47 protein-coding genes and 5 pseudogenes (2 of these 52 only partly in view) are annotated in these 56,427 nt (G+C 68.4%); 28 read left to right on the top strand and 24 right to left on the bottom strand.

Annotated elements, in window-relative coordinates; translation table 11 throughout:
• Window positions 1–2,078: the 3' portion of an ATP-binding protein gene (locus ACFJI0_RS06020; RefSeq protein WP_382323781.1), read on the top strand. 415 nt of this gene lie to the left of the window's left edge; the window shows 2,078 of its 2,493 coding nt (coding positions 416–2,493); the start codon falls outside the window, past its left edge; the stop codon is at window positions 2,076–2,078.
• On the opposite strand, the gene ACFJI0_RS06015 is transcribed toward ACFJI0_RS06020, so the two are convergent.
• The gene (locus tag ACFJI0_RS06015; protein WP_382323780.1) at window positions 2,056–2,985 is read right to left on the bottom strand and encodes a LysR substrate-binding domain-containing protein; all 930 of its coding nucleotides are present in this window, start codon (window positions 2,983–2,985) and stop codon (window positions 2,056–2,058) included. The genes ACFJI0_RS06020 and ACFJI0_RS06015 overlap by 23 nt on opposite strands.
• Window positions 2,986–3,082: 97 nt before the next feature.
• Here ACFJI0_RS06015 and ACFJI0_RS06010 point away from each other — a divergent pair, with 97 nt between their 5' ends.
• Window positions 3,083–3,907: a nitrilase-related carbon-nitrogen hydrolase gene (locus tag ACFJI0_RS06010; protein ID WP_382323779.1), complete on the top strand. Its 825-nt coding sequence runs from the start codon at window positions 3,083–3,085 to the stop codon at window positions 3,905–3,907.
• Window positions 3,904–5,178 carry an MFS transporter gene (locus ACFJI0_RS06005; protein WP_382323778.1) on the top strand — a complete coding sequence of 425 codons (1,275 nt, stop codon included), beginning with the start codon at window positions 3,904–3,906 and terminating at the stop codon, window positions 5,176–5,178. The genes ACFJI0_RS06010 and ACFJI0_RS06005 overlap by 4 nt, the downstream gene beginning before the upstream one ends.
• On the opposite strand, the gene ACFJI0_RS06000 is transcribed toward ACFJI0_RS06005, so the two are convergent.
• A complete protein-coding gene (locus ACFJI0_RS06000) occupies window positions 5,140–5,862 on the bottom strand; it encodes a TetR family transcriptional regulator (protein ID WP_382159473.1) in 723 nt (240 codons plus the stop codon). The two genes, ACFJI0_RS06005 and ACFJI0_RS06000, sit on opposite strands and share 39 nt — an antisense overlap.
• Before the next feature lie 204 nt (window positions 5,863–6,066).
• Between ACFJI0_RS06000 and ACFJI0_RS05995 the strand changes: the two genes are divergently transcribed.
• From ACFJI0_RS05995 to ACFJI0_RS05980, 4 genes and pseudogenes are all read left to right on the top strand, one after another.
• Complete coding sequence (locus ACFJI0_RS05995) at window positions 6,067–6,378, top strand: recombinase-like helix-turn-helix domain-containing protein (protein WP_382323777.1); 312 nt, start codon at window positions 6,067–6,069, stop codon at window positions 6,376–6,378.
• A gap of 26 nt (window positions 6,379–6,404) precedes the next feature.
• Window positions 6,405–7,388, top strand: coding sequence for a Bug family tripartite tricarboxylate transporter substrate binding protein (locus ACFJI0_RS05990; RefSeq protein ID WP_382323776.1), 984 nt, complete (start codon window positions 6,405–6,407; stop codon window positions 7,386–7,388).
• Window positions 7,389–7,404: 16 nt separating this feature from the next.
• Window positions 7,405–8,437, top strand: a pseudogene (locus ACFJI0_RS05985) (Rieske 2Fe-2S domain-containing protein).
• 84 nt (window positions 8,438–8,521) lie between these two features.
• Window positions 8,522–9,632, top strand: a pseudogene (locus ACFJI0_RS05980) (porin).
• 33 nt (window positions 9,633–9,665) lie between these two features.
• Here the strand turns inward: ACFJI0_RS05980 and ACFJI0_RS05975 are convergent.
• Both ACFJI0_RS05975 and ACFJI0_RS05970 read right to left on the bottom strand, forming a co-directional pair.
• The gene (locus ACFJI0_RS05975; protein ID WP_382323775.1) at window positions 9,666–10,499 is read right to left on the bottom strand and encodes a hypothetical protein; all 834 of its coding nucleotides are present in this window, start codon (window positions 10,497–10,499) and stop codon (window positions 9,666–9,668) included.
• A gap of 180 nt (window positions 10,500–10,679) precedes the next feature.
• The gene (locus tag ACFJI0_RS05970) at window positions 10,680–11,636 is read right to left on the bottom strand and encodes a DMT family transporter (protein WP_382323774.1); all 957 of its coding nucleotides are present in this window, start codon (window positions 11,634–11,636) and stop codon (window positions 10,680–10,682) included.
• A gap of 67 nt (window positions 11,637–11,703) precedes the next feature.
• Between ACFJI0_RS05970 and ACFJI0_RS05965 the strand changes: the two genes are divergently transcribed.
• Entirely contained in the window at window positions 11,704–12,582 is an 879-nt protein-coding gene (locus ACFJI0_RS05965; RefSeq protein WP_382323773.1) for a LysR family transcriptional regulator, read from the top strand.
• Here the strand turns inward: ACFJI0_RS05965 and ACFJI0_RS05960 are convergent.
• Window positions 12,551–13,510: an alpha-E domain-containing protein gene (locus tag ACFJI0_RS05960; RefSeq protein ID WP_382323772.1), complete on the bottom strand. Its 960-nt coding sequence runs from the start codon at window positions 13,508–13,510 to the stop codon at window positions 12,551–12,553. The genes ACFJI0_RS05965 and ACFJI0_RS05960 overlap by 32 nt on opposite strands.
• Before the next feature lie 10 nt (window positions 13,511–13,520).
• Window positions 13,521–14,960, bottom strand: coding sequence for a circularly permuted type 2 ATP-grasp protein (locus tag ACFJI0_RS05955; protein ID WP_382323771.1), 1,440 nt, complete (start codon window positions 14,958–14,960; stop codon window positions 13,521–13,523).
• Between the two features lie 240 nt (window positions 14,961–15,200).
• On the opposite strand from ACFJI0_RS05955, the gene ACFJI0_RS05950 reads away from it, so the two are divergent.
• From ACFJI0_RS05950 to ACFJI0_RS05905, 10 genes are all read left to right on the top strand, one after another.
• Window positions 15,201–16,364 carry an ABC transporter substrate-binding protein gene (locus ACFJI0_RS05950; RefSeq protein ID WP_382323770.1) on the top strand — a complete coding sequence of 388 codons (1,164 nt, stop codon included), beginning with the start codon at window positions 15,201–15,203 and terminating at the stop codon, window positions 16,362–16,364.
• Window positions 16,365–16,486: 122 nt separating this feature from the next.
• A complete protein-coding gene (locus ACFJI0_RS05945; protein WP_382323769.1) occupies window positions 16,487–17,344 on the top strand; it encodes a branched-chain amino acid ABC transporter permease in 858 nt (285 codons plus the stop codon).
• Complete coding sequence (locus ACFJI0_RS05940; RefSeq protein WP_382323768.1) at window positions 17,341–18,318, top strand: branched-chain amino acid ABC transporter permease; 978 nt, start codon at window positions 17,341–17,343, stop codon at window positions 18,316–18,318. Before ACFJI0_RS05945 ends, ACFJI0_RS05940 begins: the two co-directional genes overlap by 4 nt.
• Window positions 18,315–19,088 carry an ABC transporter ATP-binding protein gene (locus tag ACFJI0_RS05935; protein WP_382323767.1) on the top strand — a complete coding sequence of 258 codons (774 nt, stop codon included), beginning with the start codon at window positions 18,315–18,317 and terminating at the stop codon, window positions 19,086–19,088. Before ACFJI0_RS05940 ends, ACFJI0_RS05935 begins: the two co-directional genes overlap by 4 nt.
• Window positions 19,081–19,926: an ABC transporter ATP-binding protein gene (locus tag ACFJI0_RS05930; protein ID WP_382323766.1), complete on the top strand. Its 846-nt coding sequence runs from the start codon at window positions 19,081–19,083 to the stop codon at window positions 19,924–19,926. Before ACFJI0_RS05935 ends, ACFJI0_RS05930 begins: the two co-directional genes overlap by 8 nt.
• Window positions 19,830–21,329 (top strand): class I adenylate-forming enzyme family protein, encoded by a 1,500-nt coding sequence (locus ACFJI0_RS05925; protein ID WP_382325537.1) that lies wholly within the window; start codon window positions 19,830–19,832, stop codon window positions 21,327–21,329. The genes ACFJI0_RS05930 and ACFJI0_RS05925 overlap by 97 nt, the downstream gene beginning before the upstream one ends.
• On the top strand, window positions 21,326–21,697 hold the full coding sequence (locus ACFJI0_RS05920; protein WP_382323765.1) for a hypothetical protein: 372 nt from the start codon (window positions 21,326–21,328) through the stop codon (window positions 21,695–21,697). Before ACFJI0_RS05925 ends, ACFJI0_RS05920 begins: the two co-directional genes overlap by 4 nt.
• 1 nt (window position 21,698) lies before the next feature.
• On the top strand, window positions 21,699–22,511 hold the full coding sequence (locus ACFJI0_RS05915) for an alpha/beta fold hydrolase (RefSeq protein WP_382323764.1): 813 nt from the start codon (window positions 21,699–21,701) through the stop codon (window positions 22,509–22,511).
• Window positions 22,483–23,274: a GntR family transcriptional regulator gene (locus tag ACFJI0_RS05910; RefSeq protein WP_382323763.1), complete on the top strand. Its 792-nt coding sequence runs from the start codon at window positions 22,483–22,485 to the stop codon at window positions 23,272–23,274. Before ACFJI0_RS05915 ends, ACFJI0_RS05910 begins: the two co-directional genes overlap by 29 nt.
• Window positions 23,275–23,291: 17 nt before the next feature.
• A complete protein-coding gene (locus tag ACFJI0_RS05905; protein WP_382323762.1) occupies window positions 23,292–24,074 on the top strand; it encodes an enoyl-CoA hydratase/isomerase family protein in 783 nt (260 codons plus the stop codon).
• Between the two features lie 6 nt (window positions 24,075–24,080).
• Here the strand turns inward: ACFJI0_RS05905 and ACFJI0_RS05900 are convergent, their stop codons facing one another.
• The 4 genes and pseudogenes from ACFJI0_RS05900 to ACFJI0_RS05885 all read right to left on the bottom strand — a co-directional run.
• Complete coding sequence (locus tag ACFJI0_RS05900) at window positions 24,081–25,379, bottom strand: type II toxin-antitoxin system HipA family toxin (protein WP_382323761.1); 1,299 nt, start codon at window positions 25,377–25,379, stop codon at window positions 24,081–24,083.
• Window positions 25,380–25,391: 12 nt separating this feature from the next.
• A complete protein-coding gene (locus ACFJI0_RS05895; RefSeq protein WP_382159533.1) occupies window positions 25,392–25,694 on the bottom strand; it encodes a helix-turn-helix transcriptional regulator in 303 nt (100 codons plus the stop codon).
• An 85-nt stretch (window positions 25,695–25,779) separates the two neighbouring features.
• Complete coding sequence (locus ACFJI0_RS05890; protein ID WP_382323760.1) at window positions 25,780–27,369, bottom strand: DNA internalization-related competence protein ComEC/Rec2; 1,590 nt, start codon at window positions 27,367–27,369, stop codon at window positions 25,780–25,782.
• A 79-nt stretch (window positions 27,370–27,448) separates the two neighbouring features.
• A pseudogene (locus ACFJI0_RS05885) lies at window positions 27,449–28,093 on the bottom strand (ComEC/Rec2 family competence protein); the annotation flags it as partial.
• A 251-nt stretch (window positions 28,094–28,344) separates the two neighbouring features.
• Here ACFJI0_RS05885 and ACFJI0_RS05880 point away from each other — a divergent pair.
• The 4 genes from ACFJI0_RS05880 (at window position 28,345) to ACFJI0_RS05865 (ending at window position 36,031) form a co-directional block, all read left to right on the top strand.
• Complete coding sequence (locus ACFJI0_RS05880; RefSeq protein WP_382323759.1) at window positions 28,345–31,851, top strand: DUF2126 domain-containing protein; 3,507 nt, start codon at window positions 28,345–28,347, stop codon at window positions 31,849–31,851.
• Window positions 31,852–31,950: 99 nt separating this feature from the next.
• Entirely contained in the window at window positions 31,951–34,551 is a 2,601-nt protein-coding gene (locus tag ACFJI0_RS05875) for a circularly permuted type 2 ATP-grasp protein (protein ID WP_382323758.1), read from the top strand.
• Window position 34,552: 1 nt separating this feature from the next.
• Window positions 34,553–35,518 (top strand): transglutaminase N-terminal domain-containing protein, encoded by a 966-nt coding sequence (locus ACFJI0_RS05870; RefSeq protein WP_382323757.1) that lies wholly within the window; start codon window positions 34,553–34,555, stop codon window positions 35,516–35,518.
• A gap of 42 nt (window positions 35,519–35,560) precedes the next feature.
• Complete coding sequence (locus ACFJI0_RS05865) at window positions 35,561–36,031, top strand: RidA family protein (RefSeq protein ID WP_382323756.1); 471 nt, start codon at window positions 35,561–35,563, stop codon at window positions 36,029–36,031.
• A gap of 105 nt (window positions 36,032–36,136) precedes the next feature.
• Here the strand turns inward: ACFJI0_RS05865 and ACFJI0_RS05860 are convergent, their stop codons facing one another.
• From ACFJI0_RS05860 to ACFJI0_RS05845, 4 genes are all read right to left on the bottom strand, one after another.
• On the bottom strand, window positions 36,137–36,316 hold the full coding sequence (locus tag ACFJI0_RS05860) for a hypothetical protein (protein ID WP_382323755.1): 180 nt from the start codon (window positions 36,314–36,316) through the stop codon (window positions 36,137–36,139).
• Between the two features lie 21 nt (window positions 36,317–36,337).
• Entirely contained in the window at window positions 36,338–37,444 is a 1,107-nt protein-coding gene (locus ACFJI0_RS05855) for a DNA glycosylase AlkZ-like family protein (protein ID WP_382323754.1), read from the bottom strand.
• A 7-nt stretch (window positions 37,445–37,451) separates the two neighbouring features.
• Window positions 37,452–39,800 (bottom strand): DNA topoisomerase IV subunit A, encoded by a 2,349-nt coding sequence (gene parC, locus ACFJI0_RS05850; RefSeq protein WP_382323753.1) that lies wholly within the window; start codon window positions 39,798–39,800, stop codon window positions 37,452–37,454.
• 118 nt (window positions 39,801–39,918) lie between these two features.
• A complete protein-coding gene (locus ACFJI0_RS05845) occupies window positions 39,919–41,889 on the bottom strand; it encodes a DNA topoisomerase IV subunit B (RefSeq protein ID WP_382323752.1) in 1,971 nt (656 codons plus the stop codon).
• Window positions 41,890–42,049: 160 nt separating this feature from the next.
• Here ACFJI0_RS05845 and ACFJI0_RS05840 point away from each other — a divergent pair, with 160 nt between their 5' ends.
• The 5 genes from ACFJI0_RS05840 to bamC all read left to right on the top strand — a co-directional run bounded on the left by ACFJI0_RS05840 (window position 42,050) and on the right by bamC (window position 46,089).
• On the top strand, window positions 42,050–43,291 hold the full coding sequence (locus ACFJI0_RS05840; RefSeq protein ID WP_382159561.1) for an MFS transporter: 1,242 nt from the start codon (window positions 42,050–42,052) through the stop codon (window positions 43,289–43,291).
• Window positions 43,288–43,416, top strand: coding sequence for a hypothetical protein (locus ACFJI0_RS05835; RefSeq protein ID WP_382159564.1), 129 nt, complete (start codon window positions 43,288–43,290; stop codon window positions 43,414–43,416). The genes ACFJI0_RS05840 and ACFJI0_RS05835 overlap by 4 nt, the downstream gene beginning before the upstream one ends.
• Window positions 43,416–43,970, top strand: coding sequence for a class I SAM-dependent methyltransferase (locus ACFJI0_RS05830; protein ID WP_382323751.1), 555 nt, complete (start codon window positions 43,416–43,418; stop codon window positions 43,968–43,970). The genes ACFJI0_RS05835 and ACFJI0_RS05830 overlap by 1 nt, the downstream gene beginning before the upstream one ends.
• Before the next feature lie 75 nt (window positions 43,971–44,045).
• Window positions 44,046–44,945 (top strand): 4-hydroxy-tetrahydrodipicolinate synthase, encoded by a 900-nt coding sequence (dapA, locus tag ACFJI0_RS05825; RefSeq protein WP_382159570.1) that lies wholly within the window; start codon window positions 44,046–44,048, stop codon window positions 44,943–44,945.
• Between the two features lie 28 nt (window positions 44,946–44,973).
• On the top strand, window positions 44,974–46,089 hold the full coding sequence (gene bamC, locus ACFJI0_RS05820) for an outer membrane protein assembly factor BamC (RefSeq protein WP_382323750.1): 1,116 nt from the start codon (window positions 44,974–44,976) through the stop codon (window positions 46,087–46,089).
• Between the two features lie 86 nt (window positions 46,090–46,175).
• Here the strand turns inward: bamC and ACFJI0_RS05815 are convergent, their stop codons facing one another.
• From ACFJI0_RS05815 to ACFJI0_RS05805, 3 genes are all read right to left on the bottom strand, one after another.
• Window positions 46,176–46,523, bottom strand: coding sequence for a hypothetical protein (locus ACFJI0_RS05815; protein ID WP_382159573.1), 348 nt, complete (start codon window positions 46,521–46,523; stop codon window positions 46,176–46,178).
• Window positions 46,524–46,713: 190 nt separating this feature from the next.
• A complete protein-coding gene (locus tag ACFJI0_RS05810) occupies window positions 46,714–47,223 on the bottom strand; it encodes a hypothetical protein (RefSeq protein ID WP_382159576.1) in 510 nt (169 codons plus the stop codon).
• 31 nt (window positions 47,224–47,254) lie between these two features.
• Window positions 47,255–48,418, bottom strand: a complete 1,164-nt coding sequence (locus tag ACFJI0_RS05805; RefSeq protein WP_382323749.1) for a JmjC domain-containing protein — start codon at window positions 48,416–48,418, stop codon at window positions 47,255–47,257.
• Window positions 48,419–48,432: 14 nt separating this feature from the next.
• Between ACFJI0_RS05805 and ACFJI0_RS05800 the strand changes: the two genes are divergently transcribed.
• Window positions 48,433–48,984 carry a peptidylprolyl isomerase gene (locus ACFJI0_RS05800; protein WP_382323748.1) on the top strand — a complete coding sequence of 184 codons (552 nt, stop codon included), beginning with the start codon at window positions 48,433–48,435 and terminating at the stop codon, window positions 48,982–48,984.
• Between the two features lie 117 nt (window positions 48,985–49,101).
• On the opposite strand, the gene dut is transcribed toward ACFJI0_RS05800, so the two are convergent.
• The 7 genes and pseudogenes from dut to xseB form a co-directional block, all read right to left on the bottom strand.
• On the bottom strand, window positions 49,102–49,551 hold the full coding sequence (dut, locus tag ACFJI0_RS05795) for a dUTP diphosphatase (protein WP_382323747.1): 450 nt from the start codon (window positions 49,549–49,551) through the stop codon (window positions 49,102–49,104).
• A 111-nt stretch (window positions 49,552–49,662) separates the two neighbouring features.
• Complete coding sequence (locus tag ACFJI0_RS05790) at window positions 49,663–50,745, bottom strand: TRAP transporter substrate-binding protein DctP (RefSeq protein ID WP_291111820.1); 1,083 nt, start codon at window positions 50,743–50,745, stop codon at window positions 49,663–49,665.
• A gap of 188 nt (window positions 50,746–50,933) precedes the next feature.
• Entirely contained in the window at window positions 50,934–52,751 is a 1,818-nt protein-coding gene (locus ACFJI0_RS05785) for a TRAP transporter large permease subunit (RefSeq protein ID WP_382323746.1), read from the bottom strand.
• Between the two features lie 18 nt (window positions 52,752–52,769).
• Entirely contained in the window at window positions 52,770–53,375 is a 606-nt protein-coding gene (locus tag ACFJI0_RS05780) for a TRAP transporter small permease subunit (protein ID WP_382325535.1), read from the bottom strand.
• Between the two features lie 188 nt (window positions 53,376–53,563).
• A pseudogene (dxs, locus tag ACFJI0_RS05775) lies at window positions 53,564–55,454 on the bottom strand (1-deoxy-D-xylulose-5-phosphate synthase).
• Window positions 55,455–55,499: 45 nt separating this feature from the next.
• Window positions 55,500–56,397 (bottom strand): annotated as a pseudogene (locus tag ACFJI0_RS05770) (polyprenyl synthetase family protein).
• 5 nt (window positions 56,398–56,402) lie between these two features.
• On the bottom strand, window positions 56,403–56,427 hold the 3' end of the coding sequence (xseB, locus tag ACFJI0_RS05765; RefSeq protein WP_382323745.1) for an exodeoxyribonuclease VII small subunit. The gene runs 233 nt beyond the window's last position; 25 of the gene's 258 nt are visible here — the last part of the coding sequence; its start codon lies beyond the right edge, outside the window; the stop codon is at window positions 56,403–56,405.

Here is a 56,427-nt window from a genome sequence, read left to right as displayed (position 1 = left end):
CCCCGTCGTTCATGACCATGCTGCGGGGAAGCTCGCATGTCATCGAATTGGTCAACCCCAACTACCTCAAGCTGGTGGGCCACCGCGACGTGATCGGCAAGACGGTGGCACAGGCGCTGCCCGACGCGGTGGAACAGGGGTACCTCCAGCTGCTCGACGAGGTGTATGCCAGCGGGCAGGCGCATTCGGCGCGGGGCGCCCGGTACGCGGCGCAGGCCGAACCCGGCGGCCCGGTCAACACACGCTATCTCGACTTCGTGTTCCAGCCCCTGAGGAACGAGGCCGGCGAGGTCGACGGGATCTTCGTGGAAGGGATCGATGTCACGGACCGGGTGCAGGCCGAAATGAAGCGGGACTGCCTGACGGTGCTGGGGGATCGTTTGGCGGCCCTGTCAACGCCGGTGGAGCTCGCGCACGCGGCCTCCGAAATCCTTGGCGATGCGCTCAAGGCCAGCCGCGTGGGATACGGCAGCATCGACAACGCCACGGAGACACTGACGGTCGATCGCGACTGGGCCGCGCCCGGCGTGGACAGCCTGGCCGGCACGACGCGGCTGCGCGACTACGGCGCCTTCATCGACAGCCTCAAGCTGGGCGAGTTCATCGCCATCGCCGACGTGCGCCTCGATGCGCGCACCGCCTTCGCGGCCGAGGCCCTCGAATCCAAATCCGCGCGCTCGTTCGTCAACGTGCCCATCATGGAAAACGGTCGGCTGGCCGCCGTGTTCTTCGTGAACTGCGACCAGGTCCGGGAATGGGAGGCGGAGGAACTCTCCCTGATCCGCGAAGTGGGCCAGCGCACCCGCGTGTCGGTGGAGCGCGCCCGAGGGCACATCGCCTTGCAGGAAAGTGAAGCCCGCCTCAGGGAGGTGAACGAGACACTGGAGCAGAAGGTCGAGCAACGCACCGCCGAATTGATGGAGATCGAGTCCCACTTCCGCCAGGCGCAGAAGATGGAGGCCATCGGCCAGCTCACGGGCGGCCTGGCGCACGACTTCAACAACCTGCTCGGCACCATCAGCAACAGCCTGCAGATCCTGAAGATGCGGCTGACCCAGGGCACGACGGACGGGCTGGAGCGCTACATCGGCATGAGCGAGGATTCCATCCGCCGCGCCGCCGCGCTCACCCACCGGCTGCTGGCGTTCTCGCGCCGCCAGACGCTCGATCCCAAACCCATCGACGCCAACCGACTGGTGCAGGGCATGGAGGACATGATCCGCCGCACCATGGGGCCCTTGATCGACATCGAGGTGGTCGGCGCCGGCGGCCTGTGGTTCACCAAGGCCGATGCGTCCCAGCTCGAGAACTCGCTGCTGAACCTCTGCATCAATGCGCGCGATGCCATGCCCGAGGGAGGCCGTCTGACCATCGAGACGGCGAACAAGTGGCTGGACGAGCGCGCCGCCGGCGAGCGCAGCCTGCCGCGCGGGCAATACGTGTCGCTGTGCGTGACGGACACGGGCACGGGCATGTCCGCCGACGTCATCGAGCGCATCTTCGACCCTTTCTACACCACCAAGCCCCTGGGCATGGGCACCGGCATGGGCTTGTCCATGGTCTACGGTTTCGTGCGCCAGTCCGGCGGGCAGGTGCGGGTGTACTCCGAAGTGGGCATGGGCACGACGATGTGCCTCTACCTGCCCCGCTACCTCGGCCCCGGTGTTGACGAGGAGGAAGCACCACGGCCCGCGCCCATGCAGGCGGGCGATGGCGAAACCATTTTGGTGGTCGAGGACGAATGGGGCATCCGCGTCACGATCGAGGAGGTGCTGACCGACTCGGGTTACCACGTGCTCACGGCCGATACGGGCCCCGCGGCCATGAAGATTCTGGACAGCGAGGCGCGCATCGACCTGCTCATCACCGACGTCGGCCTGCCCGGGGGCATGAACGGCCGTCAGGTGGCCGACGCGGCCCGCATCCAGCGAACGGGCCTGAAGGTGCTGTTCATCACCGGCTATGCCGACAACGCCGCGGTCGGCAATGGGCACCTCGACCCGGGCATGGCCGTGTTGACCAAGCCCTTCGAGATCTCGGTGCTGTCCAGCCGGGTCAAGGCCCTGCTGAGCCCGTGACGCGGGCGGGGAGGCCGGCGCGCACGAAGTCCACCAGCTCGGCCAGTGCGCCCTCCGTCGGCGTTCGCCACAGCAGGTGGGTCTGCAGGCAGGCGTCGTCGTGCGCCAGCGGAATCGCCACGATGCTGGCCGGCAGCTTGCCCACGATGCCGCCACCGTAGAGCGCCACGTGGGTGCTGCGCGCCACCGACTCCAGCAGGATCGGTGTGTCGTCGGGCTCGTACACCACCCGGGGCTTGAAGGCGTGGCGCTCGAACAGCGCAAACAGCAGTTCGCGGAAGGTGCCCCAGCGGCCCGGCGATCCGATGATCAGGCCCTCGTCCCGCAGGTCCTGCAAGTGCAGCTTGCGCTTGCGCGCCAGCGGATGACCCACGCGGCACAAGGCCACGATGGGCTGCGAGTCCACCAGCACCCGGTCCAGTGAAGGCGACGGCGCCAGCGATGCCGGCAGCAGCAGGAAGGCCGCGTCCAGATCACCCGCGACGATCTCGGCGAACAGGCGCTCGGACGGTGCCTGCAACAGGTTGAGCTCCACATCGGGGAAGCCCACGCCAAAGCTGAACAGCAGTTCCGGCATGGCGCTGTTGGCGGCCTGGGCCGAGTAGCCGATCAGCAGCTTGCGCTTGCTCGAACTGCCGGCCAGGCGGCGCGATTCGCGCACGGCCTGGTGCAGGCCGTCGAACACCGCATCGAGCTGTCCGAGCAGATGGGCGGCGGCCGGGGTCAGCTCCATCGACCGCGTCGTGCGCACGAAGAGCGGGAAGCCCAGCTCCTCCTCCAGCAACTTGATGGAACGGCTGAGCGCGGGCTGCGCGATGCGCAGCGCTTCGGCCGACTTGCGGAAGTTCAGCGTGGCGCTGAGGTGGCGGAACTGCTGAAGCCGCCGCAGGCTGGGGTAGGTCTTCATTGATGCCGGAATTCTATCAATGAGGGATCAAATGGTATTGGACTGGGCCGGGGGCCAAAACTAGCATTCACGCCCACCAGATCCACCACAAGAATTCATGAAAGCCTCCGTTTCCCAGTTCAAGAGCGTGCGCGACATTGAGAGCAACTTGCGCACAATACGCAGCCACATCGCGACCGCCGCCGCCAGCGGCGCCCAGCTGATCTGCTTTCCCGAAGCCAGCATGGTCGCCTACGAGTCCTCGCGCGAAGAGCTGGTCGCTTTCGCCGGGCAGCAGGCGGCCCGCTTCATCGACGAGGTAGGCGCCAGCGCCAAGGCGCACGCGATCGACGTGTTCGTCGGCCTGTACGAGCCGCTCGATCGCCACCGCACGCGCAACACCTTCGTGCACCTGGGTGCCGATGGGCAACTCAAGGGCCGCTACGAAAAGCTGCACCTCTACGATGCGTTCAGCTTCAAGGAGTCCGACAAGAACCGGCACGGCCAGCTGCTGCCTGCGCACGACGAGGTGTATGTGGCCGACGTGGGCGGCGTGCGCTTCGCCATCCTCAACTGCTACGACCTGCGCTTCCCCGAAATCTCGCGCATCGCGGTGGACAAGGGCGCCGACGTGCTGCTCTACGGCGCGGGCTGGATCGCCGGCAGCCTCAAAGAGCTGCACTGGGAGACCCTGCTGCGCGCGCGCGCCATCGAGAACACCTGCTACGTGCTGGCCTCGTGCCAGCCGCCGCCCACTTCCGTGGGCATGAGCATGGGCATCGACCCCTCGGGCCTGGTGATCGGCGGCATCGCGGCCGCCGAGGGCGTCGTGACGGTCGACGTGCTGCCCGAGCGCCTGCGCGATGTGCGCAAGGACCTGCCCTGCCTCGAACACCGCCGCTACCAGATCGCCCTCAATTCCTCCGGAGACAACAACACATGAACAACCAGCAACCGCAATCCCAGAAAAAGGTGCTCTATTCGGCATCGCTCGGCCAGTTCGTCGAGTGGTACGACTTCGTGATCTACGCCTACTCGGCCACCATCATCGCCAAGCTGTTCTTCCCCACCACCGACCCGGCCACCGCCCTGCTCTCGGCCTTCGCGGTGTACGGCGTGGGCTTCGTCATGCGCCCGCTGGGCGGCTTCATCTTCGGCAGCCTGGGCGACCGCTTCGGCCGCAAGGCGGTGCTCTCCGCCATCATCCTGATGATGGGTGGCGCCACCGTCGGCATCGGCGTGCTGCCCACCTACGCGCAGATCGGCATCGCGGCGCCCATCCTGCTCGTGGTGCTGCGCCTGATCCAGGGTCTGTCGGCGTCGGGCGAGACCATCGGCTCCAACTCCTTCGTGGCCGAACACGCGCCACCGGGGCGCCGCGGCCTGCACGTGGCCTTCACCTACGCCTTCGCCAACCTGCCGCCCGTGGCGGCCGCGCTCATCATCCTCGCCGTGACCAGCCTGCTGGGCAGCGAGGTGTACGAGAGCTGGGGCTGGCGCATTCCCTTCCTGATCAGCGGCCCGCTCGCGCTGGTGGGCCTGTACATCCGCAACCGCGTCGATGAATCGCCGGCTTTCGAGGTGGCGCGCGCCAAGCAGGAAATCTCGACCACGCCGGTGTCGGACGCCATCCGCGACCAGAAGAAGGCCATGGGCTTCAGCTTCGCGCTGGCCGCGTTCTCCAGCCTGACCTTCTACACGCTCGCGGGCTACTTCGTGTCCTACCTCACCGTCACGGTGGGCATGAGCCGCAGCGACTCGCTGATCTCCAACGGCATCGCCATGACCGTCGCCTTCCTCACGATGATCGCGAGCGGCTTCGTGTCGGACAAGGTGGGGCGCAAACCGGTGATGGTGGTCAGCCTGCTGTTCAACGCCATCGTCTGCGTCCCGGCCTACATGCTGGCCGGCGAAGGCACGCTGTTCCACGCGGCGCTCGCGCAATCGCTGCTGGCCATCGGCATGGGCTCGTTCGCCGGCCCGCTGGGCATCACGCTGCTCGAGCTGTTCCCGACCAAGACGCGCTTCAGCGCATCAGCCATCAGCTACAACCTGGCGTACACCATCTTCGGCGGCACCGCGCCCTTTGTCGGCACCTACCTGGTGCTGGCGCAGCGCAGTCCAAGCTGGCCCCGGCCGCCTACCTGGCCGCGGTGTCCGTCGTGGTGCTGTGCGTCACGCTCTTCCTGCCCGAGACTTACCGGCGCTCGCTGACGGACTAGCCTCCTCGATGCCCTGCGCCAGCAACTCGGTGGCGAACTCGATGTAGCCCCGCACCAGGGCATCGCTGCCCGGCCGCTCCTTGAAGAGCACCGCGAGCATGGGCTGGGCATCCATGAAGAAGGTGCACATGCCCAGAATGGCGACGTGCAGGTAGCGCGCGTCCAGTTCGCGCGCCGGCTTGTCACCGGGGATGGGGTTGAGCACGAACTGCGTCAACGCCAGCCCCCGTTTCGCCACCGTGTTGAGGTCCCCCACCTCCATCTGGGCCTCTTCATCGGAGTAGATCTCCTTGAGCACCAGATTCATGAACTGCGGGTTGCGCTGCAGTGAATCGATCAGCATCTGCAGGCGCGTGCGGATGCGGTGGCGCAAGGGCCCCGGCTCGTCCAGCACGAGCCGGCTGCGTTCCTGGATGTCGTCCAGCAGGCCCACCGCCGCGGCCCGCAGCAGGCCCTTCTTCGTGCCGAAGTAGTAGCGGATCAGCGCCGGGTCCACCTTCGCGGCACTGGCCACCTCCACCACCGTCAGCGCCTCCGGCGCCTTGTGGCGCAACAGCGCGAGCGCCGCTTCGACGATCTTCTCCTTGCCCACGCCGCTGCTGGAAGCGGGCCGGCCCGCTGTGCGGCGCGGCTCCTTGCGCCGTCGACGGGGCGTGGGGGTGTCGTTGTCCTTCATCACGCCATTCTAGGAACACTTCGCGCGCGGCACGCCCCGCATCGAAGGCCGGCGGCATTAATTCCCATGAAAAGGAAATATCCACACTGCATGTAGGGATTGTCATTTCGGGTTGACAGGCGTTCCGCCAGGGTCTTAGCATCCGCTCAATTCCTATTTGTAGGAATTAAAAGAACTTCAACCCTCTGCTGAATGTCCCCCCAAATGTCTGTCGTTGCGATCACCTTCAACCCCCATCTCCTCAGCGCCAGAACCGCCACGCGGTCCAAGGACGCCGGGAACGGCCTGATCTTTCAACCGGGCGAAGAGGACAACCTGCGATGGCAAAGCCGTCCCAGCGAACCGTCTGAGGAGGAACAGGCCCTGGCCGCGGCCATCGTGCAGATCTACGCCGACGACGGCCGCTCGCCCGAGGCTTTCGCCGAAGCGCTCAACGCGAGAAACCTGCTGCAACCCGATGGCAGCGCATGGACGCCCGAGACCTTGTGCGCCGTGCTCGAACGCCTGGCGGTCTGACCCCCATCGATCCGAAAGAACACCCCATGAAATCCCACGACATCACCCGGCGCGAGCTGATGCTGGCCGGCATGGCCCTGGCCGCTCCCGCCGGCGCCTTCGCGCAATCGGCCCGCCCCACGCAGCTCATCGTCGGCTTCCCCGCGGGGGGAGGCATTGACCTGCTGGCGCGCCTGATGGCGAGCCAGCTGCGCGCGCACACCCCCGAGCCCGTGGTCGTCGACAACAAGGCAGGCGTGGCCGGCCGCCTGGCGCTGGAGCACATCAAGCGCGCGCCGGCCGACGGCAGCGCCTTGCTGCTCACGCCCGACTTTCCCCTCACGATCTTTCCGCACATCTACAAGAAGCTGGCCTACCAGCCGCTGCAGGACTTCACGGCCGTGGCCGCCTGCGCGCGCTCGGAGCTGGTGCTCAGCGTGGGACCCATGGTGCCGTCGAGCGTGAACACCGTGCCCGAGCTCGTGAAATGGATGCAGGCCCACCCGGACAAGGCCGACTACGCCTCGTCGGGCCCCGGTGGGGTGCTGCACCTGCTGGGCGTGATGTTCAGCCAGGCCACGGGGGTGCAGATGACCCACGTGCCCTTCAGGGGCAGCGCGCCCGCGCTGCAGGCGCTGGTGGGCGGGCATGTGGCCGCGAGCTTCAACGCCGTGGGCGAAGCCCTGCCCTTCAAGGCCTCGGGTGGCCTGCGGCCGATCGCGACCTTCGGCGCCAAGCGCTCGCGCTACCTGCCCGAGACACCGTGCATGGTGGAGCTGGGTTATCCGAATGTGCAGGCCGACACCTGGCTGGGCGTGTTCGCGCCCCCTCGCCTGCCTCAGGCCCTGGTGGAGCAATGGAACACCCGGATCACCAGCGTCGTGAACTCCAGCGAGTACATCGCGAGCCTGGACAAGCTCTCGATGGAGCCGCTCACGCTCAAGCCCGCGGCGCTCGCCTCCCTCGTCAAGACCGACATCGAGCGCTGGGCGCCTGTCGTCAAGGCCTCCGGCTTCACCGCCGATGAATGAACACCCCCAACACCCCATGAGCATGGACGAAGCGACTTTGAAAACCGATGCCGCGCAGCGCGTGGAGCGTGGCCTGTTGAACTACTGGTACCCGGTACTGCCGAGCTACCGCCTGGCGGGCACGCCCATCGGGATCACCCGCCTGTCCGAAGAGATCGTGCTGTGGCGCGACGACGAGGGCCAGGTCCGCGCGGTGGAAGACCGCTGCCCGCACCGCGGCGCGCGGCTGTCGCTGGGCTGGAACCTCGGCGACCGGGTGGCCTGCTGGTACCACGGCGTGGAGGTGGACGGCCAGGGCAAGGTGGTCGATGTGCCGGCCATGCAGAACTGCGTGCTCACCGGGCGGACCTGCCTGAAGTCCTACCCCGTGGTGGAAGCCCACGGCGCGATCTTCCTCTGGTTCGGCGATGGCAGCCTGGACGCGCCAGCCCCGTTCGAACTGCCCGAAGAGATGACCGCCGAGGACTACTCCGGCTTCCTCTGCATGCAGAACTGGAAGTGCAACCACCGTTACGCGATCGACAACGTCATGGACCCCATGCACGGCACCTACCTGCACTCGCAGTCCCATTCCATGGCCGAGGGCGACCGGCAGGCCGAAATGACGGTGCGGCCGACGGCCACCGGCCTGATCGTCGAAAAGGTGGGCCAGCGCGGCGTGAACTTCGACTGGGTCGAGTTCGGCGAGTCGGGCCTGATGTGGATGCGCCTGGCCGTGCCGTACAGCAAGCAGCATGGAGGTTGCGCAGTTCATCATCGTGGGCTTCGTCACCCCGGTCGACGAGACCCATTGCCAAGTCTATTTCTGGCGCATCCGCAAGGCCTCCGGGTTCGACCGGCACGTCTGGCGCTTCCTCTACCGCAACCGGCTCGAAGGCCTGCACTGGGACGTGCTCGAGCAGGACCGCAAGGTGATCGAGAACCTGACCCGGTCCGCCCGCTCGCAGGAAACGCTGTACCAGCACGACGTCGGCATCGTCCGGGTCCGCCGCCTGATGGAAAAGCGCGCCCAGGAACAGGTCGCGCAGCGCCTCGCCAGCGTGGCCTGACCCGCTCCTCCTCTTCCGTTCCCCCTCTGTCCGGGGACCCGTCGGGTCCCCCGGGCATCCCTTCGCCCAAAAAATGGAGTCCCCATGAAAAAGCCCCCCTTTCTTGCCGGTTTGAGCGCGTGTGCCTGCCTGTTGGCGAGCGGCGCCGTGAGCGCGCAGAGCACGGTGTCGATCTACGGCGTCATTGACGCCTCGGTGGAACACGTCACGAAAGCGACCCCCAGCGGTGGCGGCCTGACCCGCGTGCCATCCCTGACCGGCAGCGCGCCCAGCCGCCTCGGCTTTCGCGGCACCGAAGACCTGGGCCAGGGACTCAAGACGGTCTTCACGCTGGAAACAGGGTTCTCGCCCGACACCGGCGTTGCGCAATCAGGGCGGCCGCGCCTTCGGGCGCCAGGCCTTCGTCGGGCTCTCGGGCCCATGGGGCACGGTATCCCTGGGCCGGCAATACACCATGCTGTTCTATTCCATCCTGGAGTCGGACATCCTCGGCCCCAACCTCTACAGCTCGGGCTCGCTGGACAGCTACATCCCCAACGCCCGCGCGGACAACGCCATCACCTACCGCGGCACCTTCTCCGGCCTCACGCTGGGTGCCAGCTACAGCCTGGGCCGGGACGCGGTGAACGCAGGCCCCAGCCCGGCCGGCACCAACTGCGCCGGCGAAAACCCGAACGACAGCAAGGCCTGCCGGGAATGGTCGGCCCTGGTGAAGTACGACACCGCCACCTGGGGCACCGCGCTCGCGGTGGACGAGCTGCGCGGCGGCACCGGCGCCTTCGCCGGCCTCAACTCCAGCGCCATGACGGACCGGCGCACCTCCGCCAACGGTTACGTCAAACTGGGTGGCCTCAAGCTCGCCGGGGGCCTGGTCCGCCGCGCCAACGGCGCCAGCGCCACCCAAGGCAAAAGCGATCTGTGGTACCTCGGCGCGGCGTACCAGGTCACGCCGGCCTTGCTCGTGGACGGCGAGGTCTTCAGCCTGCGTTACAAGGACTCGGTGAACCGGGCCACCCTCGCCGCCGTGCGCGCCACCTACAGCTTCTCACGGCGCACGGCGGTCTATGCAACGGCCGGGCACATCCAGAACAAGGGCACGCTGGCACTGTCGGTCAGTGGCGGGCAGCCGGGCGGCGCGCCGGTGCCCGGTGGCTCACAAAGGGGTGTGGCGTTCGGCGTGCGGCACAGCTTCTGAGCAGGCACACCTTCGCCAACCAGTGCGCGCGCTTCAGTGCGCGTGCGCGCCCACCAGCGGAAAGTCGTACTGCGCATCCACCACGCGCGCGGCCATGGTGGGCAGCATGCGGTCGATGAACACCTCACCCACCCAGCGTCGCAGGGCCGGGTTGCTCATGGGGCCGGCGGCCTGCAGCGTCATGCTGCTGAAGGTGTTGATGCCGTCTTCCATGAGCAGGCCCATGGGCACCGGCGGCAGTTTTTCGGTGGACGCGGCGCTGGTGGACTGCTGCCAGGCGCTGAGGAAACGGTCGAAGCTGCCGACGGTGCCTTTGCGCCAGACATCGGCGATGTAAAAGATCCAGGCGCCCTGGTCTTCCACCACGAAGCCCCAGGAAAACTCGTGGATGCCGTCGGGCGCCTGCGCGAACACGCCGATCTCCTGCACGTCTTCGCGTGCCTTGTACTCGGCGAACAGCGGGCCGGGGCCTGAGAGTTCGCCACGCACGAAACGCTCCAGCATGCCGGGGTCCGAGCTGAACAGGGGCAAGGGATCGGACCACGAACGCTTGGCGCGGTGGATGAGGCGCGAGGTGGCATCGGCGCTCTTCTGCGCCTGGATGCAGCGGTCCATGAAGGTCTTGCGGCCGTCGGGCGTGGAGATCAGGTCCACGGTCTCGGTGAAGGCGGCGTCGTTCTTGAGGTAACCGTCCTCGCGCAGGCGCAGCACGATGTCGAGCATGGAGCTTCGCGTGATGTGTTCGATCATGTAGGCCATGTCGCCACCCTCGAAGTCGGCCATCGACCGCTGCACCCAGGCCATGGTCTCCTCGTGGGAGAGCCCCTGGGGTGCCTTGGGCATGTCGTTGAACAGGGCGCGGAGCACCCTCACCGTATCCAGATCGCTGGCCATTCATCCTCCGTCGTTGGCATCACGGCCGGCCCGGGGAGATAAGGCCTGGACCGGCCTGACAGTCAGGATAGGCGTTTTTGGCCTTTTGCCTGACAGGGGGCCGGTGGCGAGCGTGACTTTTGCAGTCGATGGCGCGGTTTTCCGCGCAACGGTTCAGGCCTGGCGCGCCGCCCGTTGCGTGCCCACCACCACCAGGGCCACCAGCATCATGAGCACGCCAGCCAGCTGGCTGGGGCTCAGGGCCCGGCCGTACACGGCCCATTCCACCGCCACGGCCGAGGCAGGGTAGACGAACTGCAGCACGGCCACGCGCCCGGCGCTGAGGCGCGCCACGCCGGCGTACAGCACCACGTAGGCCAGGCCGGTGTGGATGGCGCCCAGCCCCGCGAGCCAGGCCCAGGCCGGCCCCGCCGGCGGCCAGCCGTGCACGAAGGGCCACCACACCAGCACCACCGCGCCCACGGCGCACTGCCACCAGGCCAGGGCCAGTGGCGTGACGCCGCGCGCCCGGTTGGCGATCAGCGTGAGGGCGGCATAGCCCACCGAGTTGAGCAGCGCCAGGCCGATGCCCCAGAGGTAGCTGGACGACCAGCCCGCGCCCGTGAGCGCGCCGTCGACCCAGCCCGAGGCCAGCGCCAGGCCGATCAGGCAGGCGAAGGTGGCGATGCCTTGCGCGCGCGTGATGCGCTCCTTCCACCACAAGGCCCCGAACGCCATCACCAGAAAGGGCTGCACGTGCACCACCACGGTGCGCACGCCGATGGAGGTGCGCTCGATGGCCTCGAAGAACAGGATCCAGTTGACCACCGCGAGCACGCCCGCGCTCACTGCCGCCAGGCGCGCTGCACCGCTGAGCCTGAGTTCCCGCCAGCGCCGGGTGACGGCGAACCAGGCGGTGAGCGTGAGCAGACCGAAGGCGCAGCGGAACCACACCGCCGTGAGCGGGCTCTGGCCGGCCTCTTCGAGAAAGATGCCCAGCGTGCCGAGCATGAGGCCGCCCGCCACCATGAGCCACATGCCCGAGCGTTCGCGCGCGGCGGCGTGAGGGTGGGCGCCGAGGGACGTGGACAGGGAAGCCGTGGAGTTCATGCGCCGATGGTCGGCGGGCATGCCCCATCTGTACAGCGGATAAATAGAATCCAATGCATTCGACAATCGAATATTGGAGCCGACCGCCATGACCCACACCGACCTGCAACTGGACTGGCTGCGCGCCTTCGTGGCGGTGGTGGATGGCGGATCGCTTTCGGCCGCCGCGCCGCTGGTGCACCGCTCCCAGCCGGCGGTGAGCATGCAGATCCGCAAGCTGGAAGACGCGGTGGGCCGCGCCGTGCTGCTGCGCGGCCCGCGCCACCTCGAACTCACGCCCACCGGCACCGAGTTGCTGGGTTACGCGCGGCGCATGCTGGCCCTGCACGCCGAAACGCTGGAGGCCCTGCATCGGCCGGTGCTCAGCGGCCGCGTGCGCCTGGGCGTGCCCGACGACTACGCCGTGAGCTACCTCTCACCCGTGCTGCGCAGCTACGCCGCGCGGCACGCGGGCGTGGAAATCGAGCTGGACTGCGAACAGTCCACCTCGCTCATTCCCAAGGTGCAGCGCGGCGAGATCGATCTGGCGCTGATTTCGCGCGACAAGTCCACGCGCGGCACGCTGCTGTTCCAGGAACCGCTGGTGTGGGTGGGCGCACCGCAGTTCGAGGTGTGGCGCCGCGACCCCCTGCCGATCGCGGTCTACGAAGCCACCAGCCAGGCGAGGCGCGCGGTGATCGCCGCGCTCCACGCGCAGCGGCGCGCCTACCGCGTGGTCTACAACAGCTCCAGCCTCGCGGGGCAGTTGGCGGCGGTGGAAAGTGGGCTCGCCCTGGCGGTGCTCACGCGCTGCAGCGCGCCGGCCCACCTGGCCATCCTGGGCGAAAAACAGGGCCTGCCGGTCCTGGACTTCATGGACGTGGCGCTCTACCGCAGCCAGGCCTCGCGCCACCTGCCCGCGGTGGACGCGCTGTTCGAGCAGATGGTGCAGACGCTCAGTGCGAAGGCACCAAGAAGTCCTGGCTGATGCGCCCACCCAGCTCGTTCACGCGGTCCAGGAACTGCGTGAGGAAGGCGTGCAGGCCGGTGGAGAGGATCTCGTCGATGCGGGCGTACTGCAGATCGGCCTTGAGCTTGCCCGCGCGGCGCAAGGTTTCGCCGCTGTGGTCGTTGGACACCACGCTGAGGTTGTTCACCACCTCGTTGAGGCTGGCGGCCAGGCTGCGTGGCATGTCGGCGCGCAGGATCAGCAGCTCGGCCACGCGCTCGGGCGTGATCACATCGCGGTACACCTTGCGGTAGACCTCGAAGCCGCTCACGCTGCGCAGGATGGCGCTCCAGTGGTAGAAGTCGTACTCCTGATCGAGCTCGCTGGCGGCGCCGAAGAAGTCGCTGTGCACCGCGTGGAACTTCACATCCAGCAGGCGGGCGGTGTTGTCCGCGCGCTCCAGGAAGGTGCCCATGCGGTAGAAGTGGAAGGCCTCGTCCTGCAGCATGGTGCCGATGCGCACACCGCGCGAGAGGTGCGAGCGGAACTTGACCCACTCGAAGAATTCACCCGGGTCGCGCTCGAAGTTCTTGCCCTTGAGCATGCGCGTGAGTTCCAGCCAGGTCTGGTTCTGCGTTTCCCAGAATTCGGTGGTGAGAGCTCCGCGCACGGCCCGCGCGTTCTCGCGCGCGGCCTTCAGACAGGTGTAGATGCTCGACGGGTTGGACTCGTCGCGCACCATGAAGTCGAGCACGTTGCGTGGCGTGATTTCCTTGCCGTACTTCTGCGTGTAGGGATACAGCAGCTCGCTGATGGCGAGCAGCCCTTCCCAGCCCACCTGCGCCACGGCTGCGGACTGCGGCAGCAGCGAGGTCTGGTAGTTCACGTCCAGCATGCGGGCGGTGTTCTCCGCGCGCTCGGTGTAGCGGGACATCCAGAAAAGGTGGTCGGCGGTGCGCGAAAGCATGGTGTGTCCCTCAGTCTTCAAGAATCCAGGTGTCCTTGGTGCCGCCGCCCTGCGAGGAGTTGACGACCAGCGAGCCCTCCTTGAGCGCCACGCGGGTGAGCCCCCCGGGCACCATCTGCACTTCCTTGCCGCTGAGCACGAAGGGGCGCAGGTCGATGTGGCGCGGCGCCACGCCGCTTTGCACATAGGTGGGGCAGGTGGAGAGCGAGAGCGTGGGCTGCGCGATGTAGCCGCCCGGGTTGGCCGCCACGGCCTTGCGGAAGTCCTCGATCTCGGCCTTCGTGGACGCGGGCCCGACCAGCATGCCGTAGCCGCCCGCGCCGTGCACCTCTTTCACCACGAGGTCCTTCATGTTGGCCATCATGTACTTGAGGTCCTCGGGCTCGCGCCCCATGAAGGTGGGCACGTTGTTGAGGATGGGTTTCTGCCCGAGGTAGAACTCGATCATCTTGGGCACGTAGGGATAGATGGACTTGTCGTCCGCCACGCCGGTGCCCACGGCGTTGCAGATGGCGACGTTGCCGCTGCGGTACACGCCCAGCAGGCCTTCGCAGCCCAGCGTGGAGGTGGGGCGGAACACCGAGGGGTCGAGGAAGTCGTCGTCCACGCGGCGGTAGATCACGTCCACGCGCTTGGGGCCGCGCGTGGTGCGCATGTAGACGAAGTTGTCCTTGACGAACAGGTCCTGCCCCTCGACCAGCTCGATGCCCATCTGCTGCGCGAGGAAGGCGTGCTCGAAGTACGCGCTGTTGTACATGCCGGGGGTGAGCACCACCACCGTGGGCTCGGCCGTGGTGGCCGGGCTGCTGGCGCGCAGGGTTTCCAGCAGCAGGTCGGGGTAATGGGCGACCGGGGCCACGCGGTTCTCGCCGAAGAGTTCGGGGAACAGCCGCATCATCATCTTGCGGTCTTCGAGCATGTAGCTCACGCCGCTGGGCACGCGCAGGTTGTCTTCGAGCACGTAGTACTCGCCCACGCCCTCGGCATTCGGGGCGCGCACGATGTCGATGCCCGAGATGTGCGAGTAGATCTGGTGCGGCACGTCCACGCCCATCATCTCGGGGCGGAACTGCGCGTTCTGGAAGATCTGGTCGGCCGGCACGATGCCGGCCTTGATGACTTCCTGGCCGTGATAGACGTCGTGGATGAAGCGGTTGAGCGCGGTCACGCGCTGCACCAGGCCCTCCTCCATGCTGCGCCATTCGTGGGCGGGAATGATGCGCGGGATGAGGTCGAAGGGGATGAGGCGCTCGGTGCCGGAGCCGTCCTCGTCCTTGGCGCCGTACACCGCGAAGGTGATGCCCACGCGGCGGAAGATCATTTCGGCCTCTTCGCGCCGGGCCGCCATCACGTCTTCAGGCTGTTGGGCCAGCCAGCGCGCGTAGTTCTGATAGTGGGCCCGGACCTCGCTGGGCGAGGCGTTCATTTCGTCAAACATCGGTCTGCTCATGGGCTTTTTCTCCTGAGCACAGCATAGCAAGGACTGGGCCAGGTTTTGGCCGCCTCGCCGCCCCGCCGCGCGAAATCCCCTCAGTGTCTTCCCGGAGCCGGCGCAAGACCCCAACCCTTCCCGCCGGTGCCGGCGGGGTGCTTGCGCGCCTGCCGACGATCCTGTATTGTACGGACCATAAATTCAATTGTTCGTTCAATTAACCTGGTCTGTACGGACCATTACCTGGAGACGAGAAGCATGAGTGGGTTCATCAAGAAGGCCGTTCTGGGTCTGGGCATCGCCGCCCTGGCCGCTGCCAGCCACGCGCAGGAAACGCTGAAGATCGGTGTGCTGGGCGGCATGACCGGCCCGGGCGCGCCGTGGGGCCTGGCCATCGACGGCGGTGTGCGCGTGGCGACCGAGGAGATCAACGCCAGCGGCGGCCTGAAGGTGGCGGGCAAGACCTACAAGGTGGAGATCGTGTCCTACGACGACCACTACAAGGCGGCCGACGCCGTGACGGCGGTGAACCGCCTGATCGACCAGGACAAGGTGCAGTTCATCATCGGCCCGATCGGCTCGGCCTCCCTGCTGGCGATCAAGCCGATCACCGAAAAGAGCAAGGTGGTGCTGCTCTCCAACACCTACACCACCGAGGCCCTGAACGCCGAGACGCGCTACATGTTCCGCGTGCTGCCCACCACCAACGAATACGACGCGCAGCTGATCGGCTGGCTCAAGCAGAACCGCCCCGCGATCAAGCGCGTGGCCGTGATCTCGCCCAACGACGCCACTGGCTGGAGCACGCAGAAGGGCAAGAAGAAGGCCTATGAAGCCGCGGGCTACGAGATCGCCGACGCCAAGTTCTTCGAGCGCTCGCAGAACGACTTCCGCACCATCCTGGCGGGCATCCTGGCCAAGCGCGTCGACCTGATCGAGCTCGACGTGGTGCCGCCGGCCCAGGCCGGCCTGGTCATCCGCCAGGCGCGCGAAATGGGCTACAAGGGCCCGTTCACCAAGTTCGGCGGCAACAACGTGGCCGAAACCGTGAAGTCCGCTGGCGCGGACAACGCCGAAGGCACCCTGGTGTATTTCTCGGCCGACCCGGCCAGCGACGCCTACGCCAAGCTGAGCAAGGCCTACGCGAAGTACCACCCCAACGCCATGGACGACTTCGCCTTCTATTTCTACGACGCGGCCAAGCTGCTGTTCGGCGCGATCCAGAAGGCGGGCACCACCACCGACACCGACGCCGTGGTGAAGGCCATCGAAGCCACCAAGACGTACGACGGCATCCAGGGCAAGATCGTCTGGGGTGGCAAGGACACCTACGGCATCGACCACCAGATCGCCACGCCGGCCTACCTGGGCGTGATCGAAAACGGCAAGGGCAAGGTCGTCACCAAGTTCGACGCCCGCTGAGTCCGCGCGCCCCGCACAGCCGCCACCGAGGGGTGGCGCCGCCGGGGCGCGAGCTCCTCCTTCTTCCCTGCTGAACGCGCCCGCCTGCGGCGCCAGCCGCGGGCCTCGAGCCCGCTCTTCCCATGCAAATCGCGATACAGATATCCATCATTGCGCTGATGTCGGCGTTCGTCTACGCGCTCATCGCGCTGGGCTTCACGCTGGTGTTCGGCATCATGCGCGTCGTGAACTTCGCCCACGGCGAGTTCTACATGCTCGGCGCCTACGCCATGTACGTGCTCTACGGCCTGCTCGGCTGGCCGTACGGCTCGGCGCTGATCGCCGGCGCCCTGCTCGTCGGCCTGGCCGGTTTCGTGCTGGAGCGCGTGCTGTTCCGGCGTTTCACCGGCGACGAGATGGGCGGCATGATCATGTCGCTCGCCCTGGCCATCACGCTGCAGGCGGCGATTTCGCTGGTGTTCACGGTCGACGACCTGTCGGTCGCGCGCCCGGTGGAAGGCGCGCTGCAGATCGGCTCGGTGTTTCTCGCGCTGGACCAGCTGTACGTGGTGGGCGTCACCCTGCTCGCCCTGGCCGCGTTCTACGTGCTGATCGAGAAGACGCGGGTGGGCATCACCATCCGCGCCGTGGCGCAGGACAGCGAGGTCGCGCGCCTGCAGGGCGTGCGCTCCTGGCGCATGACGGCGCTCACCTTCGCGCTCAGCTGCCTGCTGGCGGGCCTGGCGGGCGCCCTCATGGCACCGGTCTACACCATCCACCCGCACATGGGTGAACTCGTGGTGGTGAAGGCCTTCATCATCGTCGTGCTCGGCGGCCTGGGCAGTCTGCCCGGTGCCGTCATCGCGGCGCTGATCCTGAGCTTCACCGAGGCGATCGCCTCAACCTTCTACAACTCGACCGTCGCCACGATGCTCTCGTTCCTCATCGTCATGGCGGTGTTGACCGTGCGCCCGGCCGGCCTGATGGGGAGATCCCGATGAGAAACGACCTCACCCTGGTGCGCCGCCCCGTGGGCGTGCGCGTGGCCGAACTGCTGGTGGCCGCCGCCTTGCTGGCCTGGCCGCTGGCGCTGGGCGAATCGCGCTTCGCGCTGCACGTCGGCGTCATGGTGGCGCTGTACGCCACGCTGGCCATGAGCATGAACCTGATGCTGCGCATCGGGCAACTCTCGCTCGCGCACGGCGCGCTGTTCGGCATCGGCGCCTACGTGTCGGCCATCCTCACCCGCGATGCGGGCCTGGGCTTCGTGTCCGCCTTCGTGCTGGCGGGCCTGGCCTCGGCGCTGATCGCCCTGGTGACCGCGCCGCTCTTCATGCGCATCAAAGGCGTGCACTTCGCCTTGTTGACCTTTGCCTTCGGCGAGGTGGTGGTGCTGTGCTTCGTCGAGTTCGTGGACATCTTCGGTGGCAACAACGGCTTCGGCCAGATTCCGCCGGCCCAGCTGCTCGGCCACACGCTGGACCGCTACGGCAGCTACCTGCTGGCCACCACGCTGGCCCTGGCGAGCTACTTCTCGCTGCAGGCCATGTACCGGCGCGAGCTCGGCGTGATCACCGCCTCGCTGCACCAGGACGAAGCCCTGGTCACCGCCAGCGGCTTCGAGGCGCTGCGCTTTCGCATCGCCGTGTTCGTGCTCAGCGCGGCCATGGCCGGCTGGGCCGGCAGCCTGTTCGCGCACTACCAGGGCTACATCTCGCCCGACTCGTTCGGCTTCTGGACCGCCGTGAACGCGGTGATCATCAACGTGCTCGGCGGCGTGGGCGCCCTCGCGGGCGTGGTGGTGGGCGGCTTCCTGCTGATCCCCCTGCCCGAGCTGCTGCGCGACCTGCAGCAGTACCAGCGCTTCATCTACGGCATCGTGCTGATGGCCCTGCTGTGCTTCATGCCCAAAGGCCTGGCGGGCCTGTGGGCCACATGGATCGGGCGCCTGCGCGCCGGAAAGGCCCAGCCATGAGCGCGGTGCTTCAAGTCAGGAACCTGTCGCGCGCCTTCGGCGGCATCCGCGCGGTGGACGGCGTGTCGTTCGAGGCCGGCGGGGACGGCATCACCGGGCTGATCGGCCCCAACGGCGCGGGCAAGACCACGATGTTCAACCTCATCACCGGCACCACGCGCGCCAGCGCGGGCGAGGTGGTGTTCCGGGGCGAGCGCATCGAGCGCCTGTCCGCCCCCGCCATCGCGCGCAAGGGCCTGGGCCGCACGTTCCAGATGACCCACGTGTTTCCGGGTCTGAGCGTGCTGGACAACCTGTACCGCGCGGCGCTGTTTCGCCAACTGCCCTCGCCCTGGTCGCTGGTGCGACCGGCCACGGTGCGCCAGGGGCGGCGCCAGGCGCTGGCGCAGGCCGAGCAGGCCCTGGCGATGATCGGCATGGAAAGCCTCGCCAGCGACGACGCCGGCGCGCTCGCCTACGGCCAGCAGAAGATCCTGGGCGTGGGCATGGCGCTGACCACGCAGCCCTCGATGCTGCTGATGGACGAGCCGGCGGCCGGCCTCAACGCGGTGGAAACCGATGCCATGAGCGCGCTGATCGAGCGCGTGCACCACAGCGCGGGCGTGTCCATCGTGCTGGTGGAGCACGACATGAACATGGTGATGCGCCTGTGCTCCCACCTGGTCGTGCTGGTCAACGGCCGCCTGCTGGCCAGCGGCCCGGCGGCCACCGTGCGCGACAACCCGCAAGTCATTGACGCCTACCTGGGCGCGGATCTCGAAAATGCTTGAAGCCAGAAACATCTCCGTCGCCTACGGGCCGATCGCGGCCCTGCGCGACGTGTCGTTCTCCGTGCGCCCCGGCAGCGTGTGCGCCATCGTCGGCGCCAACGGCGCGGGCAAGTCCACCCTGATGAAGGCGCTGTGCGGCCTGGTGCCGCTGCAGGCCGGCAGCTTCCATCTGGACGGCCAGGACATCACCGCGCTGCCCACCGACCAGCGCATCGCGAAGGGCCTGGCGCTCTCGCCCGAGGGCCGGCGCCTGTTCCCCGAGCTGAGCACCTACGAGAACCTGCTGATGGGCGCCTACCTGCGGCGCGACCGGCAGGCGATCCGCGAGGACATTCAAAAGGTCTACGGCTACTTTCCCCGCCTGGCCGAGCGGCAGCACAGCCAGGGCCGGCACCTCTCGGGCGGCGAGCAGCAGATGTGCGCCATCGGCCGCGCGCTGATGTCGCGCCCGCGCCTGCTGCTGCTGGACGAGCCATCGCTCGGCCTGGCGCCCAACGTCACGCTCGAAGTCGCCCGCGCGATCCGCCGCATCAGCCAGGACGGCACCACCATCGTGCTGGTGGAGCAGAACGCCCGCCTGGCGCTCAAGCTCTCGCAGCATGCGCTGGTGCTGGAGACCGGCCGGCTGGTGCTCGACGGCCCGAGCGACGAGATCATGAACAACCCCCACGTCACCGCCGCCTACCTCGGTGCGCAGCGCCCCCGCCTGATTGCCCCATGCCCAACATCTACCAAACGGCCATGTTCCACGCGCTGCGCAGCCCGCGCAGCACGGCGCTGTCGGACAGCCACACGGCCATGGACTTCGCCGCCCTCTGCGCCCGCGCCCGCGCGCTGACCGCCCACCTGCAAGGCCTGGGCGTGCGCCGGGGCGACCGCGTCGCCGTGCTCATGCACAACGCCATCGACTACCTCGCGCTGATGCACGCCACCGCCGTGGGCGGCTTCAGCCTGGTGCCGGTGAACACGCGCTACAGCGCCGCCGAGCTGGCTTTTCTCATCAGCGACTGCACGCCCCGCGTGCTGGTGCACGACGCGGAGTTCTCGCCCCTCGTCGCGGAGCTGCCGCGGCACCTCGCGCCGGACCAGCTGCCGGTCTGCCTCGACCACCTGGCCAGCGACCTGGCCGACGTGCCGGCCACCGCCGACCCGGTGGCCTGGCGCACCGGCTGCGTCGAGGACGGCGACGTCGCGATCATCATGTACACCTCGGGCACCACCTCCACGCCCAAGGGCGCGATGCTGACCCATGGCAACCTGGTGTGGAACGCGATGAACTACATCATGGAACTCGGCATCGACGCGCAGTCGCGCTCGCTCATGGCCACGCCGCTGTTCCACATCGGCGGCTTCGGCGTCATCAACGGCCCCATCCTGTACGCCGGCGGCAGCCTGCACCTGGTGCCGCGCTTCGATGCGCAAAGCGTGGTGGAGGCCTTGCAGCAGAACCTGCCCACGCACGTGTTCCTGCTCTCGGCGATGTGGGTCGGCCTGACCGACCACCCGGGCTTCGCGCAGCTGCGCCTGCCCTCGGTGCGCTACGTGCAGACCGCCGCGGCGCCGCTGGGCGAATGGCGCCAGGAACTGATCCGCCAGGTGTTTCCCAACGCCGAGTTCGGCTGGGGCTTCGGCATGACGGAGAGCTGCGTCACCACCATCAAGAACCGCTACACGCACGAGATCCTGGACCACCCGGGCTCCATCGGCTACCTCTGGCGCCACGTGGCACACCGTCTGGTGGACGAGACCGGCCAGGTGCTGACGGACCAGCGCGGCCCCGGCGAGCTGCAGGTGAAGGGGCCCACCGTCTTCAAGGGCTACTGGAACCAGCCCGAGCTGACCGCCGCCACGCTGGACGCCGACGGCTGGCTGCACACCGGCGACCTCTTCCGCTTCGACGACGAAGGCTTCGCCTACTTCATGGGCCGCAGCAAGGACATGATCAAGACCGGGGGCGAGAACGTGGCGGCGCAGGAAGTGGAGAATTGCCTGGTCAGCCACCCCGATGTGCGCGAGGCCGCCGCCTTCGGCGTGCCGCACGAACGCTGGGGCGAAGAACTGGTGGCCGCCGTGGTGCCGATCGAAGGCCGCCAGCCGGACACCGAGGCGCTGCGCACGCACTGCCGCGAAAGCCTTTCGGGCTTCAAGGTGCCCAAGCGGATTTTTCTGGTGGACAGCCTGCCGCACTCTTCGTCCGGCAAGGTCCAGAAGTTCAAGTTGAGACAAGGATTCGACGCATGACAACGGCCCCTTCCAGCCTGTTGGACGAAGGCTACCTGCCGGCCCTGGCCCAGCGCGCGCAGGCGGACGGTTTCGTCGCGCGCCACCGCACGCTGGCCCATCTGAGAATCGGTTTTCGCCACAGCGAGACGGGCCAGCGCGCCTGGATCGCGGTGACGCCGGACACCATCGAAGCGGGCCAGGCCGGCGAGGCGCCCTTCACTTTCGTGGGCGACGAATCGGCCCTGCAGGCCCTGGCCAGCGGCTTCCCCTTCAACCGCCTGGTGCGCCAGCACCGCCTCAGCGTCGAAGGCGACCTGCGCGCCTGCGTGCAGAACTGGCTGCTGATCCACGCCGTCTTGCGCCTGTGCGCGCCCAGGAGCGAATGACATGCCCTACGTGACCACGGCCGACGGCCTGCGCGCCTACTTCGACCACGCGGGCGACCCCACGGACGGGCGCACGCCCCTCGTGATGGTGCATGGCGCCAGCCAGGACAGCCTGTCCTGGCAACACAACCTCGACTTCTTCGGCCAGCACTACGCGGTGTACGCGCTGGACCTGCCGGGCCACGGCAAGAGCGGCATGCCCGCCGGCGGCCCGCACACCGACAGCCCGAGCAACGCGCGCCATGTGCTGCAGGTGATCGACGCGCTCGGCCTGGACCGCCCGGTGCTCATGGGCCACTCCATGGGCGGCGGTGTCGTGGCCGCTGCCGCGGCGCTGGCGCCGCAGCGCGTGCGCGGCCTCGTGTTCGTCGACGGCGCTTCGGTCAACGTGGTCAAGAGCTCCGGCTACAACCCGGCCATCCTCGACATGGCGCGCATCAACCCGGGCGACTGGTTCGAGGTGAGCTTCCGCACCCTCATGGGCAGCGGCACCGACGCCGCGCGCGCCGAGGAGATCGTCATGGACGCGCGGCGCTGCATCCCCGAAGTGGCCTTCGCCGACATCCGCGCCTTTGGCGGTTTCCGCATGGAAACCCTGCTGGACCAGCTACAGTGCCCCTGCGTGATCGTTGAAGGTGCCGAAGACTGGTCCGTGCCCCCCGAATCCGCGCGGAATGTGGACGCCGCCCTGCAGGCGCGCGGCATTCCGACGGTGTACCTCGAGTGGCCCGGCGTGGGGCATTTCCCCCACAGCGAGCAGCCGGCCACCTTCAACGTCGAGACCCTTGCCGCCCTCCAACGTCTGGACCTCTGATGCCGGAAACCCCCAGCCCTCCCGCCGCACCACGCTGCACAAGAGCCTCAGCGACGAGTTGCTGCGCATGATCAAGAACGGGGACTACCCGGTGGGCAGCAACCTGCCGACCGAGAACGAGCTGTGCGCGCGCTTCGGCGTCAGCCGGCACACCGTGCGCGAGGCCACGCGCCGCCTCTCCGACCTCGGCCTGGTGGTGCGCAAGCCGCGCACGGGCACCACCGTCGTGCGCCAGCACACCCAGCCGCAGTTCGGCCTGGCGCTGGAGAACACCGAGCAGCTCACCCAGTACCTGGAGACCACGGCGCTGAGCGTGCACCGCGTCACCACCGAACTGAGCGCGCACCCCACCGAGCTGCGGCTCGAAGGCGTGCCGGCGGACTGGCTCAAGGTCTCCACCTTCCGCTGCGTGCCTGGCACCGACCGGCCGATCTCCTGGACCGACATCTACATCCGCCGGGAGTACCAGGCCGTGGTCGAGCACATCGGCCAGCAACCCGGCGGCGTGTACCCGCTGTTCGAACGCCTGTGCGACGAAACGGTGGAGACCATCGACATGGAGATCTCGGCCGCCACCTTCCCGGCCGCCATCGCCAAGCGCCTGGGCTACACCAAGAGCGATCCCGCCCTGCTGATGGTGCGGCGCTTTCGCAACCCGGCCGGCAAGCTGCTCGAAGTGGCGGTGAGCTACTACCCGCCGTTCGGCTTTCGCTACATGTCCCGCCTCACGCGTGTGCAGGGACGCCACCAGACCGCCCCATGATCCCCAAGGAGTCCGATTTGAAACCCACGTATGGCCAGAGTGTGACGGTGACCGTCGAAGGGCCGGTGGCCCTGGTGCGCTTCGACCGCGGCGTGAACCGCAACGCCATCAACCAGGACACGCTGCTGGCCCTCACCCAGGTCGCGCGCGACCTCGGCGACGCCCTGGACATCCAGGTGGTCGTGCTCACCGGTGCCGCCGACATCTTCTCGGCCGGCATCGACCTGAAGGACCCGGCCAAGTGGAACGAGGACGACCAGGCCCTGCTGCAGCGGCGCGACATGGCGCAACGCGGCGCGCGCCTGTGCCGCGCATGGGAAAACCTGCCGCAGCTCACCATCGCGGCCATCGAAGGCATGGTGGTGGGCGGCGCGGCCGCGCTCACCCTGGCGTGCGACTGGCGCGTGGCGTCCAGCCAGGCCGCGTTCTACCTGCCCGAAGTCAAGGTTGGCCTCAACATGGGCTGGGGCGCGATCCCGCGCCTGACCAGCCTGCTCGGCGCGGCGCGCGCCAAGCGCGCCATCCTGCTGGGCGAGAAGCTGGGCGCCGCGCAGGCGCTCGACTGGGGCCTGGTGGACGTGATCAGCGAGCCCGGCCGCGCGGTCGAAGATGCCCAGGCGCTGGCCCGCAAGACCGCCGAAACGCCGGCGGCCCTGCTGCGCATGACCAAGGAATCGGTCAATGCCTGCGCCACCGCGCTGCACCACCCGAGCATCTACATGGATGCCGACCAGGCCCTGGTCTGCCGCGACAGCCAGGAAGGCCGCAGCGCGCGCCAGCAGTTCGTGCAGGCCGGCTGAACAGGTTCAGGCCGTCAGGGCCACACCGCCGCGCAGGCGCGCGGTGACCTCCTCGCGCACGTTGAGAGGTGCATCCGCGAGCAAGGCCGGCCAGTCCGCCTGCGCGGCCTGCACCAGCGCCTTGCAGTGCCGCAACACCACCGACCTGCGCAGCAGGCCGGCGCTCTCCAGCAGCGATTCGAGCTGCGCCCAGGTGAACGCGCGCAGCCTGGCGTCGATGGCGCGGTTGATGCCGTAGTCCGCCGGCGGCATGCCGGTGAAGAAGGCGCTCACGCAGACCGGGTCGTACAAGGGGGCCAGTTGAGGCTCGATGCCATCGGGGTACAGCAGCGCCCAGTTCTTGAGGTGCGCGTCGGTGTTGCCCATGAGGATGAAAGCCAGGAAGCGGCCGAGGAATTCGCGTGTGTCGCGCGCGGGCTGCACCGAATACTGGTTGAGCAGGCGCAGCATCTGGCCGTAGTCCCGCTCGATGCCCCTGCCGTACTTCTGCCTCGGGGCATAGCCCATCACCTGCGCGAACTCTTCCATGTGCACGCGCAGGCCGTGCCGACGGTCGAAGCGCTCGACCGCCAGGATGTGCGGAAAATCGACCGGCTCGGGCAACTGCGCCTGATCCCGCGTGATGATGCTCGCGCGAGCGCAGTCCAGCCCCAGCGCGGCACACAGCCGGTAGCCGGTGTACTCGTTCTCGACGAGTTCGGGGTGGCGGGTGGTCGGCAGCTTCAGGATGTGGCTGCCCGCCACGCCATGCCGCTTGACGACGTAGCGCCGTCCCTCCTGCACCGCGGAGAACTTCGTCACCATCCCGGGCAGGGACGCGGCGTCCTCGACCGGCAGCTCGACAAAGCCCGGCTCCAGCACGTCGAGCCCCAGCGCCGCGTGCCAGTGGCGAACCACCTGCGGGATGTCTTCGTCGGCGGGCACGGGCTCGACTTCCAGCGCGCCCATCAGGTCGTGCCCGGCGGCGGCCAGCAGTTCGAATTCGTCCTCGGTGGTGCAGCCTCTTTGCGCGGCCAGGCGTTCGCGGTTGTGGCCTTCGGGCAAGAGGTTCTGGAAGAAGACCGGCCAGCGGCCGTCGTTGCGCACCAGGCGCTCGTCGCGCGTGGCGCTCAGGATCTGCCGGGTGGCCGCGTCGTCCACCCCGCGCAGGCTCATGGACAGCGTGGGCCGGCGCGGGTCGTTCACGAACGGCTCGTCGAAGGACATGCGCAGGATGTCGCCGTACTGCGAGAGGTAGCCGATGGGCTGCTTCTCCCCCGCCGGCGTGTGCAGGGACAGGCGCAGGTAACGGATGAAGGTGCTCACGGCCGGCCCCTTTCAGGCCGGTGTGTCCAGCAGGTCCACCAGCGACTTCGGCGCACCCGCCCCCGCGGGCTGCCCGAGCACGCGCCCACCCGAGCGCAGGAAGCCCTCCACCTCGGCGCGCAGCGCGCGCGGCACCAGCATCAGCTCCATGCCCATGGCGCGGGCCAGTTCCTGCAGCGTGGACAGCCTGGGATCCATGCCTGCCTCGATGCGCGACACGGTCATGCGGCTGACGCCGGCGCGCTGCGCCAGTTCCTCTTGCGTCAGCGATGCGGCCTTGCGTGCGCCCTCAACGTCTTGAACAATGCTCGTCATGTTGAGCTTTCTGATGATTTTGATAATTCAATTTATCATTTTTCGCTTGACTCAGCAAACCGTTTTGATCGTTTAATTGATCATTTTAATGATTATGATCGTTAGATTGATCATTTTCCTGCTTGCCAGGATGGTGCCAGTACCGGCGACCGACCTCGCGCTGGCACACCACGCGGTCGGGCTCGGCGCTGCGCCAGGTCGCCGCGCCACACCCGGGTGAGTTCACCCAGGGAATGCCGCGCTGGGCATAGCGCTCCAGCACCACCGGCGCGGGGTGGTTGAAGCGGTTGCGGTAGCCCGACTGCACCATCACCAGGCTCGGGCGCAGGGTGTTGAGCAGCACCGGGCTGCTGGAGGTCTGGCTGCCGTGGTGGGGCGCGAGCATCACGGTCGCGCGTTGCTCGGGCCGCGCGAGCGCCAGGCGCACCTCGCGCGCGGCATCGATGTCGCCGCCCAGCCAGGCGCTCTGCGCACCGTTGGACACGAGCAACACGCAGGACATGGCGTTGCTGGAGAGCCGCCCATGGCCGGTCTCGTCGTAGTCATCGGGTTGCGGGTGCAGCACCTCGAAATCCACCCCATCCCACCGCCAGCGCTGGCCCGCCACGCAGCGGCGCGCGGCGTCGCTGTCGTAGGACGAGAGCCAGCGCGCCTGCGGCTGCGCCGCCTGCACCGAGGGCGCGCCACCGGAATGGTCGCTGTCGCTGTGACTGACCACGACCGTGTCGAGCCGCTCGCCGAGCGCGCGCAACAGCGGCAGCACCACGCGGTCGCCGGCGTCGGCGGCATCGGGCTGCGGCCCATAGCGCGGGCCGGTGTCGTAGAGCAGGCTGTGGCCGGCGGTGCGCAGCAGCACCGCGCTGCCCTGCCCCACGTCCAGCGCGATCAATTCGAACTGGCCCGGCGCTGGGCGCGGTGGCGCGTAGAGCAAGGCCGGCCAAAGCAGCATCAGGCCCGAGAGCCGCACCACCCAGGGCAGGCGCAACACGAGCAACACACCGCCCAGCACCGCCGCCAGGGCCAGCGGCCACGGCGCCACGGGCCGGAACAGGGCCGCGCCCGGCCACTGGGCCAGCCACTGCAAGGCGAGCGACAAGGCCTGCACCGCCCAGGCGGCCCCATCCCACAAGGGCGGCGCGAACACACCGAGCAAGGCCAGCGGCGTGACCAGCAGGGTCACCCAGGGAATGGCGGCGAGGTCCGCCACCAGCCCCACCACCGAGAACTGGCCGAACAGCAGCAGGGTGAGCGGCGCGAGCGCCACCGTCACCACGCCCTGCTCGCGCAGCAAGGCCAGGAAGGCCCGCGCCGCGCGCTGCGGCCAGGAGCCCTCGGGCGCGGGCGAGCGCCGGCCCGGGTCGGTGGCGAACAGGATGCCCACCGCCACGAAGCTGAGCCAGAAGCCGGCCTGCATCAAGGCCCAGGGGTCGAGCAGCAGCACCACCGCCATGGCCAGCAGCCACACATGCGGCCAGGGCCACTGTCGCACCGACAGGCGCAGACCGACCACCACGGCCAGCATGAGCACGGTGCGCTGCGCCGGCACGCCCCAGCCCGAGAACAGCGCGTACGCCGTGGCCAGCGCCACGCCACCCAGGCCCGCCGCCCAGGGCGTGGGCAGCGCCAGCAAGGCCTTGGGCCAGCGCAGCGCCAGGCGCCGCCAGAGCGCGCCCACCAGCGCCGTGGCGCAGCCAGGCGAACAGCGTCACGTGCAATCCTGAAATGCTCATCAAATGAGCGACGCCTGTGGTGCGGAAGAGGTCCCAGTCGCTGCGGTCGATGGCGGACTGGTCGCCCACCACCAGCGCGGCCAGCACGCCCGCGCTGCGCGGGTCTTCGTGCACGCGGGCCTCGATGCGCTCGGCCACGCCCTGGCGCAAGCGGTCCAGCGGGTGCCAGGGTGTGGCGCCCAGCCGCTGGGGCGCCGGGTCGCGCGGGCCGCTGCGCACATAACCGGTGGCCTGGATGCCCTGCTCCCAGAGCCAGCGTTCGCGGTCGAAGCCGTGCGGGTTGGCGTTGCCGTGCGGGCTGCGCAGGCGCACTGTGAAGCGCCAGCGGTCGCCCGCGCGCAGGCCGGGGCCGGCCCCGCCGGCCTCATCGGGCCGCAGGTACCAGCCCAGTTGCAGGCGCGGTGGCAGCGCCACCGCCTGGCCGCCGCGCGCGGCCGACTCCACCACGAACTCGAAGCGCTCACCCTGCGCGCTTCGCTGCGGCAGGGAGGCGATGCGCCCGGTCGCCTCGATGTCGATGCCTTGCAGGGCCGGGTCGAGCGCGTCGGCCGCGAAATGCACGGCGCGGGCGCCGGTGGCACCGACACCGATGAGCGCGCCCGCCACCCAGGCCAGCAGCAGCGCAGGGGCGGCACGCCGGGTCAGCCGCAAGGCCCCCAGGCCCAGCACACCGGCCAGCAGCAAAGCGCCGTAGACCTCCAGGGACCACAGCGCGGGCTGCTGCAATTGCAGCGCCACGCCCAGCACCCAGCCCAGCAGCGCCCCGAAGCCGGAATGGCGCACGATCAGACCGGGCGGCACCGCTTGGTGGAAATGTCATGTGGCCGTGGCGCAAGACTTGCTAGCATGGCTGCAAGCCGCGTCGGCCGGTTGGTGGCTCGCGGATCCATTGTTGTTCCCCTCCCAGGAAAGTCTCTCGTATGGCGATCCATGTTGCCCTGAGCCACATCACCCATTATCGGTACGACCGCCTGGTCAAGCTGGGGCCTCAGGTGGTCCGGCTGCGGCCCGCGCCGCACAGCCGCACCAAGGTGCTCTCGTATTCGCAGCGCATCGAACCCGGCGAGCATTTCATCAACTGGCAGCAGGACCCGTTCGCCAACTACCAGGCGCGCCTGGTGTTCCCCGAGCCCACCACCGAGTTCAAGGTCACGATCGACCTGGTGGTGGAAATGGCGGTCTACAACCCGTTCGATTTCTTCCTGGAGCCCTCGGCCGAGAACTTCCCGTTCACGTACGACGAGGCGCAGAAGCAGGAACTGGCCCCCTACCTGGCCACCGCGCCGCTCACGCCGCTGCTCAAGGCCTACGTGGCCGAGGTGGACCGCAGCGAGCGCCGCACGATCGACTTCCTGGTCGAGATCAACCAGCGGCTGCAACGCGACATCGCCTACACCATCCGCATGGAGCCCGGCGTGCAGACGCCCGAAGACACGCTCAAGCTCAAGAGCGGCTCGTGCCGCGACAGCGGCTGGCTGCTGGTGCAGATCCTGCGCCACATGGGCCTGGCCGCGCGCTTCGTCTCGGGCTACCTGATCCAGCTCACGTCCGACGTGAAGTCGGTCGACGGCCCCAATGGCCCCGAGAAAGACTTCACCGACCTGCACGCCTGGTGCGAAGTCTTCCTGCCCGGCGCGGGCTGGATCGGGCTGGATCCGACCTCCGGCCTGCTCGCGGGCGAAGGCCATGTGCCACTCGCCTGCACGCCGCAGCCCTCGAGCGCGGCGCCGGTGGAAGGTGGCGTGGACAAGTGCGAGGTGGAATTCAGCCACCACATGAGCGTGACGCGGGTCTACGAGTCGCCGCGCGTCACCCGCCCCTACACCGACGAACAATGGGCCGGCGTGCTGGCCCTGGGCGAAAAGGTGGACGCCGATCTGGAACAGCACGACGTGCGCCTGACCATGGGCGGAGAGCCCACCTACGTGGCCACCAGCGACCGCGACGCCGCCGAGTGGAACACCGACGCGCTGGGCCCCACCAAACGCGGTTACGCCACCGAGCTGCTGGGGCGCCTGCGCGCCGAGTACGGCGCGGGCGGCTTCGTGCACATGGGCCAGGGCAAGTGGTACCCGGGCGAGCAATTGCCACGCTGGGCGCTGTCGATGTTCTGGCGCGCCGATGGCGAGACCCTCTGGCACAACCCGGCCCTGCTGGCCGACGAGCGCGACGAAGCGCGCTGCACCAGCGACGACGCGCGCCGCTTCACGCAGGCGCTGGCGCGCAAGCTCGGCCTGTCCACCCAGTACATCACCCCGGGCTACGAGGACACCTGGTACTACCTCTGGCGCGAGCGCCGCCTGCCGGTGAACGTGGACCCGTTCGACAGCAAGCTCGACGACGAGCTCGAACGCGCCCGCCTGCGCCGCGTCTTCGGCCAGGGCCTGGACGCCACCGTGGGCTACGTGCTGCCGCTGCAGGCCTCGGGCCGCAACGGCGCGCTGTCCAACAACGGCAAGAGTGGCTACCCGCGCATCTCGGGCACGGTGTGGTCCACCGGGCCCTGGTTCTTCCGCGACGAGCGCATGTACCTGATCCCGGGCGACTCGCCCATGGGCTACCGCCTGCCGCTGGACTCGCTGCCCTGGGTCTCGGCCGGCGACTACCCGTACCACATCGAACAGGACCCGCACTCCGCGCGCGACCCGTTGCCGCGTGGCGCGGCCGTGAAGCACCAGGTGTCACCGCACCAGGTGGGTGGCGGCTTCGCCGAGGGCGGCACGGTCTCCATGCAAGGCATGGACTTCGACCCGGATGCCGAGACGGTGGAAGGCCTGCGCCCGGGCCAGCCCGGCCCCGGCGCGGCGCCCGCGCAGGCCTTGGCCGCGCGCTTCCCGCAGCGCGCCGAATCGGCCGCCTGGCTCACGCGCACCGCGCTGTGCGTGGAAGCGCGCGACCCGCACCGCGCCAACGGCCCCAAGGCCGAGAAGGCCGGCGGCGGCAAGAACCAGCACCTCTACATCTTCATGCCGCCCATGGCGCTGCTGGAGGACTACCTCGACCTGCTCGCCGCCGTGGAAGCCACGGCCGAGAAGCTGGGCATGAGCATCGTGCTCGAAGGCTACCCGCCGCCGCGCGACCCGCGCCTGAAGATGCTGCAGGTCACGCCCGACCCGGGCGTGATCGAGGTCAACATCCACCCCGCGCACAACTGGGGCGAGCTGGTGGAGCACACCGAATTCCTCTACGAAGCCGCGCACCAGACGCGCCTGTGCGCCGAGAAGTTCATGACCGATGGCCGCCACACCGGCACCGGCGGCGGCAACCACTTCGTGCTCGGCGGCGCCACGCCGGCGGACTCGCCCTTCCTGCGCCGGCCCGAGCTGCTGGGCAGCCTGCTGGCCTACTGGCACAACCATCCGTCACTGTCGTACCTGTTCAGCGGCCTGTTCATCGGCCCGACCAGCCAGGCGCCGCGCGTGGACGAGGCGCGCAACGACCAGCTCTACGAACTGGAGATCGCGCTCGCGCAGATCGGGCAGAACCGCAAGACCTACGGCGAAGACATGCCGCCGTGGATGGTGGACCGCACGCTGCGCAACATCCTGATCGACGTCACCGGCAACACGCACCGCAGCGAGTTCTGCATCGACAAGCTCTACTCGCCCGACGGCCCCACCGGGCGCCTGGGCCTGCTGGAGCTGCGCGCCTTCGAGATGCCGCCACACGCGCGCATGAGCATCGCGCAGCAGCTGCTGCTGCGCGCCATGATCGCGCGCTTCTGGAAGCAGCCCTGGCAGGGCCGCCTCACCCGCTGGGGCACCGAGCTGCACGACCGCTGCCTGCTGCCCACCTTCGTGCGCATGGACTTCGAGGACGTGCTCACCGACATGGCCGACGCCGGTTACCCCTTCGACATGGCGTGGTTCGAGCCGCACTTCGAGTTCCGTTTCCCGCTGGTGGGCGAGGTCGCCGCGCGCGGCATCGAGCTCACCCTCCGCAGCGCGCTGGAGCCCTGGCACGTGATGGGCGAAGAAGGCGCGGTCGGCGGCACCGTGCGCTACGTGGACTCCTCGCTGGAGCGCGTGGAGGTGCGCGTGAGCGGCTTCAACGACAGCCGCCACGTGATCACCTGCAACGGCCGCGCCCTGCCCCTGCAGAGCACCGGCACCGCGGGCGAGTACGTGGCCGGTGTGCGCTACAAGGCCTGGAGCCCGCCCTCGGCGCTGCACCCCTCGATCGCCGCGCACGCGCCGCTGACCTTCGACATCGTCGACACCTGGCTCAAGCGCTCCATGGGCGGCTGCCAGTACCACGTCGCCCACCCGGGCGGGCGCAACTACGACACCTTCCCCATCAACGCCTACGAGGCCGAGAGCCGCCGGCTGTCGCGCTTCTTCCAGATGGGGCACACGCCCGGCCGCATGGACGTGACGCCGGCCCAGCACAGCCGCGAGTTTCCGTTCACGCTCGACCTGCGGACCTGAACACGCGGCCCGGGCCTGCCAGAACCTGTTTGAAGGATGCCACACGGCGATTCACGTCCCCCCGGCCCGCCGATACCCCAGCGGGCATACTCTAAGCCCGTGAATCCCGACCCCACCGAATCCCTCTTTGCCCAGTTGCGCCCGGACACCCCGGGGGCCTGGGCGCTCTCCCTGTCCGTGCCGGCGGACGCGGGCCACCGCGACGAGCTGCGCGCCGGCGGCGACCCCGAGGCCTCGGCGCTGTCGCGCCCCTGGGCCAGCTTCTTCGAACACATCGGCGCCGACGGCTTCAGCGACCTCAACCGCCGCGCCGAGAACCTCGAGCGCCAGATCCGCGACAACGGCGTGACCTACAACGTCTACGCCGACGCCTCCACCGGGCTCGAACGCCCCTGGTCGCTCGACCTCTTCCCCAAGCTCATCGGTCCGCAGGACTGGGCGCAGATCGAGGCCGGCGTGTTGCAGCGCACGCGATTGCTCAACGCCATGATGGCCGACCTGTACGGCGAGCGCGAACTGCTCAAGCGCGCGCTGCTGCCGGCCGCGCTGGTGCAAGGCCACCCGGGCTACCTGCGCTCCATGCAGGGCGTGCGCCCGCCGGGCGACACCTGGCTGCACATCGTGGGCTTCGACCTCGCGCAGGGGCCCGACGGCCGCTGGTGGGTGGTCGGCCAGCGCACCCAGGCGCCCTCCGGCCTCGGCTACCTGCTGGAGAACCGCATCGCCATCGGGCGCCAGTTCCCCAAAGCCTTCGCCGGCATGAAGGTGCAGCGCCTGGCCGCGAGCTACCGCGCCCTCATGGACGGCATCAAGCGCATGGCACCCGAGGGCGAGAACGCGCGCATCGCCCTGCTCACGCCCGGCCCCTACAACGAGACCTACTTCGAACACGCCTACCTCGCGCGCTACCTCGGCCTCACGCTGGTGGAAGGCAACGACCTCACGGTGCGCGACCAGCGCCTGTTCCTCAAGACGCTCAGCGGCCTGGAGCCGGTGCACGCGCTCATCAAGCGGCTGGACGACGAGTGGCTGGACCCGCTGGAACTGCGCTCCGATTCGCGCCTGGGCGTGCCCGGCCTGCTGCAGGTGCTGCGCGCGGGCAACCTGCTGCTGGCCAACGCGCCGGGCTCGGCCCCGCTGGAATCGAGCGCGCTGCTGGGCTTCCTGCCCGCCATCAGCCGCCACCTGCTGGGCGAGGAACTGAGCCTGCCTTCGCTGCGCACCTGGTGGTGCGGCGAAGACGCCGCGCTGCGCGAGGTGCTGCCGCTGCTGCGCGACAGCGTGATCAAGCCCACCTACCCGCGTTCCGGGCTGGACACCGTGATGGGCCAGAGCCTGAGCGCGCGCGAGCTCGACGAGTGGTCGGGCCGCATGGCCCGCCACGCCGACGACTACACCGTGCAGTCCTGGCTGCCGCTGTCGCAGACGCCGACCTGGAGCGGCGAGCGGCTGATGCCCCGCTCGGCCATGCTGCGCGTGTTCGCGCTGGCCGACGGCCCGAAGTCCTGGCGCGTGCTGCCCGGCGGCATGGTGCGCCTGGCACCGCGCGGCCAGCTCATCGCCGCCATGCAGCGCGGCGGCAGCAGCGCCGACTGCTGGGTGCTCACCGACGGCCCGGTGGACCACACCAGCCTGCTGCAATCCGCGCCGAGCACGCTCACGCTGGCGCAGCAGAAACGGCCCGTGACCAGCCGCGCCGCGGAAAACCTGTTCTGGCTCGGCCGCTACACCGAGCGCGCCGAAAACAGCGTGCGGCTCGCGCAGATCGTGCTCAGCCACCTGGGCGGTGAAGAACCGAACTCGCGCGCGCTGATGGCCTGGCTGACCAGCATGGCGCGCGAGAACGCCCTGGTGCTGCCCGATGTGCCGACCGCCTCGCTCTCGGCGCGCGTGTTCTCGCGCAGCCTCATCGCCGCGCTCTCGCCCGCGCCCGGCGATGCGCTGGCCGCGCAGTCCTTCAGCGTGGGCTTCAACCTGCGCGCGCTCAAGGCGGCGGCTGCGCAGGTGCGCGAGCGCCTGTCGCAGGAACACTGGAACCTGATCGAGCGCACCGAGGCCAGTTTCGCGCGCGACTGCGCCGCCCTGTCCACCGACGCCGAGTACGCCACCGCCGAAGCCATCGCGGCGCTGCAGAACGCCAGCGAGCTGCTCGCGGCCATCACCGGTTCGCAGACCGACCGCATGGTGCGCGACGACGGCTGGCGCCTGCTCTCCATGGGCCGCCACATCGAACGGCTCATCACGCTGGCGCGCGCGCTGTCGCTCGCGCTCGAACACGGCTGCGTGCACGACCAGGCCGGCTTCGAGGCCGTGGTCGCGCTGTTCGACAGCACCATCACCTTCCACGCGCAATACCAGCAGCGGCGCGACATGGTGGCGCTCATCGACCTGCTGGTGATGGACCGCGACAACCCGCGCTCGCTGGCCTGGGTGGTGCACACGCTGCGCTCGCGCCTGGCCAAGCTCTCGCACAGCGCCACGCCGCAGGACGCGGTGCTCGCGCGCGGCCTGCCCGACCCCAACACCTGGGTGCTGCCCGACCTGAGCAACTGGCAGCGCAGCCCGGACGGCCAGCGCGTCTGGAGCGACCTGGCCGCCTTGCTCGACGGCTGCGAGATCGCAGCGATCGACCTCTCCGACGAGATCACGCGCCTGCACTTCAGCCACGCGGACCAGCGCAACCAATCGCTCGGGGCCTGACATGCTGCTGCGCATCCTGCACCGCACCCGCTACCGCTACCACGGCGCCATCGACATGGCGCAGCACATGGTGCACCTGCGGCCGGTGGACACGGCCTCGCAGCGCGTGCGCTCGCACGAGCTGCGCATCGACCCCGAGCCGGCCGCGCGCAGCGAGACCACCGACGTGTTCGGCAACCCGCGCACCTTCTTCTCGCTGCAATCCATCCACAGCATGTTGACCGTGGAGGCCGACAGCCTGGTCGAGACACAAGCGCCCGAGCCCCTGCCCGAAGGCCCGCCCTGGCGCGGCATGAACTGGGAGCGCGTGCGCGAGCATTTCCGCTACCGCGCCCAGGCACCGTTCGACGCGGCCAGCGAGTTCCTCTTCGCCTCGCCCTACGTGCCGCGCGACGACGCCTTTGCCGCCTTCGCCCGCCCGGCCTTCAAGCCCGGCCTGCCGGCCCTGGAAGCGGCGCGCGCGCTGATGGAGCGCATCCACAACGAGCTGAGCTACGAGACCCACAGCACCGAGGTGAACACCCCCGCGCTCGACGCCCTGGCGCAAGGCAAGGGCGTGTGCCAGGACTTCGCCCACATCATGCTGGGCTGCCTGCGCTCGCTCGGCCTGCCCGCGCGCTACGTCAGCGGTTATCTGCTCACGCGCCCGCCGCCGGGCAAGCCGCGCCTGATCGGCGCCGATGCCTCGCACGCCTGGGTCTCGGTGTACGTGCCCCTGCCCGCCTCGGCCGATGACCCCGACGCCGCCCCCACCGGCGCGTGGTTCGACTTCGATCCCACCAACAACCGCTGCGGCTGGGGCAGCCCGGGTGAGGACTACGTGACCCTGGCGATCGGGCGCGATTTCGCGGACGTCTCGCCCATGCGCGGCGTGATCCAGAGCGGCGCGCGCCACACGCTGGCGGTGGCCGTGACGGTGGCCCCGCCAGACGAACTGGAACAGCTCCAGACAGCCGAAGACGCCTGAACCCGTCGATAGAATGGACCGCTCATTCTTCAGGAGCCTTCCATGAGCATTTACGACAAGCTGACCCAACTCGGCATCACCCTGCCGCCCGTGGCGGTGCCCGCCGCGGCCTATGTGCCCTTCGTGCAGACCGGCAAGCTGATCTTCCTGAGCGGCCACATCGCGAAGCAGGACGGCAAGCCCTGGGTCGGCCAACTCGGCCTGACCATGACCACCGACGAAGCCAAGCCCGCGGCGCGCGCCGTGGCCATCGATCTGATGGGCACGCTCGCCGCCGCCTGCCAGGCCGCTGGCACGGACCTCAATGGCGTCAAGCGCATCGTGAAGGTGCTCAGCCTGGTCAACTCCACCGCCACCTACACCGAGCAGCACCTGGTCACCAACGGCTGCAGCGAGCTGATCGGCGAGGTGTTCGGCTCGGCGGCCGGCGCGCACGCGCGCAGCGCCTTCGGCGTGGCGCAGCTGCCCCTGGGCGCCTGCGTGGAAATCGAGCTGATCGCAGAGTTGAAGTAACCCCCCGCGCGCCTTCGGCGCTCCCCCCTTGAAGGGGGGCGACACCTTGGGCCGGCAGAGCCGGACCCTGGGTGTCTCTGGACGGGCTCCCCCACTCCAGCCCGGTTACTTCTTCTTGCGTTCGTTGGCGCGCCGCACCTGGCGGCTCTGGGCGGTTTGCGGGACCGCCTTGGCCTGGCCGGCACGGCGCCTCGCAAAATACCGCGTGGCGAAGCGCGCGACGCCAAAGGCCAGCGCCGCCATCACCGCGGCGATCACGATTCCCGTCCATTCGCTGTTGTCCATCGTCAGCTCACCTGCGTCATTTCATTCGGATCCGGCGGGCGCCAGGAAGCGCTCGAACCGTTCCAGTTCCTCGTCCAGCGCGCGCCGGAAAACGGCATCTCGGGGGCGCGCCTCGGCAAACCCCAGTTCGTGCCGAAGCTGCCCGCGCTCCAGGCGCAGGTTGGCCCAGCCCACCATGCGTTCGCCCCACAGCACCGGCAGGGCGTAGTGGCCCATGGTGCGCTTGGGCGCTGGCACATAGGCTTCGAAGCGGTATGCCCAGTCCCACAGCATCTCGAACCGCCGCCGGTCCCACACCACAGGGTCGAACGGCGCAAGCAGCCGCACCCCTTCATCGGGCTGGTGGCGGCGCGAAGCGGGGTTTTCATCGGCCGGCCAGAACCAAGTGGTGCCGTCGATCACGGCATCGCCATAGCGTTCGCGCGCGGTCTTCACCACGGCGCGTGCCTCGACCGACAAGTGATTGGCGCCGTAGCGCAGCAGGGTGACCAGGTAGCCGAGGCTGGGTGCCGGAATGGGTGCGTACAGCGCCACGATGACATCGACCAAGGCCTGGGCTCGCGCCAGACGCGCCGCCGGGCTGTCGTCCTGCTCGGTGTGCCGCATCGCCTCGTACACCCGCGTGCCCGATTCGCGGCGGCGCACGCGCAACCAGCCGTGGTGGTGCATGTCGTCGAGCAGCCGGGTGCTGGCATTGAGTTCACCACCCCAGTAGCCGGCCACGCGGCCATGGTGCACGAAGGCCTCGCCCACCTCGCGCGGGTGGACCACGCCACGCTCCTGCACGAAGGCCAGCAGCTCGCGCGCGCGGTCCGTGGTGGCCGCGTCCCAGGGCCGGCGCGGCGTGCGCGGGTGCAGCAGCGCCAGCATCTCGCGCGGCACGAAGCCGTAGTTGACGAACGCGTCCTCCTCCACACCCAGCCGCTCGTAGCGGCGCTCCAGGTCGCCGGCGCGGTAGTCGCGCACCCGCTGGTAGAGGATGAGGTCCTGCGCGCGCGCCGGCGCGCGCATGGGATCGGCCTGCACGAAACCGAGCCGGCGGATCGCGGCCGGCAGCGTCACGGGTTTGAACAGGCTGCGCGCGATCGCATAGCGGCGCAGCTCGGCCAGGGTGGGCGAGCGCGCCATGGCCGCCTTACTCCACCCGCGTGATGCGGCTGGGCTTGAAGCCGAGATCGGCCGCCTTGCCCTTGCGGGCCCGCGCGGCGCGCGCGTTGTTGAGGCTGCGGATCTCCAGCGTTTCCTCGCGCTCCTTGCCGCCGCGCCCGATGCCTTCGATCTTCACGCTGCGGGTGTAGGCGGCGGCGCCGGCCAGGGTGTCCTTGGCTTCGAGGTCGATCAGCATCAGGCCACGGCCGCCCTTCTCCATCAGCTTGAGTTCGCCGATCTCGAAGGTGAGGATGCGCCCGCCGGTGGAGGCGCAGCACACGTGCGTGGCCGGCACCAGCGGCACGCCGCCGGAGGTGAAGGCCGCGTGCGACGGCGCGCACGGCGTTTCGCCTTCGCCGAGGTTGAGGAAGGTCTTGCCGCCGCGCTGGCGCGACACCATGTTCTCCACCGTGGCCAGGAAGCCGTAGCCGCCGCTGCTGCTGAGCAGCAGCGCCGCATTGGCCGGGCCGGCGAAGTAGTGCAGCGGCTGCGTGCCGCTTTCGAGTTCGATCAGCGTGGTGATGGGCTGGCCGTCGCCGCGCGCGCCCGGCAGGCTGGCCACGGGCACCGAGTACACGCGCCCGTTGCTGCCGAAGGTGATGAGCGTGTCCACCGTGCGGCACTCGAAGGTGCCGTACAGGCCGTCGCCGGCTTTGAACGCGAAGCTGCCGGCCTCGTGGCCGTGGCCGGTGCGCGCGCGCACCCAGCCCTTGCTGGAGATCACCACCGTCACCGGCTCGTCCACCACCTTGATCTCGGCCACGGCCTTCTTCTCGGCCTGGATCAGCGTGCGGCGCTCGTCGGCGAAGGTCTTGGCGTCGGCCTCGATCTCTTTCACCATCAGGCGCTTGAGGCTGCCGGGGTTGCCCAGAATGTCTTCGAGCTTGCCCTGCTCTTCGCGCAGTTCCTTGAGCTCCTGCTCGATCTTGATGGCTTCGAGCCGCGCCAGCTGGCGCAGCCGGATTTCCAGGATGTCCTCGGCCTGGCGGTCGCTGAGCTTGAAGCGCTCGATCAGCGCGGCCTTGGGCTCGTCGCTGTGGCGGATGATGCGGATCACCTCGTCGATGTTGAGCAGCACCAGCTGCCGGCCTTCGAGGATGTGGATGCGGTCCAGCACCTTGGTGAGGCGGTGCTGCGAGCGGCGGGTGATGGTGCCCTGGCGGAATTCGATCCACTCGGTGAGCATCTGCCGCAGCGACTTCTGCGTCGGCCGGCCGTCGAGCCCCACCATGGTGAGGTTGATCGGCGCCGAGGTTTCCAGGCTGGTGTGGGCCAGCAGCGCGGTGATGAGTTCCTGCTGTTCGATGCGGCTGCTCTTGGGCTCGAACAGCAGGCGCACGGGCGCGTCCTTGCTCGACTCGTCGCGCACGCCGTCGAGCACCATGAGGATGCTGGCCTTGAGCTGCGTCTGTTCCTGCGTCAGCGCCTTCTTGCCAGCCTTCACCTTGGGGTTGGTGAGTTCCTCGATCTCTTCGAGCACGCGCTGCGTGCTCACGCCCGGCGGCAGCTCGGTCACCACGAGCTGCCACTGGCCGCGCGCGAGGTCCTCGATCTTCCAGCGCGCGCGCACCTTGAGGCTGCCGCGGCCGGTGCGGTAGGCGTCGGCGATGTCGCTGGCGGGGCTGATGATCTGGCCGCCGCCGGGGTAGTCGGGCCCGGGCAGCAGCGCGAACAGCTCGTCGTCGGCCAGCTTGGGGTTCTTCACCAGCGCCACGCAGGCGTCGGCCACCTCGCGCAGGTTGTGGCTGGGAATCTCGGTGGCCAGGCCGACGGCGATGCCGCTGGCGCCGTTGAGCAGGTTGAACGGCAGGCGCGCGGGCAGCTGCTTGGGCTCGACGGTGGAGCCGTCGTAGTTGGGCACGAAGTCCACCGTGCCCTCGTCGATCTCGTCGAGCAGCAGGGTGGTGATCTTTGCCAGGCGCGCTTCGGTGTAACGCATGGCCGCGGCACCGTCGCCATCGCGCGAGCCGAAGTTGCCCTGGCCGTCGATCAGCGGATAGCGCTGCGCGAAGTCCTGTGCCATGCGCACCAGCGCGTCGTAGGCGGCCTGGTCGCCATGCGGGTGGAAGCGGCCCAGCACGTCGCCGACCACGCGCGCGCTTTTCACCGGGCGCGCGGCCGTGTTGCGGTTGGGCCCGCTGAAGCCCAGCCCCATGCGGTCCATGCTGTAGAGAATGCGGCGCTGCACCGGCTTCTGGCCGTCGCACACGTCGGGCAGGGCGCGGCCTTTCACGACCGAAAGCGCGTATTCGAGGTAGGCGCGCTGCGCGTAGTTCGCGAGGTTCATGCCGTCGTCGTCCGGCGCGGACAGCGGCAGTTCAGGAGTTTCAGTCATGGCAAATCAGTTCTTCGTTCAAGGCGGCGATTCGGTCAAGGACACCGCAGATCCGGCTCTGCCGGTCTGCCAGTGTCGCCCCTGAGGGGTGACGCGAAGCGGCGCGGGGGGAGTTCAACTAGATATCGATTTCGACCGAGTCGCCATGCAACTCCATCAGCTCGCGGCGCGAGGCGGCTTCGCCCTTGCCCATGAGTTTGGTGATGAGGGCTTCGGTGCCGGCGAAGTCGATCGCGCCGAGCACGACCGGCATGAGGCGGCGCGTATCGGGGTTGAGGGTGGTGTCCCACAGCTGCTCGGCGCTCATTTCGCCCAGGCCTTTGAAACGGCTGATCTGGCATTTCTCGGGCGGCACGCCGTCCTTGGCGGTCTTGTCGAGGATGGCGTGCAGCTCGCCTTCGTCCAGCGCGTACTGCTTGGCCGCCGGCTTCTTGCCGCGCGCGGGGATGTCCACGCGGAACAGCGGCGGGCGCGCCACGTACACGTGGCCGGCCTCGATGAGTTTGGGGAAGTGGCGGAAGAACAGCGTGAGCAGCAGCACCTGGATGTGCGAGCCGTCGACGTCGGCGTCGGACAGGATGCAGACCTTGCCGTAGCGCAGGCCGCTGAGGTCGGGCGTGTCGTTCGGGCCGTGCGGGTCCACGCCGATGGCGACCGCGATGTCGTGGATTTCGGTGTTGGCGAACAGGCGGTCGCGCTCGACTTCCCAGGTGTTGAGCACCTTGCCGCGCAGCGGCAGCACGGCCTGGCTTTCCTTGTCGCGGCCCATCTTGGCGCTGCCGCCGGCCGAGTCGCCCTCGACCAGGAACACCTCGTTGTGCGCGAGGTCCTTGCTCTCGCAGTCGGTGAGCTTGCCGGGCAGCACGGCCACGCCGGAGCCCTTGCGTTTTTCGACTTTCTGGCCGGCCTTCTGCCGCGACTGCGCGGCCTTGATGGCGAGCTCTGCGAGCTTCTTGCCGTAGTCCACGTGCTGGTTGAGCCAGAGCTCGAGCGCGGGGCGCACGAAGCTGCCGACCAGGCGCACGGCGTCGCGCGAGTTCAGGCGCTCCTTGATCTGGCCCTGGAACTGCGGGTCGAGCACCTTGGCCGAGAGCACGTAGCTGGCACGCGCGAACACGTCTTCGGGCAGCAGCTTCACGCCCTTGGGCAGCAGCGCGTGCAGTTCGATGAAGCCCTTGACCGCCTGGAACAGGCCGTCGCGCAGGCCGCTTTCGTGCGTGCCGCCCGCGCTGGTGGGGATCAGGTTGACGTAGCTCTCGCGCACCGGCTGGCCGTCTTCGGTGAAGGCCACGCACCAGGCCGCGCCCTCGCCTTCGGCGAAGCTGTCGTGCCCGCTGTCGGCGAAGCCTTCGCCCTCGAACAGGGGAATGACCGGCTCGCCGGTGAGCGTCTGCTGCAGGTAGTCGCGCAGGCCGCCCTTGTAGAGCCAGGTCTGGGTGTCCTTGGTCTTTTCGTTCACCAGCGTCACGCTCACGCCCGGCATCAGCACCGCCTTGCTGCGCAGCAGGTGGGTGAGTTCGGCCATGGGCAGGGTGGCGGCTTCGAAGTACTTGGCGTCGGGCCAGGCGCGCACCGTGGTGCCCTGCTTGCGGTCGTCTGCGCCCTTGGGCGAGATCACCAGCGGTTCGATCACGTCGCCAGCGGAGAACGCCAGTTTGGCCACCTGGCCCTCGCGGAAACTGGTCACTTCCAGCCGGGTGGAGAGCGCGTTGGTCACGCTCACGCCCACGCCGTGCAGGCCGCCGGAGAAGCTGTAGGCGCCGCCCTTGCCCTTGTCGAACTTGCCGCCCGCGTGCAAACGGGTGAACACGAGTTCGACCACCGGGGCCTTTTCCTCGGGGTGCAGGCCGAACGGGATGCCCCGGCCGTCGTCTTCCACGCTGACCGAATGATCGGCATGCAGCGTGACCTTGATCTTCTTGCCGTGCCCGGCCAGGGCCTCGTCGGCCGCGTTGTCCAGCACTTCCTGGATGATGTGCAGCGGGTTGTCGGTGCGGGTGTACATGCCCGGCCGCTGCTTGACCGGTTCCAGCCCCTTGAGGACGCGGATCGAGCCTTCGGAGTATTCGTTGGGTGTTTGGGTCGCCATGGGGGCGGATTGTATGCCCCGAAGACTGTATGCAAATACAGACTTTCGGCTTCAGGCCGACCAGCGATGCGCGCGATTCATCAGTGGCGCGGGAAAATATCAAGCCTTCGCGGCATGCCCGTGACAGGCAAGGCCCATCCATCTTCGCTACAGTTCCCGGATGCCCTCGACCCCCACCCTCCCGACCCCGCCCCGCCTCTCTGCCCTGCAGGTGCTGGCCTGCGGCGCCCTGATCGTCACCCTGTCCATGGGCATCCGCCACGGCTTCGGCCTGTGGCTGCAGCCCATCACCCAGGCGCAGGGCTGGTCCCGCGAGACGTTCTCGTTCGCCCTGGCGATCCAGAACCTGTCCTGGGGGATCTTCGGCATCTTCGCCGGCATGGCGGCCGACCGTTTCGGCGCCTTCCGCGTGCTGATCGGCGGTGCGGTGGCCTATGCCCTGGGTCTGGCCGGGATGGCGCTGAGCACCTCGTCTCTGGGTTTCGCGCTCACCACCGGCGTGCTGATCGGCGCGGCCCAGGCCGGCACCACGTACGCGGTGATCTACGGCGTGATCGGCCGGCAGATTCCGGCCGAGAAGCGCTCCTGGGCCATGGGCGTGGCCGCCGCGGCCGGGTCGTTCGGCCAGTTCCTGATGGTGCCGGTGGAAGGCTGGCTGATCAGCAGCTTCGGCTGGCAACAGGCCCTGCTGTTCCTCGCAGGCGCCGTGCTGCTGGTGATGCCGCTGGCCCTGGGCCTGCGCGAACCGGGCTTCGCGGGCGGCGCGCCGGTGCACCGCGAACAGACCATTGGCCAGGCCTTGCGCGAGGCCTTCCGCTACCGCAGCTTCCAGCTGCTGATGGCCGGCTATTTCGTCTGCGGTTTCCAGGTGGTGTTCATCGGCGTGCACATGCCCAGCTACCTCAAGGACCACGGCCTGTCGCCCCAGGTGGCGAGCTACGCGCTGGCGCTGATCGGCCTGTTCAACGTGATCGGCACCTACGCCGCTGGCGCGCTGGGCCAGCGCCTGGCCAAGCGCCACATCCTGGCCTTCATCTACTTCGCGCGCGCCGCGGTGATCGCCGTGTTCCTGATCGCGCCACTCTCGCCCATGAGCGTCTACGTGTTCTCCGCCGTCATGGGCCTGCTCTGGCTCTCCACCATTCCACCCACCAACGCGGTGGTGGCGCAGATCTTCGGTGTGGCCCACATGTCCATGCTGGGCGGCTTCATCTTTTTCAGCCACCAGATCGGCAGCTTCCTGGGCGTGTGGCTGGGCGGCGTGCTGTACGACAGGACCGGCAGCTACGACATCGTCTGGTACCTCGCGATCGCGCTGGGCGTGTTCGCCGGACTGGTGAACCTGCCGGTGCGCGAAGGCCCGATCGCGCGCGCCCCGCAGCGCGTGGGAGCCGCGGCGTGAAGCCTGTGGCCGTGCGCGCCCTGGCCTGGGCCGCGGCTGGCGCGGCCCTGCTGGCGACGTTCGCGCTCTACCACCGGCCCGAGTTCCTGGTGAACCTGGCCGACCAGATCTGGAGCTGCTTCTGATGCATGGCACCGAGGCGCCTTCGGCGTGGGTGCGGCGCTGGTCGCACCTGGCGCCCACCGGCGGTTCGGTGCTCGACGTGGCCTGCGGCCAGGGTCGCCACCTGCGCTGGTTCGCCCAGCGGGGCCACCCCGTCACCGGCGTGGACCGTTCGCCCGAGGCCATCGCCGCCGTGCAGCCCCTGGGCCGCGCCGTGCTGGCCGACATCGAGAACGGGCCCTGGCCGTTCGACGGCGAGCGTTTCGACGCGGTGGTCGTCACCAACTACCTCTGGCGCGCCCTGCTGCCCCGCATCGTGGACAGCGTGGCCGAAGGCGGCCTGCTGCTGTACGAGACCTTCGCAGCCGGCAACGAGAGCGTGGGCAAGCCCTCGCGGCCCGACTTTCTGCTGCAACCGGGCGAACTTTTGCAGGCCAGCCAGGGTCTGCACGTGGTGGCCTATGAAGATGGTTTCTGCGACCGCCCCGAGCGCTTTGTCCAGCGGCTGGCGGCGGTGCGAAAACGGCCCGGGACCCCCGTGCCGCCGCCCAGGTATCCGCTGGATGCCACTGGGTAGAATGCAAGATTCGCGCGCGCTGCCCGCCCCACCGGGGCGATGCAGAGTGGACGCCTCCATTTGAGCCTTTAGCCTATGAACCCCATCACCGGCAGCATCGTGGCCTTGGTCACGCCCATGCATGAAGACGGCAGCGTCGACTACCCCACGCTGCGCAAACTGATCGACTGGCACATCACCGAGGGCACGGACTGCATCGGCGTGGTCGGCACCACGGGCGAATCGCCCACGGTCAACGTCGAGGAACACTGCGAGATCATCCGCGTCTCGGTCGAGCAGGCCAAGACGCACGGCGCCAAGCGCGTGCCCATCATGGCCGGCTGCGGCGCCAACTCCACCGCCGAGGCCATCGAGCTCGCGCGCTTCGCCCAGAGCGTGGGCGCCGACTGCCAGCTGCAGGTCGTGCCCTACTACAACAAGCCCACGCAAGAGGGCCAGTACCAGCATTTCAAGGCGATTGCCGAAGCCGTGGGCGACCTGCCCACCGTGCTCTACAACGTGCCCGGCCGCACCGTGGCCGACATGGCGCACGACACCGTGCTGCGCCTGGCGCAGGTGCCCGGCATCGTCGGCATCAAGGAAGCCACCGGCAACATCGAGCGCGCGCAGTGGCTGATCCGCGACGTGCCCAAAGGTTTCTCGATCTACTCGGGCGACGACCCGACCGCCGTGGCCCTCATGCTGTGTGGCGGCCAGGGCAACATCAGCGTCACCGCCAACATCGCCCCGCGCCTGATGCACGAGCTGTGCGTGGCCGCGATCGCGGGCGACGTCAAGCGCGCCATGGCGATCCAGCTCCAGCTCATGCCGGTGCACAAGAACCTGTTCGTGGAAGCCAACCCGATCCCGCTCAAGTGGGCCATGGCCCGCATGGGCCTGTGCAACGAGGCCATGCGCCTGCCGATGACCCCCATGACGCGCTCCCTGGCGCCCGTGGTCGAAGGCGCGCTGAAGCAGGCCGGCCTCATTTCCTGACCCCTTTCGTTCCTACCGAGCCCCATTCATGTCCAACCGAACCCTGTCCTCGACCCCGCGCATCCTGACCCGCCTGGGCCTCCTGGCCGCCGCCGCCCTCGTGGTTTCGGGCTGCTCGATGCTGCAGGAAGACAAGATCGACTACAAGAGCGCCAAGCGCGGCAGCACCCTGGACGTGCCGCCCGACCTGAGCCAGCTCACCCGGGATTCGCGCTACAACGTGCCCGGCTCGGTGGTCACTGCCAGCGGCTATGAAACCGCCCAACCCGCGCAGGCCACGGCCGCCAGCACCGCCGCCGTGAGCGTGGGCGACGTGCGCATCGAGCGCGCGGGCAACCAGCGCTGGCTCGTGGTGAGCCGCCCGGCCGACAAGCTCTGGAGCCCGGTGCGCGATTTCTGGCAGGAAAACGGTTTCCTGCTCGACATCGACCAGGAAGGCCTGGGCATCATGGAAACCGATTGGGCCGAGAATCGCGCCAAGCTGCCGCAGGACTTCATCCGTTCGACCATCGGCAAGGTGTTCGAGAACCTCTACTCCACCGGCGAACGCGACCGTTTCCGCACCCGCTTCGAACGCACCGCCAACGGCGGCACCGAGATCTACATCAGCCACCGCGGCATGGTGGAGGTCTATTCCACCAAGGAAAAAGACCAGACCGTGTGGCAGCCGCGCCCGGCCGACGTGGAGCTGGAAACCGAGTTCCTGCGCCGCCTGATGGTCAAGCTCGGCGTGAGCGAGGCGCAATCCCGGGCCGTGACCGCCACCGCGCCGGTGCAGGCCGCGGCGCGTGTCGCCATGGTGAACAACGCGCCCGTGGTGCAGTTCGACGACAACTTCGACCGCGCGTGGCGCCGCGTCGGCCTGTCGCTCGATCGCACGGGCTTCACCGTGGAAGACCGCGACCGCAGCCAGGGCCTCTACTTCGTGCGCTACGTCGAACCCGTGGTCAACGCCAAGGAGCCAGGCTTCTTCGCCAAGATGTTCGGCGCTTCGAAGACCGAGGCCTCGACCGAGCGCTTCCGCGTGTCGGTCAAGAGCGTCGAGAACCAGACCACCGTCGCGGTGCTCGACAGCCAGGGTCGGCCGGACAGCTCGGCGTCCGCGCAGCGCATTGCCAAACTGCTGGCCGAAGACCTCAAGTAAGAACGCCACGCACCAAGGAAAAAGCCGCCCGAGGGCGGCTTTTTCTTTGACCGGCCCGCAGCGCGGGCCTGCCCCTCAGGGCTGGGTCACTTCACAGCGGCCTTGGCATCGGCGGCGGCTTCCTTGGCCTTGTCGGCCACTTCCTTGGCGGCGTCCGCGGTGGCAGCGCCTGCGGCCTTGGCGGCGTCGGCGGTGGCGGCACCGGCTTCCTTCGCAGCGTCCACGGTGGCAGCGGTGGCTTCCTTGGCGGCATCGACGGCGGAAGCGCCGGCTTCCTTGGCGGATTCGGCAGCGCCGGCCATGGAAGGCGCAGCAGCGGCCGGAGCGGGTTCAGCGGCAGGTGCCGGTGCGGCGACCGGTGCCTCTTCCTTCTTGCCGCAGGCGGTCAAGGCGATGGCGGCCAACAGGCTGGCGAGCAGGATGGTTTTTTTCATGATGACAGTTCCAATGGATGAGAAAGACAGGCGGTCGAACGACCGGTTCGGAAAGGTTCCACGCACCCTGGGTGTTGTGTGACGGGAGGCCATCCAGCGGAGTGGGTTGACGTGACAACCCTCCCCTGCCGCGCGGATGATACCGCCCCGTCCTGGTGCAAGAAGCGAGAGGGGTTGTTTTTACCTTTGCTCACAGCCCCAGTGTGGACGCCGGGAAAGCGGGCGTGCTCTTGAGCGCCCACTCCTGCAGCTGCTCCTGCAGGGCCACGCGGCGCTCCGCGCTGCGGCTCACCACCATGGTGCATCGCAGGGGGTCCAGCCGCTGCAGCGTCCAGGCCGGTGACCACAACACGCTGGGCAGTTCGCCCACCGAGGCACTGGCACAGGCCTGCGCCTCCACCAGGTGCCCCCAGGTGCTGCGCCACTGCACGAAACGCGGGTGCATCTGCCGCAACACGCTGTAGTCGCGCGCCAGCAGATGCAGCGAACGGCCGCGCTGCGACCACGCATTGAGCGAAGCCACCACATCGCGTTCGCCCAGCGGCCAGTCGGCGAAGTCCGCGTCGCACAGGACCATGCGCGGCCAGCCCTCTTGCGCCGCCGTGGCGAAGGCCTGCCGGATCAGGTCGATGAAGGCCACGCGGCCGGAGAGCCGGCCTTCGGGCAGCGCGGCGATCGAAGCATCCAGGGGATCGGTCATGCGGGTCTCCTGACGAGGCGCCCACAGCGCCTCAAGCGGGTTCGATGCGGTGCAGCCAGCCGGCGTCGAACCAGTCCTGCAGCAGGGCCTGCGCACCTTCGCTCGCGCGGACCACCTGCCGCTGGTCCAGCGCGCGCTGGTCGGCCAGCGCGCGCATGAGGCGGGCATCGGCACCACCGGCACGAAAGCTCTCGCCGTTGATGAAGATGTGGCGTTCGTCGTACATCATGCGCGTGCGCCGGTCCAGCCGCAAGGCGCCCGGCGCCCAGTCCCCCTCGGGTTCGTCGAACCAGATGCGCGGCTTGGGCTCGGTCATGACCTCGCCCAGCGCGCAGGCCAGCGACTCGCGTTCCGCCAGCAGGCGCTGCAAGGCGTCCACCGCGAAGGCTTCGAGCGCGGCAGGCATGGCCGCCGGGGTCGCGGTGGCGGGCTGCCCCGGGTCACGAAAGAGCGTGTCGTCGTCCAGCTCGTCGGCCATGCGCTGCAGCAGTTCACCCGCCAGGCCGCCGCGCTGCGGCGCGCGAAAACCGATGGAGTAGGTGCTGCAGTCCCCGCCCACCGCATCCCCGTCGTGCGCCCAGCGCGGCGGCAGGTACAGCATGTCGCCCGGGTTGAGCACATGCTCTTCCTCGGGCTCGAAATGGCTGAGGATCTTGAGCGGCACGTCGGGCTGCAGAGACAAATCCTTCTGCCGGCCGATGCGCCAGCGCCGCTGCCCGGTGGCCTGCAGCAGGAACACGTCGTAGCTGTCGAAGTGCGGGCCCACGCCGCCGGCGTCGCTGGCCCAGGAAATCATCAGATCGTCCAGGCGCGCGTCGGGCACGAAACGGAAGCGCTGGAGCAACTCGTGCGCGGCATCCAGGTGCTGGTCGACACCCTGCACCAGCAGGGTCCAGCCCGGTTGGCGCAGCGGCGGCAGCTGTGGGCGGGTCAAGGGGCCTTGCCTGAGCGTCCAGCCCTGGGGCTTGCGCACGATCAGGCGCGACTCGACCGCTTCATCGGCGGCCATGTCGAACAGCTGCTGCCGGCTCAACAAGGGCGTGAAACCCGGGATGGCGTTGCGGATCAGCAGCGGCTTTTTCTGCCAGTGCCGGCGCATGAACTGCGCCGGGCTGAGGCCGCCGAGCAGGTCGCAGGGCAGGTCCGGCGCGGGGGCGGACAAAGAGGGGGGGCTGGATGGGGAAGCATGGAGCATGGGACAATTGTCGGATGAAAATCAACCAACAATGCGTGGTCGCGCTGACCTGGACCCTCAAGGACACGCTGGGCGAAGAACTCGACGTGCTCGATGAGCCGGTGGAGTTCCTCGTGGGCGGCAACGACCTGTTGGCCAAGATCGAGGAAGCCCTGCTGAACCACTCGGCGGGCGACACGATCGACCTGCACCTGGAGCCGGCCGACGCCTTCGGCGACTACGACGACCGCCTGCTGTTCCTCGAACCCCGCCACCTGCTGCCCGACGAGATCGAAGAAGGCATGGGTTTCGAGGGCCTGCCCCCGGGCTGCAACCCCTCGGCCCCCAAGGACCGCCTGTACTTCATCAGCGACATCTACCCCGAGCACGTGGTGTTGGACGGCAACCACCCCCTGGCCGGCATCGCCCTGCGCATCAGCCTGAAGGTGCACGCGGTGCGCGAGGCCCGGGAAGACGAAATCGGCCAGGGCACGCTGGGCACCGGCTTCTTCCGCATGCAGGTGGACGCGCCCGACGAACTGCAGGGCCCGGGCCTCACGCCGCCCGGCCCCCACACACTCCACTGATCAGGACACACCCCCGCCGCGCTGCGCGCGTCCCCCTCAAGGGGGCGGTGCCTGTGGCCCGGCAAAGCCGGTTCCGCGGCACCTCTTGATCAAACCGCCTCGCGCGACGACGGTCTTTTATCCTCTGCCCGTGGAACCGTAACCACCGGCGCCGCGCTCGCTCGCGGTGGCGAAGTCGTTCACCACGTTGAACTCCGCCTGCACCACGGGCACGATCACCATCTGCGCAATGCGCTCCATGGGCTCGATGGTGAAGGCCACGTCGCTTCGGTTCCAGGCGCTCACCATGAGCTGGCCCTGGTAGTCGCTGTCGATCAGGCCGACCAGGTTGCCGAGCACGATGCCGTATTTGTGGCCCAGGCCGGAGCGCGGCAGGATCATGGCGGCGTAGCCGGGGTCGGCCAGGTGGATCGCCAGGCCGGTCGGCACCAGTTGCCACGCGTTGGGCGCCAGCACCAGCGGCGCGTCGAGGCAGGCCCGCAGATCGAGGCCGGCACTGCCGGGCGTGGCGTAGGAAGGCATCTGGCTGACCAAACGCGGATCCAGGATGCGGACATCAAGTTTCATAAAAACCGAGACGGTGTCAGTGGGAACGAAAAGGCCCGCTGCACGCAGCGGGCCCCTGCCCAGATACACCATGGACCCGGTCGAGCCGGACCGCAGGTGCAGCTTTCAAGATCAGATCTTCACGCCAGCCATGTACTGGTTGAACGGGAACTCCGAGAAACGGTTCCACAGAATCTGATCGCGCTGGAAGGTGCGCATGTCCTGGTGGATCTTCTTGAAGGTGGGCGACTTGGCTTCGTGCTCGGCGAACACTTCCATGCAGGCCTTGAAGCCGGCATCGATCACCGCCTTGGGGAACGCCTTGAGCTGGGTCTTCTCGGCCACCAGCTTCTTCAATGCGATCGGGTTCACGGCATCGTACTTGGCGGTCATGTCGGTCGCGGCCACGGCCATGGCGGCGTTCAGGATGGCCTTGTTTTCATCCGACAGGGCGTTGAACTTCTTCAGGTTGATGAAGAACTCCAGATCGGCGCCGCCTTCCCACCAGCCCGGGTAGTAGTAGAACGGAGCCACCTTGTGAAAGCCGAGTTTGGCGTCGTCGTGCGGACCGACAAATTCGGCCGCGTCCAGCGTGCCTTTTTCCAGCGCCTGGTACACCTCACCGGCCGGCAGGTTCTGCGACACCACACCCAGCTTGGCCATGCCCTCGCCGAACACGCCGCCGCCCATGCGCATCTTCAGGCCCTTGAGGTCGGCGGCAGTCTTGATCTCCTTGCGGTACCAGCCGCCCATCTGCGTGCCCGTGTTGCCGGCGCTGGCGGTGCGGAAGTTGTACTGAGCGAAGAATTCATCGAGCAGCTTGCCGCCATTGCCATGCTGCTTCCAAGCGGTGTTCTGCCGGGCGGTCAGGCCAAAGGGCACCGCGCAGCTGAAGGCGAAAACAGGGTCCTTGCCGGTGAAGTAATAGGCGGCCGTCTGGGCCATGTCGATGTTGTCGCCCTGAAGCGCGTCCACGACGCCAAAGGCAGGCATCAATTCGCCCGCTGGGTGAACGGAAATCTCGAACTTGCCACCCGACAGTGCCTTGACGGTCTGCGACAGCTTCTCGGCACTGCCGAAGATGGTGTCCAGCGAACGAGGGAAACTCGAAGCCAGGCGCCAGCGCACCGCAGCTTGCGCATGCACGGCCGGTGCCACACCAGCGGCCAGCACGCCGGCCAGGCCGGCACTCTTCACGATAGAACGACGATCCATTGAGATTGCTCCAGGATTGCTTGATGAAAGCTTGAAAGAAAGGCGCAGCCTCTTGCGTGGCACACACCGGGATGAAGAACGGTCTTTTGATTCTATTGATATCTGCCGTGTCTCAAGGGCAAGGCCGCCGAGGGTTTTCCCTCGACAGCCTGCGCTTCGTCACGCCGCAGGCACGCCGCTGGCAGAGCTCACTTGCGGCCGAGGGCTTCCTGCATGGCCTTCATGGGGTCGTCTTCCGTGGCGGCCTTGGCGTCGGGGCCTGCTTCGCCAGCCGCTTCCGGCTTTGCAGAGGGCTGCTCCTGACCTTCTTCTGACGGCGCGGTCTGATCGTCCGCACCGTAGCCACCTTCGGAGCCCGGGTTGAGGTCTTCCATCATCTGCTCTCCCACGGCCTTGAGGTCGTAGTCACCGACCTTGTCGAGGCTGCCCGTGACCAGCCCCGGGAAGGCGATCAGCACACCGACCATGAACAGCTGGATGATCAGGAAGGGGATCGCTCCCTTGTAGATCTGCATGGTCGTGACCGGGGCCATGACCTTGTTGGTCACCCGGTCCACATAGGGCTTGTCGGGCGCCACCGAGCGCAGGAAGAACAGCGCGAAGCCGAACGGCGGGTGCATGAACGAGGTCTGCATGTTCACCGCCAACAGCACGCCGAACCAGATCAGGTCGATGCCCAGCTTGTCGGCCACCGGCGCCAGCAGCGGCACCACGATGAACGAGAGTTCAAAATAGTCGAGGAAGAAGGCCAGGAAGAAGATCAGGATGTTGACCACGATCAGGAAACCAACCGGGCCGCCCGGCAGGTCGGCCAGCAGATGCTCCACCCAGATCGGACCATCGGCCGCCTGGAACACCAGGCCGAAGATCGTGGCCCCGATCAGGATGAACATCACGAAGCTGCCAAGCTTGGTGGTCGTGGCCAGGGCCTGTTTGAGCAGCTTCATGTCCAGCCGCTTGCGCATCAGGGCCATGATGATGGCGCCCATCGCCCCCATGGCACCGCCCTCGGTAGGGGTGGCGATGCCCAGGAAGATGGTGCCGAGCACCAGGAAGATCAGCAGCAGCGGAGGGATCAGCACGAAGGTCACCCGCTCGGCCAGGCGCGAGAGCAAGCCCAGCTTCGCGTACTTGTTGGCCAGGGCCATCACGAGAGCCACGAAGGCACCGCCAGCCATGGCCACGACGACCTTCTCGTCGGTGGGCACGGAGGTCACCTCGCGGCCCAGCCACCAGGTGTGGACTTCGGGCATGTAGCGCGCCAGCACGATGGAGACCATGAACGAGACCACCATCAGCACCAACAGCGACTGGTAGCCGCCGCTGCCATTGGGCTCGCGGTAGATGCGCGCCTCGGTCGGCAGCGCAGGCACGCTGGCGGGCTTGAAGATGGCCAGGCAGGCGATGTAGAGCACGTAACAGCCGACCAGCATGAAGGCCGGGATGAAGGCCCCCTTGTACATGTCACCGACGCTGCGGCCCAGCTGGTCGGCCATGATGATGAGCACCAGCGAGGGCGGAATGATCTGCGCCAGCGTGCCCGAGGCCGCGATCACGCCACTGGAAAACTGGCGGTCGTAGCCATAGCGCAGCATGATGGGCAGAGAAATCAGGCCCATCGAAATGACCGAAGCCGCCACCACACCCGTGGTCGCGGCCAGCATCGCACCCACGAAAACCACCGCCAGCGCCAGGCCGCCACGCATCGGTCCGAAGACCTGGCCAACGGTGTCGAGCAGGTCCTCGGCCATGCCGCTGCGCTCCAGGATCAGGCCCATGAGCGTGAAGAAAGGCACCGCCAGCAAGGTGTCGTTGGCGATGATGCCGATCAGGCGCTGCGGCAGCCAGGCCAGCACCGAAGACGGGAACACGCCCATCTCGATGCCGACGATGCCGAAGGCCAGGCCACAGGCGCCCAGGCTGAAGGCCACCGGGAAACCCAGCAGCAGAAAGATGATGAGCCCCGCAAACATGATCGGGGCGAAGTTCGCCGCAATGAATTCCATCGTCGATTCCTTGGCCGGTTACTGCGAGACTGGCGTGCCTTTGGCGGCATCGCGCTGGCTCAGGATCTCGGCCAGTTCTTCCTCGGCAGACTTCTCGCCGGCCTTGATCGTGGGGTCGGGACCCCGCCCGGTGAGGAAGGCCACGCGCTTGATGAGTTCGGACCAGCCCTGGAGCATCAGCAGGATGAAGCCTGCCGGGATCGCCAGCCACACTGGCCAGCGGATCAGGCCACCGGGGTTGCCCGACATCTCGCCCGAGGTGTACTTCTCCATGAAGATCGGGATGCCGTAATACAGCACGAGCAGGCACACCGGTGTGAGGAAGAAAGCGAAGCCGAGGATGTCAATCCAAATCTGCGCCTTCTTGGGCAAACGGCTGTTGAGGACATCGATGCGCACATGCTCCCGGTTGAGCAGCGTGAAACCGGCCGCTATCAGGAACGACCAGGCAAAGAGATACCACTGGATCTCGAGGAAGGCGTTGGAGCTGGTGTTGAAGGTGTAGCGCACAAGCGCGTTGACGGCGCTGATGACCGTGGAACCCATGATCAGCCAGATCGCGTGTCTGCCCACCCAGGCGTTGAGCCTGTCGATGGCCCGAGAGAAGTTGAGAAGTGCACCCATCCTGATTCCCATTTCTTGTGAACATAGACCCCACACCCCATTTATCGATGGATAAAGAAACACGCAGCGAGCGAAGTACCGCAGCTGCGTGTGGGTGGTATGGAGCGGCTGATTGTAGGGGATGCCTTTTTTGCATCAAAGGGCCTGCGTGCAGGGTAAACCCGTTTTCCACGCTCCGGCGCTGCAGTTCAGCCGACCGCTTTCACCACGGGCGCGAGCAGATTGCCAAAACGCGTGCGGATGGCGCGTTCGATGCCCGTTCCATCCAGCCCCAGACCGGCCAGCAGCCGAGCCGGATCGCCGTGGTCGACGAAGGTGTCCGGCAGGCCCAGCTGCAGCACGGGCAGTGCGAAGCCCTCTGACTGCAAGGCCTCCATCACGGCGCTGCCAGCGCCACCCATCACACTGCCTTCCTCGACTGTGACCAAGGCGTCGTGCGACGAGGCCAGCTCGCGCAGCAGTTCCACATCGAGCGGCTTGACCCAGCGCATGTCTGCCACGCTGGCGCCCAGCTTCTCGCCGGCGGCCAGCGCGGGCTGCAGCAAGGTGCCGAAGGCCAGAATGCGCAGCGCGCCGGCCCTTGCGGCGCAGCTCGCCACGGCCAAAGGGCAGGCCTTCGAGCCCGGCGGGCTGGGCCACACCCGCACCTGCACCGCGCGGATAACGCACCGCCACAGGCTGGTTCTGCGCGAACGCGGTGCTCAGCAGCTGGCGGCACTCGGCCTCGTCGGCCGGGCAGGCCACGGCCATGTTGGGGATGCAGCGCAGGTAGGCGATGTCGTAGGCGCCCGCGTGCGTGGCGCCGTCGGCACCGACGAGGCCGGCGCGGTCCAGCGCGAACACCACCGGCAGGTTCTGCAGCGCCACGTCGTGGATGAGCTGGTCGTAGGCGCGCTGCAGGAAGGTGGAGTAGATCGCCACGACCGGTTTGAGCCCCTCGCAGGCCAGGCCGGCGGCGAAGGTCACGGCGTGCTGTTCGGCGATGCCGACATCGAAGTAGCGCGCGGGGAAGCGGCGCTCGAACTCGACCATGCCCGAGCCTTCGCGCATGGCCGGCGTGATACCGACCAGGCGCGGATCGGCCTCGGCCATGTCGCACAGCCATTGGCCGAACACCTGGGTGAAGGTGGTCTTGGACGGTGTGGCGGGCTTGGTGATGCCCACCGCGGGGTCGAAGGTGCCCGGGCCGTGGTAGGCCACGGGGTCTGCTTCGGCGAGCTTGTAGCCCTGGCCCTTCTTGGTGACCACGTGCAGGAACTGCGGGCCGCTGTCGGTGTCGAGCAGGTGGCGGATGTTCTCCAGCGTGGGAATCAGCGATTCGAGGTCGTGGCCATCGATCGGCCCGATGTAGTTGAAGCCGAATTTCTCGAACAGCGTGGCCGGCACCACCATGCCCTTGGCGTGCTCCTCGAAGCGCTTGGCCAGTTCGAACAGGGGCGGCGCCCCCTTGAGCACCTGCTTGCCCACGTTTTTCGCGGCGGCGTAGAACTGCCCGCTCATGAGCTGGGCCAGGTAGCGGTTGAGCGCCCCCACAGGCGGGGAGATCGACATGTCGTTGTCGTTGAGCACCACCAGCAGGCGGCCCTCGGCCACGCCGGCGTTGTTCAGCGCCTCGAAGGCCATGCCGGCGGTCATGGCGCCGTCGCCGATGATGGCGATGGACTTGCGCGGCTCGCCCTTGATCTTGGAGGCCAGCGCCATGCCCAGCGCGGCCGAGATGCTGGTGGACGAGTGCGCGGTGCCGAAGGTGTCGTACTCGCTCTCGTCGCGGCGCGGAAAGCCGCTGATGCCGCCGAACTGGCGCAGCGTGCCCATGCGGTCGCGCCGGCCGGTCAGGATCTTGTGCGGGTAGGTCTGGTGGCCCACGTCCCAGACCAGGCGGTCATCGGGGGTGTTGAAGACGTAATGCAATGCCACCGTGAGTTCCACCGTGCCGAGGTTGGAGCTGAGGTGACCGCCCGTCCGCGCCACGCTCTGCAGCAGAAAAGCGCGCAGTTCATCAGCCAGCGGCGAAAGTTGCGTGCGCGCGAGTTGGCGCACATCGGCGGGGGATTCGATGGTCGACAACAGGGAATTCATGGGCGGGGGCGCTTGGGTCATGGTGGATCGGCCTTGTTTCGGGCCTCAGGACGCACGCCGCCCCACCCAGTCGGCCAGGGCGTGCAGGGTGGCGGTGTGGTCGAGGCCGGAGCGGCGCAAGGTGTCGTGGGCCTGGGCCAGCACGCGGTCGGCATAGGCCTGTGCCTGGTCCAGCCCCATCAGGGAGACGAAAGTGGGTTTGTCGGCCGCGGCGTCCTTGCCGGCGGTCTTGCCCAGCGTGGCCGAGTCGGCGGTGACGTCGAGGATGTCGTCCACCACCTGGAAGGCCAGGCCCACGCAGGCGCCGTACTCGGCGAGCAGGGCCAGGGCCTGGGGCGAGGGCGTGCCGGTGGCCGCGCCCATGGTCACGCTGGCCTGCAGCAGGGCACCGGTCTTGCGGCGGTGCATGGCTTCGAGCGCGGGCTGGTCAAGTGCCACGCCCACACTGGCGAGGTCGACGGCCTGCCCGCCGGCCATGCCGTCGGCCCCGGCCGCGAGCGCCAGCAGGCGGCACAGGCGCGCGCTCATGCCATCGCTCAGGCTGCCGTCGCCCGGCACCAGCAGTTCGAAGGCCAGGGCCTGCAGCGCGTCGCCCGCCAGCAGGGCCTGGGCCTGGCCGAACTGCACGTGCACCGTGGGTTTGCCCCGCCGCAGCACGTCGTTGTCCATGCAAGGCATGTCGTCGTGCACCAGCGAGTAGGCGTGGATGAGTTCGACCGCGCAGGCCGCGCGCATCGCCGCCGCCGCGTGGCCGCCCACCGCTTCGCAGGTTGCGCAGCACCAGCAGCGGGCGCAGGCGCTTACCGCCGTCGAGCACGGCGTAGCGCATGGCGTCGCCCAGCCCGGCGGGCGCGTCGGCGGACACCCAGCGCTCCAACGCGCGTTCCACCGCGTCCTGTTGCGCTTGGCGCCAGGCCACGAAATCGTGGGTATCGGAGAGCACGGCGTTCACGGCGCGTCCCAGGGCTTGAGC

Source organism: Hydrogenophaga sp. UC242_53, assembly GCF_042696965.1.
Lineage (GTDB): Bacteria > Pseudomonadota > Gammaproteobacteria > Burkholderiales > Burkholderiaceae_C > Hydrogenophaga.
The sequence above is the reverse complement of the archived record's forward strand: the minus strand, read 5'-3'. Positions and strand labels throughout refer to the sequence as shown.

Excerpts from the sequence above, each read along its gene's own strand:
- ACFJI0_RS05870 (WP_382323757.1), top strand. The coding sequence starts at position 34,553 with ATGCTGCTGCGCATCCTGCACCGCACCCGCTACCGCTACCACGGCGCC.
- ACFJI0_RS05955 (WP_382323771.1), bottom strand. The coding sequence starts at position 14,960 with ATGAGCAGACCGATGTTTGACGAAATGAACGCCTCGCCCAGCGAGGTC.
- ACFJI0_RS05970 (WP_382323774.1), bottom strand. The coding sequence starts at position 11,636 with ATGCCCGCCGACCATCGGCGCATGAACTCCACGGCTTCCCTGTCCACG.
- ACFJI0_RS05990 (WP_382323776.1), top strand. The coding sequence starts at position 6,405 with ATGAAATCCCACGACATCACCCGGCGCGAGCTGATGCTGGCCGGCATG.
- ACFJI0_RS05800 (WP_382323748.1), top strand. The coding sequence starts at position 48,433 with ATGAAAATCAACCAACAATGCGTGGTCGCGCTGACCTGGACCCTCAAG.
- ACFJI0_RS05995 (WP_382323777.1), top strand. The coding sequence starts at position 6,067 with ATGTCTGTCGTTGCGATCACCTTCAACCCCCATCTCCTCAGCGCCAGA.
- ACFJI0_RS05965 (WP_382323773.1), top strand. The coding sequence starts at position 11,704 with ATGACCCACACCGACCTGCAACTGGACTGGCTGCGCGCCTTCGTGGCG.
- ACFJI0_RS05935 (WP_382323767.1), top strand. The coding sequence starts at position 18,315 with ATGAGCGCGGTGCTTCAAGTCAGGAACCTGTCGCGCGCCTTCGGCGGC.
- ACFJI0_RS05860 (WP_382323755.1), bottom strand. The coding sequence starts at position 36,316 with ATGGACAACAGCGAATGGACGGGAATCGTGATCGCCGCGGTGATGGCG.
- ACFJI0_RS05785 (WP_382323746.1), bottom strand. The coding sequence starts at position 52,751 with ATGGAATTCATTGCGGCGAACTTCGCCCCGATCATGTTTGCGGGGCTC.
- ACFJI0_RS05810 (WP_382159576.1), bottom strand. The coding sequence starts at position 47,223 with ATGACCGATCCCCTGGATGCTTCGATCGCCGCGCTGCCCGAAGGCCGG.
- ACFJI0_RS05845 (WP_382323752.1), bottom strand. The coding sequence starts at position 41,889 with ATGGCGACCCAAACACCCAACGAATACTCCGAAGGCTCGATCCGCGTC.
- ACFJI0_RS05865 (WP_382323756.1), top strand. The coding sequence starts at position 35,561 with ATGAGCATTTACGACAAGCTGACCCAACTCGGCATCACCCTGCCGCCC.
- ACFJI0_RS05790 (WP_291111820.1), bottom strand. The coding sequence starts at position 50,745 with ATGGATCGTCGTTCTATCGTGAAGAGTGCCGGCCTGGCCGGCGTGCTG.
- ACFJI0_RS05880 (WP_382323759.1), top strand. The coding sequence starts at position 28,345 with ATGGCGATCCATGTTGCCCTGAGCCACATCACCCATTATCGGTACGAC.
- ACFJI0_RS05945 (WP_382323769.1), top strand. The coding sequence starts at position 16,487 with ATGCAAATCGCGATACAGATATCCATCATTGCGCTGATGTCGGCGTTC.
- ACFJI0_RS05930 (WP_382323766.1), top strand. The coding sequence starts at position 19,081 with ATGCTTGAAGCCAGAAACATCTCCGTCGCCTACGGGCCGATCGCGGCC.
- ACFJI0_RS05815 (WP_382159573.1), bottom strand. The coding sequence starts at position 46,523 with ATGAAAAAAACCATCCTGCTCGCCAGCCTGTTGGCCGCCATCGCCTTG.
- ACFJI0_RS06015 (WP_382323780.1), bottom strand. The coding sequence starts at position 2,985 with ATGAAGACCTACCCCAGCCTGCGGCGGCTTCAGCAGTTCCGCCACCTC.
- ACFJI0_RS06000 (WP_382159473.1), bottom strand. The coding sequence starts at position 5,862 with ATGAAGGACAACGACACCCCCACGCCCCGTCGACGGCGCAAGGAGCCG.
- ACFJI0_RS05925 (WP_382325537.1), top strand. The coding sequence starts at position 19,830 with ATGTTCCACGCGCTGCGCAGCCCGCGCAGCACGGCGCTGTCGGACAGC.
- ACFJI0_RS05840 (WP_382159561.1), top strand. The coding sequence starts at position 42,050 with ATGCCCTCGACCCCCACCCTCCCGACCCCGCCCCGCCTCTCTGCCCTG.
- ACFJI0_RS05950 (WP_382323770.1), top strand. The coding sequence starts at position 15,201 with ATGAGTGGGTTCATCAAGAAGGCCGTTCTGGGTCTGGGCATCGCCGCC.
- dapA (WP_382159570.1), top strand. The coding sequence starts at position 44,046 with ATGAACCCCATCACCGGCAGCATCGTGGCCTTGGTCACGCCCATGCAT.
- parC (WP_382323753.1), bottom strand. The coding sequence starts at position 39,800 with ATGACTGAAACTCCTGAACTGCCGCTGTCCGCGCCGGACGACGACGGC.
- ACFJI0_RS06010 (WP_382323779.1), top strand. The coding sequence starts at position 3,083 with ATGAAAGCCTCCGTTTCCCAGTTCAAGAGCGTGCGCGACATTGAGAGC.
- ACFJI0_RS05805 (WP_382323749.1), bottom strand. The coding sequence starts at position 48,418 with ATGCTCCATGCTTCCCCATCCAGCCCCCCCTCTTTGTCCGCCCCCGCG.
- ACFJI0_RS05830 (WP_382323751.1), top strand. The coding sequence starts at position 43,416 with ATGCATGGCACCGAGGCGCCTTCGGCGTGGGTGCGGCGCTGGTCGCAC.
- ACFJI0_RS05895 (WP_382159533.1), bottom strand. The coding sequence starts at position 25,694 with ATGACGAGCATTGTTCAAGACGTTGAGGGCGCACGCAAGGCCGCATCG.
- ACFJI0_RS06005 (WP_382323778.1), top strand. The coding sequence starts at position 3,904 with ATGAACAACCAGCAACCGCAATCCCAGAAAAAGGTGCTCTATTCGGCA.
- ACFJI0_RS05920 (WP_382323765.1), top strand. The coding sequence starts at position 21,326 with ATGACAACGGCCCCTTCCAGCCTGTTGGACGAAGGCTACCTGCCGGCC.
- ACFJI0_RS05940 (WP_382323768.1), top strand. The coding sequence starts at position 17,341 with ATGAGAAACGACCTCACCCTGGTGCGCCGCCCCGTGGGCGTGCGCGTG.
- ACFJI0_RS05960 (WP_382323772.1), bottom strand. The coding sequence starts at position 13,510 with ATGCTTTCGCGCACCGCCGACCACCTTTTCTGGATGTCCCGCTACACC.
- ACFJI0_RS05855 (WP_382323754.1), bottom strand. The coding sequence starts at position 37,444 with ATGGCGCGCTCGCCCACCCTGGCCGAGCTGCGCCGCTATGCGATCGCG.
- bamC (WP_382323750.1), top strand. The coding sequence starts at position 44,974 with ATGTCCAACCGAACCCTGTCCTCGACCCCGCGCATCCTGACCCGCCTG.
- ACFJI0_RS05780 (WP_382325535.1), bottom strand. The coding sequence starts at position 53,375 with ATGGGTGCACTTCTCAACTTCTCTCGGGCCATCGACAGGCTCAACGCC.
- ACFJI0_RS05915 (WP_382323764.1), top strand. The coding sequence starts at position 21,699 with ATGCCCTACGTGACCACGGCCGACGGCCTGCGCGCCTACTTCGACCAC.
- dut (WP_382323747.1), bottom strand. The coding sequence starts at position 49,551 with ATGAAACTTGATGTCCGCATCCTGGATCCGCGTTTGGTCAGCCAGATG.